Consider the following 49,005-nt stretch of genomic DNA (forward strand, 5'->3'; position numbering starts at 1 on the left):
AGCAAAGACAACAAGAAGGCGGCGCAGGAGGTTTTGCGGGTGGCCAAGCCTGGCGCTCACATCGCCATTGGCTGCCAGGTGCAGGAAATTGTGGATGAGGCGTACTGGGAGCAATGGTCGAAAGCTAACAACAAACCCCATGTCACTGCGGGCACCAAGTTCAAACATACCAATGAGTTGCTGGCGTTGTTCGGGACCTCCATTGACCGGGTTATTTTTCAGGAGGACGCCCACCCAGAGTTTGAGGGCAAAACCTACGACATCATGACGATATTCAGGCTGAAGTAGAGCGAATTCTGGGACTGACGCATATCAGGGGGAAGCTTTATGTCCGCATCTGAAATCATGAGGCAAGTGTCGGAACACTATGACCTGCGAACCGGTTGTCGCCAGTATCATCTGGAATGCCAGCAGGCTTTCACCCGGTTTCTGACCATGCCGGGATACTCGTCTTTTTACAACAATGGTTTTGATCGCCTGCAGGTATTGGATACGGCGCATGTAGAGCGCGTTATGCAACAGCTGCAGCGTCTGCAGAATGATGACCGCAGCGCCTGGCTGGACCCTCACGTGGAGACCGTTAGATTTGACTACCGGAATGACGCGGACTGGATAAGGGAGATGTATGGAGCGGTGCTCAACGTGGACATGGACCGCATCCTGGTGAATTTCTTCCAGTCCGAGTACATGGTTCACTCGCTGTGTTTTCATCGCACCTTCCCTACGCAAGTGGAGGACGATGTGTCCTATCGCTGGCATCGGGACGCAGGGCCTACCGGGCATATAAAGATCATTATTTATTTCACCGGCGGAGAAATCAGCGGCGCTGGAACGGAAGCGCTGGACGTCAACGTCACTTATGAGCTGGCTGAGCAGGGGTATTCATTTCCACCGCTGAACGAACGTCGCTCGGATCTGGGCGAGTATTTCGACCGCGCCAATATCGTTTACAAGCCCTACGATCATTGTACGCGAGCTGGTGAAGCGCTGGTCTTCAGACCCCGGGATGTACTGCACCGCGGCGTGTTCTCACGGGACCCGCACTCTCCCAGATATGTCGCGACGATGTTGTTGCTGCCCAGTCCGGTGCATTGGACTCAGGCGCATGAGTTGTGGCCACTATATGCGCAACAACGTTTCGCAGGAAAATCCATTGATATGCAGCACGGCCCAGTCCTGAAAGGGCAGGCCAAGGTAATGGTGCCTTGAGGCCAGTCAGAGTCAGTCGTATAGATAAGGCGTTATAGAAGTTGAACGAATGTATGAAGCAATTGGAAGGGAAAGTCGTCGTCATTACTGGCGGATGCGGTCTGCTTGGCGGGAAGTTTTGTCGCGCAGTGCTGCAGGCTGGCGGCAGGGTGGCGGTGGCGGATATAGATTTATCCCAGGCTGAGTCTTTTGCAGAGAGCCTGCAAAGCGAATTTGGCCGAGAGGCGGCGTGCGCGGTTAAATGCGACATCACTGATAAAGAAAGCATCCTGAAGGCCATCGCTGAAACCGAACGCGCAATGGGGGCGATCGACGCCCTGGTCAACAGCGCCTATCCCCGCAATAAGCAATACGGGCGCAGCTTTTTCGATGTGGAATATGAAGATTTTTGCGGCAATCTGTCATTGCATCTGGGGGGATACTTTTTGGCGTCACAACAGTTCGCCAGGCACTTTGTCGCACAGGGCGGCGGCGCGATTGTGAATATCGCCTCCATTTATGGCGTGACGGCTCCCCGCTTCGATATTTATCAGGGGACGACGATGACGATGCCGGTGGAGTATGCGGCGATTAAATCCGCACTCATCCACCTCACACGTTACATGGCGAAGTACTTGCGCGGCACAGGCGTAAAGGTCAATGCCATCAGTCCTGGCGGCATTGCAGACGGCCAACCGGAAGCTTTTTTGCAGGCCTATGCGGAATATTGCAGCGAAAAAGGCATGTTGGACCCTGACGATATCTGCGGCGCGCTGGTGTTTTTATTGTCTGACGCTTCACGTTACATCAATGGCGGCAACCTGATTGTGGATGATGGCTTCTGCCTCTAGATCCGCTACTCCTTAAAAGTATTAAACTGAATAATATTGCTATGAATACTGCTATGAAAAAGCTGAAGAGATGCACTCGGTGCCTGCTGCCCGAGACATATGAAACCATCGAATTTGATGCGAATGGCGTGTGCAATATCTGTCGGTCCTGGGAGATCAAGGCGGATCAGATTGATTGGGGCGCGCGCAAGACGTTGCTGGATCAGCTGATTGCAAAATACCGGGGTAAATACGATTACGACTGCATTGTGCCGTTCAGCGGAGGCAAGGACAGCACCTATCAACTTTACTACCTGGTCAAGGAGTATGGCGTCAAACCACTGGTCGTACGCTTCAATCATGGCTTTATGCGCCCTACTATTGAAGAAAACTGTACGCGCACATTCAAAAAGCTGGGGGTGGACGTTATTGAATTCACGCCCAACTGGAAGATCGTCAAACGTTTGATGCTGGAGTCTTTTCGTCGCAAGACCGACTTTTGCTGGCATTGTCACACAGGCATTTATTCATACCCCATGCAGATTGCGGTTAAGTTCAATGTGCCGTTGATCATCTGGGGCGAGCCCCAGGCGGAGATCACTGCGTATTACGATTATCTCAACGATGAGATCGAGTATGAGGATGAGAAGAAATTCAACATGATCCGCAATCTTGGCATATCCGCGGACGACATGTACGGCATGATCAATTCGCCGGAAGACCCGATCGACCGCCGTGATCTGGCCCCGTTCACTTATCCCAGCCTGAAAGACCTCAAGCGAATCGGCTACGCCTCCGTTTGCCTGGGAAGCTTTATCCCCTGGGATTATGAGAAGCACGTGAAAGTGATCAAGGAAGAGCTGGGCTGGCGGACAGACGAGGTGGAAAGCGCGCCGATAGCGGTGAACACCACTTGCGAGAAAATTGAATGTTTTATGCAGGGAACCCGTGACTACATCAAGTATTTAAAGCGTGGTTATAGTCGTATCACGCAAATAAACGCCATGAAGCTGCGTCGCGGCCGCATTTCTTTGGAGGAAGCTGAACGCTTGAATGAACTGGATGGGCGGCGACCGGAGTCTCTGGATATTTTCCTGGGATATGTGGGGCTGACCGAGCAGGAGTTTAATGAAATCGTGTCTGGAATGGTCATACCGCCTTTCGAACCTGACTTTGACCATCCTGTCCGCGGCGAACCGCTCTGGGACGCCATTAAATGGTACCGCGAGGATGAGCCTGGATGAATATCGGCGTATTGAACTACGGTATGGGCAATATCAAGTCGGTGCTCAACGCCATTGACGCCGTGGGGTACGACGCCCATGTCGTCGCCGCGCCGGATCAGCTAGCCGAATTGACGCACCTGATCATTCCCGGTGTCGGCGCTTTCGGAAACGCCATGGCCAATCTGGCGTCGGCGGCCTTACTGGCGGCGATCCATGACCACGTTCAACAGGGGCGTCCGTTGATGGGCGTCTGTCTTGGCATGCAATTGTTGGCGACGCAAGGCGAAGAGGGTGGCGTGAACGCCGGCCTTGATCTGATATCCGGTGTGGTGCGTCATCTGGAGGTCGATGGTCCGGTTCCGCATGTCGGATGGAATGCGCTGATTCATCATCAGGAACACCCGATTTTTCAGGGGGTGAAAAAGCATGTGGATTTCTACTTTGTGCATTCCTATTACTTTGCAGCGCAAGATCGCCGCCACGTGATTGCGGAAACGGAATACGGCGCGTCATTCCCCGTCGTGGTCGGCCGGGACAATATCGTCGGGGTGCAGTTTCATCCTGAAAAAAGCCAGGATAACGGTTTGAAAATTCTAGAAAACTTTTGTGAATGGGACGGGCGATGCTGAAAAAGCGCATTATTCCCATGCTGCTGTTGAGTCAGGGGCGCATGGTGAAGGGGAAACAATTTTCCGCTTTTCGGGACACTGGCGATCCGGTTTCCGCCGCTCGCATATACAACGCTCAGTTTGCGGATGAACTGGTGTTTCTGGATGTGGACGCCAATCGCCAGGGAAGCGACTTTGAGCAATTGTTGAATCTCATTGATAAGGTGTCCTCCGAGTGTTTTATGCCGCTGAGCGTCGGCGGCGGAGTGAACTCTGTGGAGCAAGTGCGTCGCCTGGTGCAGTCCGGCGCGGATAAAGTCGTTATCACCACTGCCGCTATAGAAAATCCGGGGTTGATTAACGACGCTTCGGCTATCTTTGGCCGCCAATGCATTGTCGTCGGACTGGATGTGAAACGGGAAGATGGCGCATACCGCTTGTACTCTCATTGTGGTCGTCACAAAACAGAGCGGGAGCTGGAAGAGTTTATTCGCGACATGACCCAGCGCGGCGCCGGCGAGTTTATCGTCAACGCTGTCGATCGCGACGGCATGATGCAGGGATATGACCTGGAGATGATCAAGTGCGCCAAGGCGGTTACTGATCGGCCCGTGCTTGCCGCCGGCGGCGCCGGCACATTCGCGCACCTAGCTGCGGCCTTTCAGGAAGCGAACGCGGATGCGGTGGTGTGTGCGAGTATCTTTCACTTTGGCGACAACAATCCCATTCGCGCCAGATCGCATTTATTGAACGCTGGCGTCCCCATGAAGCTCATCAAATAACCATGCAGCTATCTTTAGCCCCTGAGCATCTGGCTCATTATGTCAGTAAGCAGCTTGATCATTTTTTCCCGGACGGCCGCAGCGTGGAGACAGCGTTGTCTCAGTCTCTGCCTGAAACGCTGAAGCGGCTGGAGTTCTGCTTCTCCCATATTCGCCTGAAATACTATGTCGAAAACGATCAGGCCGTGTTTAACCATCTTCACGGCGATCATTACGCTACCTTTTTGTATTTTCTCGCTAACCAGGCCTACCGCGACAGTCAGGTGACGCTGGCGGAAAAGGCGTTTCTTCTTAATAAAGCCTTGCATGGTGTAGACGCCTTCTATGGCGTGGAGCTGCCGCGTATCTTCCTGTTGGTGCACCCGCTTGGAACGGTGCTGGGTTCAGCCTCTTACAGCGACTATCTGACGGTGTACCAGGGCGTGACCATTGGCTCCACCTATCGCGGCGACTACCCAACGATTGGCGAGGGCGCGGTGTTCTGTTCCGGCTCCAAGCTGATTGGTAACTGTCGCGTTGGCGCTAACGTCACTTTTGCCGCGGATGCGTTCGTGCAAGGTATCGATACGCCGGATGACAGTCTGGTCGTGGGAAAATTTCCTGACTGCCGGATATCGCCCAATAAACTGGATAATCGACGGGTCAAGTTTGGCTGATAACGGAGTGAGCGGTTAGCGTCTCAAGAGGGAAGAGGGAAGAGGGAAGAGGGAAGAGGGAAGAGGGAAGAAAAAAACGGCGGGCCTTGCAGCCCGCCGATAGTGGCTTTTACCTTTTCACAAAATACAGCTTGAGATCATGGCCGATCACTTTGCCGATATCGGCCCCGAAGACTTCGGTCTGCAGTTGTTTCAATATTGGACCTGAGGGTTGCACCTTGTCGTCCCGGTCTTTGACCTGCGCCAGTTTCCAGTCCACCTCATTGCTAAGGTACGTCAGTACGGACTGAATCTGCGCGCGATCTTCGCCAGCGAACCAGGTGCTGCGACACCCTGTCAGGTTGTAAAAGTGCGGGTGGCTGAGCAATGGCGCCCAGGAGGGATCGTCCGCATTTTCAATAATGGCCCGGCGTAGCAGGCGAATATCATTGGAGCGTCGGGTCAGTCGATAGTGCTCAATGATCGTCTGAGCTTTATCCGTCACCTGGGTCAGCTCGCTGTCGCCGGTTGAAACCTGTACGACGCCGCCTTTACACACCATCCTCTTGATGCTTTCGATCAGGTTAAACTCCGCCTCGCTGAGAGAAGGAAATTTCTCAATCTTCAGGAAGTGAATCGTCGCTCCGTCCTCGATAAAACGCTGGGCGATGGAGTAGGGCCAGAATACGATATTTTCCAGATCATACTGTTCCGCTTTGCGAGCGCCAAAAGCGAGGTTCGCCAGATTCTCGTCGACAGCGATAACGTCCACGTCGTCAAAGTAGCGGGCGAATTCCACTGCTCTTTGTGACGACTCGGCGCCGAGAATCATCGCGCATAGGCGTTCGGGCAACTGCTGCGCCCGCGCCCCTAATACGCTTTCCAATTGTTTGCGCAACGATTGCTCGCTAAAGAACTCTATGTTGCGCCACACTGGGCAGGCCATGGCGACTTCCGCTGCGTCTTCCAGTAACTCAAGCTGTTTTTCCTGAAACCCTTGCTTGTAGCCTTCATCCTCCATGGGTAAGTAGAAGCTGGCTTCCATCAGCAGTTGCATCGACTGCGGCCAGTCGTCCAGGGAGAAAGCCGACAAAAAGCGCGAGTAGGCCTGAGGGAAGAGAGTGACGTACATGGCGGCGACGATAAGGGCGCCTGCGATATCCGTCACGCTGTTTTCCGTTGTGCAGGACAGCAGAATCTTTCTGTTCAGGTCGCTGATTTGAGCGGTTTCATCTTCGGCGGCGTAGAGTGCTCCGCCGGTAGCGACATTGTAGACGCCGATGGCGATGGCCAGTTCCTGCAGCCCTTCGCGTAATTCGCCAGAGGCTGTCGTCTCGTCAAGGATGGCTTTGCGTATCAACGTGACGAACTGCTCCACGTCCGCATTTGGCATCACAGTTCTGGTCAGCGCCAAGAGCAGTAACGGGTCCTGCGCGGCGTCGTTGATGTCGATGCACACGTCAGGGTTGCGCAGGTCGTATTTCAACGCCAGCGCCTGTGCGGTAATGCGAGCCAGATTCTGATGAGGCAGGTCTTCTTGCTGCAGTAAATCCAACAGATCGCGCTCAATGGTTTCGGAGCGTCTTTCAACCTGCAGATGAGCGCAGCACTTGATCATGCCGGCGTACAGAGTAGGCCACTCCAGACCGTATTCCAGTAAGCGCCGATAGTGCATATAGGCAATATCGTAATTGCTCATCGCCGCCTGGCAGTGTGCGATGCCCAGAAAGGCGGCGGCGTAGCTTTTATCCTGTTGCAGCGCCTGCTGGAAATATTGCTCCGCCTGGGCGGGCTGATTCTCCATCAGATTCAGATAGCCAAGGTTGGCGATCAGTTGCGGCGCGTTGCGGTCTTGGGCCAGCGCCTGGTTGAAGAACCGGCGCGCTTCGTTAAGCCGTCCTTCATCCAGCTCTATTCGACCCAGCAGGCCCAGCGCCGAGGCCTGCGCTGGCTCCAGCGCCAGCGCTTGCTCTATCAGCGTTTTGGCGGCGCCTCTGTCCTCACTGCGTTGTTGATGCGACGCGCCTGGACGATTGGAGGCGCGGTATATCTCGTTCGCCTCTATCAGTAAATGGGCGGCTTCAACACGAGTGGATTGAAGTTTTTCGTTTGCTTGCGCTGTTGCCTGCATGGTTCTTACCTCTGCTAGCTCAATTCAATCTCTGTTTAGCCTTGCAGCAGCTGCAGCACCTGCTGCGGCTGTGCATTAGCCTGGGCCAGAATCGACAATCCGGCTGACTGCAATACCTGGGTTCGGGACAGCTCGGCGGTCTCCGCCGCGAAGTCCGCATCGCGGATTCGCGAGTTGGCGGCGGTCAGGTTTTCTGACGCAATCGCCTGGTTGGATATGGTCGACTCGAAGCGATTCTGAATCGCGCCGAGATTCGCACGCTGGAAGTTGATGGTGTTCAACGCGTTGTCTACTGCACTGAGGGCCAGGATGGCGCCGTCCACCGTGGATATATCGATGTTTTGCACCAATTGTCCGGTGGAGTTGGAGCCGTAAGTGCCGACTTCGAACCCGCTCTTTTCTATCTGACCGGTCAGCGTATCCAACTCGATGGCGCCGGCCGAGAGCAGGGTGATGGTGCTGGCGGTGACAGTGTCCACCGTGCCCAATCCAATTAACGACGTGGTCGTAGAGGCGTTGGATATCTGGATGTTCCTGCCATCGTCGGCGATCATTCTGTAACTGCTGCCGAAGGCTTCCGCTTGTACCCCAGTCTGACCAGACTTGTTGTTGATCGCGGTGATAACCGTTCTTTGCACATCCGCCACGGTGTCATTGGAGCCGTAGGAGATGTTGATCTGCACGCCATTGATCTGGAAGTTGAAGTTTTGCGCGCTGCCGGTGACCAACGCCGTGGCGTTTTGGATCGTATCGTTTACCTCCGCCACAACGCCGGTCTGATCGCTGACCTTGTTGATCGCCACAGCTTTGGCGATGGCGCTGGAGTCCGTTTGCGTGCTGGAAGAGGTGTCAAAGTTGGTTTGCGTCGGGCCGATGGGAACGCCGTTGATAACCAGGTCGCCGGCAGCGAACGGGTTGGCGTCCACCTGGTCGCTGATGGCGCCGCTGTTATTACCGCTGAAGGTGCCTACAGAAAGACCCGCGTTGCCAATGTTACCGGTTGTGGTGTCGAGTCCAATGGCGCTGCCGTCGCGTGATATGAGCGTAAAGGTGCCCGTGTAGGTAACGGCGGCGGAGGCGGCCGTGTCGGACGGCGGCAAACCGAAGGCGGTGGAGTTGAGGGCCGTGCTTTGGATGACAATGTTGCGGCCATCCTCCGCCGTCAGCCTGATGCCGACCGTCGGGTTGCCGTCAAACGAGGCGGTGACGCCGGTTTGTCCGGACTTTTCATTGATCGCCGCTGCGACGTTCTCAAGATTGACCTGCGATGACAGGTTAGAGGAGATGGTCACTGCGATCGCCACGCCGTTTATCGTCACGGACGCTGACTGGGTGGTGGCGATAAAAGTGGTGGAGCCGCTGACGTAGGTGCCGTTAATCACGGCTTCTACGCCGGTGGATTCCGTCAGTTTGTTGATCGCCGCCACTTTGGCGATGGCGCTCTGGTCCTGGTTGGCGCTGGAGAACGCATCGTCAACGCCAGTGGATGCGCCAATGGCGATGCCGTTGATCACCAGGTCGCCGGCAGCGAGAGCCGCGGCTTCCGGTTCCGAGGATATGCCGTCGGTTTCCGCCGCTCCCAGTTTGTCCACCGTAGCGCCTTCAATACCGAAAGTGACCGATTCCCCTTCGTTGGCGCCGATTTGGAAGGTCACGTCAGTGAAGGTGCCGTCCAACAATTTGGTGCCGTTGAAGTTGGTTTGCTCCGATACCCGCTTGATCTCTTGAAGCAGCTGGTTGACCTCTTCATTCAGCGCTTTGCGATCCAGCCCGCTGTTGGTGGCGTTGGCGGATTGCAGCGCCAGGTCGCGAATACGCAGGAGGTTTTCGCTCATCGCGCCAAGCGCGCCTTCCGCTGTTTGCGACAGCGACACGGCGTCGCCGGCGTTGCGGATAGCGACGCTTAATCCTCGTACCTGGGAGGTAAAGCGGGTGGATATCGCCAAGCCGGCGGCGTCGTCCCGCGCGCTGTTGATACGAAGACCCGATGACAGGCGCGCCAGAGCGGTCTGGTTGGCCGACTGCGAATTATTAAGATTTCGCTGCGCGTTGATCGAGGCGATGTTGGTATTAATTATCTGAGGCATAACTTCCCCCTATTGCGTCTATACCAGCCGGGCCGTTTCCTTCGTAAGAGCCGCTCGGATGCGTAGCAACCGGCTACCTGACTTTGCCTGCCCCTCTATGCGAATAAAAATTGCGCAGAAAGGAGCGTTTCCACTGCCTATGCAAAAGCATTGCCAGAACTTTTAGGAAATTTTATGTGTTTGATTTTTAATCACAAAAAAACGCAGATAGGTTTGCGGGAAAGGGAGGCCTATGGATTTTGGCAGGAGTTTGCCAAGGGGCGGTCAAAAAGTTGCCGCTTGCCGCCAAGAGGAAAATGGGGATAACAATCGCTCTCTCCTTCATATAGATAGCGCCGCCTTGCAAAGAAAGGCGCGTAAGCTGACGCCTCCCTTTTTGAAGCGGCTGCGGAAATGGCGGCATGATAATTGCCGAGCTTGAAAGATAGAGGCGTTAAAAGTGGCGAAAACAGGAGTAATGGGCAGATCACTGCTACGCTAACTTTGTCTGTTCACTAAAAATTTTTCGAGTGACGGAAAATTGCCGCCCCAATTTTCTCGTTCGGAAAAACTAAAAAAGAGATAGAAGCAATGACCGATCAAGCGGAAATACTTAAGCCTTTCATCGAGCGCAGGGAAAAGAATTTAGCCTACTTCAAAGACCACTTTCCCGGCATATATAAGCACTTCCTGAACTATCAGATGAAAAAATCCAAGCTGAATATCATCCCTGACGCTGGTGAAGTGGATATTCACGATGAAGGCCATTCCGTATACGGCGGTAAAGCCAAGGCCTATGCTCTGAACGAAATCAAGGAATTCACCAAGGTCTACAGTGAAGGCGGCAAGGTGGTTTCTATTGACCCGCCGTTTCCCGGCGATTACTGCTTTCCAAGGTTTTTCTTCAAAGCCGCTGACGCCATTATTCGAAAATCTCCTATTAACAAGTCGAACTTCAATCATTTTTGGCTGGGGGATTCTTATCCCTGCATTGTCTTCCTCGGGTGCGGCGTGGGTTATCACATTGAGGCCTTCCTGGAGCAGCACAAGGTCAACTACGCCGTGGTTTTTGAGCCTAATCTGGATCATTTCGCCGCGAGTCTGTACGCCGTCGACTGGGCGGAGATCTGCCGCAAGTATGACGGCGCGGAAGGGCGCACCATTCACTTTCTGCTGGGCGGGCAGGAAGACGAATACTCACAGTGGGCGCTGCTGTGGAATAACCTGGTTACGACACCGCCAGCTTTTCCTCTCGCGACGCTGTTTTATAATCATCGCGGCCTGAAGTCCCACGATAATTTATCTGAAAAGGTGTGCGACGACCTGTATGTGTTCCTGGTTTCCTGGGGCAATTATGACGATGAGGTCAACCAGCTTAATCAGGCGGCGCACAATATATATAGCGGCGTTGAGTTATTGCCGCCGCCTGTCAATGACATAACCGATGTGCCGGTGTGCATTGTAGGGGCGGGTCCCTCCCTGGACATGCGCATAGATCAGTTACGGGAGATGCAACAGCGCGGCGCGTTGATCATTTCATGCGGCTCCTCCATCACTGCGTTGCATCCGATGGGAATCAAACCGGATATTCATGTCGAACTGGAGTCTGACTATCAATATGTGGTCGGGCAGTTGGAGCGGCTTAAAGATCCCGATTACTTGAATTCGATAAAAGTTATTGCTCCTATTCACATCAGCCCGATCGTATACCAGTTGTTTGGCGAACGGCGCGCTTACATCAAAGAAGAGTGTGGGCTGGCGACCATGTTTCCCGAGCATGGGCAGATCATCCGCGGGGGAACTCCCACTTGCACGAACCTCGGGTTAGCCTGGGCGCTGCACTACGGATTCAAGAACATCTTGTTGTTTGGAATGGACTTTGGGTTCACGGACAGACGCCATCACCATGCGCAAAGCTCGATCTATTACGACGACGACGCCCATGAGGCGTTCAAGCGCAGCGTGGATTACGACGGCCAGCATGTGTTTAAGGTGGAGGGTGTTGACGGCGGCTCCGTTTTGACGTCACCGCAATATTTCGCCGCCAAACGCAAAGCGGAAAACAGTCTGCGTGACTTCCCTGAGCGCGGCAAAGTCTACAATTTTTCTCATGGGGCCAAGATTGAGGGCTCTGAGTGGGTGGCGCCGGGACCATTACCGATTTCCCTGACGGCGCTCAACGCGAGCAGCGACAAGAAGCAGAAGGTGGTGGATTACCTCTACGCGTCGCAGCACGAAAAAATACCGGTAGACGTGCTTGAGAAGAAGCGAGACCGCTTAAATGTCTTGTTCGGGCAGTTCAGCGACGATGTTTCGACATTTTTGCAGGCGCCCATTACCAGCAAAGATGAAATGAACAGAGTCTGTAACCGCATCAACACTTACATGGAAGATCAGGTGCAAGTTAAAGCTAAAGAATTTTATTTCCTGTTGCGGGGCTCTATCAGACATTTTCTTTATATCGGTTTCGCGCATACGCTGGCCATTCAGAATGATGCGGAGAGGCTGACCTTCATGGAAGAATGGAGACAGACCATGCTGCGCTTTCTCCTTGATGTACATAAACATTTTCTTCAGGTTATGTACAAAAAATTCGACCTTGAGACAGATCCCTGGGTGCGCCGTTCGATCAATGATCCCGATGACTTTGCGTGAGCGTGAAGTCATGGGGTTAAGGCTTACATTTCATTACAAAGAGCAGGCAAAAATTAACTAAAGAATCTTCTCCTGAAGCCGTTACTAAGGACAACGGGTTAGCGCAGTTCGACCGGCCCTGCTGTGTAGAAGCGAGAACCTCTTAACCGAGTGAGAAGGGTTACAGGAGAAGCAAACATGCCTCAAATAATTAATACCAACATTGCGTCGTTGAATGCGCAGCGTAACCTGAACGCTTCACAGCGGTCAGGAGATACGTCGTTGCAGCGGCTTTCTTCGGGTCTCCGCATCAACAGCGCAAAAGACGACGCGGCAGGTCTGGCGATTTCAACACGTTTCGACGCTCAGATTCGCGGCACTAACGTCGCGGTTCGTAACGCGGGAGACGCGATCTCATTGGCGCAGACCGCTGAAGGCGCTTTGAGTTCAATGAAAGACAGCTTACAGCGTATTCGTGAACTGTCACTGCAATCTGCGAACGACACTAACTCAACTATCGACCGTGAAGCCTTGCAGGAAGAGGTTGGCCAGCTGATCAGCGAGATTGAAAACATCGCTGCAACTACCAACTTCAACGGTAAGAAACTGCTGGACGGCTCTTTCCAGAATTCCGTTTTCCAAACTGGCGCTAACCTGGGGAACACCATCAGCGTGACCATCTCCAAGCTGGACACCAGCACTTTGGGAACAGCGGACACCAGCGGTATTTCCAGCAGAACGACTACGACCGCTCTGGTTGTAGGCAGCACCGGCAATGAAATGGTTGCAGGGGACATCGTTATCAATGGCATCTCCGTGGGCGCATCTGTGGGTACTGACGACACGGCTTCCACCAGCCATGCGGCGTCAAGCGCCATTGCTAAGGCGGCGGCGATTAATGATGTATCCGATCAGACAGGCGTCACCGCTACTGTCGACGCGAACTATGTCGCGGGCACCACTACCGCCGACGCGACTGCGGCGAACGTGAGCTTGAACCTGAACGGGGTCAGCATCAACCTGAGTAAAGGCACCACCTTGACTGTCGAGCAGAACCTGCAAGCGACAGCGGACGCCATTAACGAAAAATCCGGCGCCACAGGCGTGCGCGCGGTCTTCGACGGCGACACCGCCAAGGGTATCTCCCTGGTGGCTGACGACGGTCGTAACATCGTATTGACTGAAACTACGAGCAACACCTTGGCTACCTTTGGTTTGGCCGCGGCAAGCTCCCTGGGTAACGCCTATGTCGGCACCTACTCGCTTTCAAGCGATGACGGCAGCGACATTGCACTCACCACGACTACAGGCAACATCGATAACGCCGGCTTTGAAGTAGGGTCATTCAGCGGAAACAACGCAGGTATTGTGAGTGATAATGGCACCACCACCGCTTTGGTGACTGGCGACATCGTCATCAACAACGTGGGTATCGGGCCCAGCTTGAGCACTGACGACACGGCTTCCACTGCGAATGCGGACGGTAGCGCCATCGCGAAAGCGGCTGCGATCAACCGTTCGTCTGACCAGACTGGCGTTACCGCGCTGGCTAACGAAAACCGTGTTAACTCAGGCAACCTGACTACCACGACTGCCTCTGCGACGATTACGGTCAACGGCGTGTCCATCACTGCGAGCTTCAGCACCACTGACGACGTCGCTGTGAAACAGGCTGCGATCATCGATGCGATCAACCAGAAATCCGGTCAGACTGGCGTTACTGCGGAAGTACTGGACTCTGACTCCTTCACTCTGGTGGCTGCGGACGGTCGTAACATCGACATCAGCGGCGCCACAGCGATGGCCAGCATCACCACCACGACCTTTGTCAGCTCTGTGACACTGTTGTCTGGCGGTCAGATAGACGTTGAATCCAACACCAACTCTGCGGGTCTGGCGAAAGCGGGTCTGAGAATCGGTACATTCGGCGGCGCTGAAAGCGGCTCTCTGCTGCAGGATGTGGATATCTCTACTGTAGCTGGCGCTGAAGCGGCTCTGAAGGCGGTGGATAACGCACTGCAGACTGTAACGTCCAAACAGGCGGAACTGGGCGCCATCCAGAACCGCTTCCAGAACACGATTGCGAACTTGGAAGTGAACAACGAGAACCTGAACTCCGCCAACAGCCGGATCAGGGACGCAGACTTCGCATCCGAGACCGCAGCGTTGTCAAGGGCGCAGGTACTGCAACAGGCCGGTATCTCGATATTGGCGCAGGCTAATGCAAGACCCCAGCAAGTCTTGTCGCTCCTGCAGTAACGGAGTGAACTAACGTGAAATACCGGCCGGATGTTCTCTTCCGGCCGGTTTAAGCGTTAAGACATGCTAAGAGGTGAGATATGAATGACGTTAAGACTACTGAACTGAGTATGGCGGCGGCCACTAAACCCGTGAACCTGCCGTCTGCTCAGTCCGCGACGTCGTCACCTCCGATTGAACCTAAGGTTAAGTCCGGGGTAGCAACGTCTACGCCTGATACGCAGGCTGCGAAGCAGAGCTCTGCAGCCCAGCCCACCAACGACATTGCCAATAAGCAACAGCAACAGTTGGAGAGGGAGCAAAGCCACGAGCTTAGGGAAGCGGTGACCAAGTTGAATGAATACGTTCAATCTGTGCAGCGTGACCTGCAGTTCGAATTGGATGAGGTCTCGGGAAGAACGGTCATTACTGTTTTGGACAGAACCACAAAAGAAGTAGTGAGACAGATTCCCGATGACTTGGCCCTTAAGCTGGCTCGCAACTTGCAGCAGGATGAACCAGTTAATCTGTTTTCCGCCAAGGCGTGAGGCTTGGCGGAATCAGATAGGGTTCGGCAGGAATTTACGATCCGTAACAAAAAAAGGGGCAAAGTTTTGCCCCTTTTTGCCGATAAATAAAGATATGATCGTACACACAATCCGCGAGGTTGGCGTCACATGGCAAGCGTTTCTTCAATAGGCATCGGCTCGGGAGTATTGACCAGCGAATTAATCGAGAAGCTGGCCAGTGCTGAGCGTGAGCCGACGGAAAAAAGGCTGAATCTCAAAGAAGATGAAGTGACGGCCAAACTCAGCGACTTGAGTCGTCTGAAAAGCGCAATTACCGACCTGCGTTTATCCGCTCGTACATTGAGCACGCCGGAAGCGATGTCCAGCAACACGGCGACTTCCAGCGGCTCTGCTGTTGGCGTTACCGCCAACACCTCTGCGAAAACTGGTTCATATGCGCTCACCGTCAGCAATCTGGCCGTTGCGCAATCATTGAGTTCCGGCACTTTCGCTGATAAAGACACCACCACTGTAGGAACAGGCACGCTGTCTTTTACTGTCGGCGGCGTCACCAAAAACCTGACCGTTGATAGCAGTAACAATACGTTGCAGGGATTGTCCGACGCCATTAACGATATGGGATTGGACGTTAACTCCTCCGTTATTTACAACGGCTCCTCCTACCAGCTTGTGTTATCCGCTTCAAAAACCGGTGTGGCGAACGCCATTTCTATTTCAGCGACGGATAACGACGGCAACAGTACGGATGGTTCGGGGATTTCCCAGTTTATTTATAACGCCACCAACCAGAATTTAACTCAGGACGTCGCAGCGGAAGACGCCGCCTTTACTTTGAATGGCGTATCCATCACCCGTTCGTTGAACACCGTCGATGACGTGGTGGACGGCCTGACCCTGACTTTAAATGCTGAAACCGCAAGCGCAGTCAACGTTACCGTTAGCAAAGACCTGAATGCTGTGACCGAAAGGGTCCAGGATTTAGTGGATAAATATAATGCTTTGCAGGAAATCATTAGCGAAGTCACCGCTTTTGACAGTGATACCGGAGAAAAAGGCACTTTGCTGGGCAGCTCCACTGTGCGCACTATCTCCACCCAGTTGCGCTCTACGCTGAGTTCAATTGTTCCCGGGCTGGAAAGCGCTAACGTCCGTAGTTTGTCTGAATTGGGAATTACGACCAACTCAGAATCGGGACAACTGGAGTTCAACAGCCTCACGTTCCAAAACAAGCTGCAAAGTTATCCGAATGACGTAGCGGCTTTGTTCGCCGACCAGGGGCGTACGACGGATGCGCAGGTCAAGTACGTCAGCGCCGGGATAAATACCAAGATTGGCTCGTACGCCGTTGATATCACTCAGGTGGCGACGCAGGGCGCTTTCACCGGCAATGTGGCGCTGGGCGGCTCAACAGTCATTGATGCGGATAACGACACCTTCAAGATCAAAGTCAACGGGGTGGAGTCCAACACCATTACTCTGACCGCCGGAACTTATACTGACAGTGAGTTGCTTGCGGAAATTCAGACTCAGCTGGATGCGGACACCAATATCGCAGGCTCTGGCGTGACTGTTTCGTTGGACGGCAGTAACCAGCTGGTGTTCACCTCTGGAGAATATGGCAGTACGTCCAAGGTCGAGATTACCGCCATCGACACCAATACCGCGGCGCAGCTGGGTTTGACTGTCGCCACCGGCGTAGATGGCCTGGATGTCGCCGGCACGATCAATGGGAAAGCCGCTACCGGTAAGGGCCAGTATCTGACCTCTGCGGACGGAGACTCGAAAGGGCTCAAACTGCAAATTACCGGCGGCGCCACTGGCGCACGCGGCACAGCGACTTATATTGAAGGGGTGGGAGACCAGATGGTCGACCTGGTGAACAATTATCTGTCCGCCGACGGTTTGATTACGGTCGCCATCAATGGCTTTAATTCACAGCTGGAAAAAATCTCTGAAGACCGGACGGAGTTGAACGATCGCATTACGGCCCTGACGGATCGGCTGGCGCGTCAGTTCACCGCCGCGGATTTGATTATTTCCCAGCTCAAGAACACGGAAAACTTTTTGTCCACGCAGCTGGAAGCGCTGGTGGCCAGCACCACTGGAAGCAAGGGTTAAGCGAAGGGCCTGATCCAGGCGCTTAAGATCACAGACGAGTAATTATGAGGTTGCTATTACAATGAACGCGTTACATCAGTATCAGAGCGTGAATCGTCAGACCAGCATTGTCGATGCGGATGGGCACAAGTTGATCCAGCTATTGTTCGACGGTGCGCTGGAGCGTATTACCATGGCGAAAGGGCAGATTCTCGCCAATAACTTTGAAGGCAAAAATCGGCTGATCGGCAAGGCGGTTGAAATCGTCGGCGGTTTGCGCGAGTTCCTGGACAAAGAAAAAGGCGGCGACATCGCAGAGCGTCTGGATGCTTTGTACGAATACATGGAGCGTCGCTTGTTTGAAGCCAACCTGCAAAATGACGCGACCATTCTGGATGAAGTGGCGGGCTTGTTGAAGCAAGTCAAAAACGGCTGGGACGGCATTCGTCAGGAAGCGTTGGAAAAAGGTCTCGTCTAACCTGGCCTGAACAGGCCGCTTTCTCGCAACCTTATGGAAACTCCGTCCGCTGTTGGCGGGCGGAGCTTCTAAACAAAGTTAAGCCCTCGCTCATGCGACGTTTCAATTCCCCATCAAACCTTCCATGTGCGCTTCCACACTGGCGGACAGGGCGTTCAGGTTATAACCGCCTTCCAGAATAGAAACGATGCGCCCACTGCTGTAAACCCGCGCCACGTCCATCAATAAACGGGTGATCCAGCGGTAGTCCCTTTCTTCCAGCTCCAGGTGCGCCAGAGGGTCATGTTTATGGGCGTCGAACCCCGCTGAGATAAGTATCAGTTGCGGACGGTGATCCTGCAGGCGGGCGAGCCAGTCTCTTTCAACGCTACGCCGGAATTGCAGGCCCCGAGTGTGGGCGTCCAGCGGCGTATTGATGATGTTGGGGCGATCCACCGCATGGTGACTGAACGGATACAGCGGATACTCAAAGCTGGAGCAGAACAGGACCCGCGGATCATCCTGAAAGATGTCCACCGTGCCGTTGCCCTGATGCACGTCGAAATCCACGATGGCGATGCGCTCCAGACCATGAAAATCCATGGCGTGGCGGGCGGCGATGGCGATATTGTTGAAGAAGCAGAAGCCCATGGACTTGCTGCGTTCCGCATGATGGCCAGGGGGACGCACGGCGCAAAAGGCGGTGTTCGCCTGGCCGCTGAGCACCATATCCGCCGCCTCTACCGCAGAGCCCGCAGCCAGATAGGCGGCGCGCATGCTGTGACGCATCAATGCCGTATCTGGATCGACCATGATGCGGCCTTTGTCCGGATTCAGATTTTCCAGTTGTTCAACGTAGCGGGAGGGATGCACCCGAATGATTTTGTCGCGGTCGGTTTCCTGCGGCTCGACCAGATCCACTTCCTGCAGTATGCCGGCGTGCTCAAGCCGGTCCATAATCGCCTGTAATCGCATAGGGCTTTCGGGATGCCCCTCGCCCATGTCGTGCAATGTACAGTCTTTATGATAGAAAAGGGCGGTTTTCATCTTTGTTTTCCTTTTAGAGGCTTTTAGTCTACTGCAAAGCGATAACGGCTTGAAACCGGAGATGGGGCGAATGTTATAGTCCGCGCCCGCGATTGAGGTGGGCGTATCGAATTACGCCAAGTCAGTCAAAGCGGGGGATCTTGATATCTGTCAAAGTGGCCGGTATTGGTCTATGTATCTTAGATATCGGCGGTGTTTCCGCAGTCGCCGGGTCCGGAGCCTGTCAACGCAAATGGAGAAAACAGATTGGGAACCCGACATTTAGAAGCGTTGTTCAACCCTAAGTCCATCGCGGTGATTGGCGCCTCCGAACGCTCCAATAATCTGGGCGGCATGGTGTTGCGTAATCTGATGTCCACGGACTATTCAGGCCGTCTGGTGGTGGTGAATGACAAGGGCTATCACGACGTGCATGGCGTCCCCTGCGTGAAACGGCCCCAGCAAATGCCGTTTCGGCCGGACTTGGCCATTATCTGTACGCCGCCGGAGAGCGTGCCGCGCATTGTTCGGGTGCTGGGAAACGTCAAAGTTAAAACCGCGATGATCCTGACCGGCGGCTTGTCGCGCACCCACAGCCGCAGTGGTCGGCCGCTGATGTATTCCGTTCAGGAAATTGCGTCTGAGTTCGGCATTCGTATCCTGGGGCCGGAAACTATCGGTATGTTGTCCCCGGCCAGCAATCTGAACGCGACTTATATGCATATGGGCGTGTTGCCGGGCAAGATCGCTTATATCGGCCAGTCCGGCTCTCTCGCCAGTGCGGTGATTGACTGGGCCTTCACCCGGGGAATCGGCTTTTCGCACCTAACTACCCTGGGAGACGGCATTGACGTCGGGCTGGACGATCTGATCGATTACCTGGCCCAGGATCGCAGCACCAAAGCCATTTTGCTGCACATGGAGAACATTCATTCGCCCCGGCGTTTTATTTCCGCCGTGCGGGCGGTGTCGCGGGGGAAGCTGGTGATCGCAGTGAAAAGCGGACGCACTCCGGCATCGCAATGGCGTCCTGCGGAGCTGCCCTTGGGGGTCGTGGACGGCGACAAGATTTTCGATGCGGTATTCCGGCGCGCCGGGGTGTTGAGGGTTAACGGCGCCGATGAGATGTTCGATGCGCTGGAGACGTTAACCCGGATGAAACCGGTGCGCGGCGAGCCTTTGCACATTATCAGCAACGGTCTGGGTCCTGGGGTGCTGGCGGTGGATCGGTTGGCGTCTCTAAATGGCGAGCTGGGTTCGCTGTCGCCGGAAACGGTGAGTGAACTGGGTAAGCATCTGCCGCCTTATTGGACGCGCCGTAACCCGATTGATCTCAACTATGACGCCAACCCGGAGCTGTATCGCCGCACCCTGGAGATACTCGGACGCGATCCGCACGTGTCCAATGTGCTGGTGCTGTACGCGCCGTCTCTGACCGAAGACAGCCTGCAGGTGGCGGATGCGGTGATAGAAGCGGGTAAGCGCTCTCATCTGAATATTTTCACCTGCTGGCTGGGCCACAGTACGGTGTACGACGCCAGGGAAGCGTTTTTTCACAGTGGCGTGCCCACATTCTCCACGCCGGATAAGGCGGTGAAAGCCTTCATGCATATGGTCAATCACCAGCGCAGCCAGCGGGTGTTGCGGGAAACGCCGGAGTCCTACACCGACCCGATAGTGGACCGTTCCCGTGCGCGCAAGACCATTCAGAAGATATACGCGTCAGGACGGCGGGTGCTGACCAATGCGGAGTCGCGGCAGATTCTCACCGATTACGGCATCAACATGCAGGATACCCGCTACTGTGAAACCGAAGAGCAGGTCGTGGAAGTGGCGCGGGAGTTTGGCTTGCCAGTGGACATCCGCATTTTGCACGAGCACAGCTGTATCCCTTTTAAAGACGAGAAGACCGGCCGTGGCCGCTACAAGGGCAGGGTGAAGGGGCTGGTGGAGGACGCGTCCATTCGCGATTCCTGTCGCTACCTGTTGACGCATTACAGGGAACATTTCCCGGACAGCGGCTTTTTAGGTTTCGCCGTGCAGCCCAGTTTTCAGACGGTTGGCGGAGTAGGGTTCAGTTTGGGGGTCACCCGCGATCCGGTGTTTGGGCCTTTAATGGTGTGCGGCGCCAGCGGCGCGGCGGTGAATGTGTCGGCGGATCGCAAGCTCGCTCTGCCGCCGTTGAACATGGTGCTGGCTCGGGATCTTTTGCTGCAGACGCATATGTTTCGCCTGTTGAAAGACTATAGTTATAACCCGGAGCAGGACATCGCCAAAATCTGCGAAACCCTGGTGATTCTGTCGCAGATCATTATCGATATCCCTGAAATCAAAGGGCTTGAGGTCATGCCGCTGTATTTCGATAAGCACGGCGCGGTGGCGGTCAACGCCATGATTGATCTCGACAAACCGGCGAAGCTGGCGATCCAGCCTTATCCACAAGAGCTGCGGGAATGGATCATGCTGCCCAAGTCGAAGCGCAAGGCGGAAATTCGCCCAGTGCGTGGAGAGGATGAGCCGAGTCACATCGAGTTTTATTCCGGCCTGTCGCCGGAATCGATACGTTATCGCTTCTTCCACTATCGGAAGTCCTTTACTCACGATGAAATGGTGCAGATGCTGCAGATCGACTACGACCGGGAAATGGCCTTTATCGCCATGTCTCCGAAGGAAAGCGGTTATGGCGAGGATACTCTTGGCACCGTGCGTGCGTGGACTGATGCGGACAATCTGCAGTGTGAGTTCGCCATCATCGTGCGTGATGATCTGCGTGGTGAAAACCTGGGGTGGGTGCTGATGCGCAAGATCATTGAGTACTGCCGGGAAAAAGGCACGGTGGAAATGGTGGGCTCAGTGTTGCCGGACAATAAGCCGATGCTGCGTCTGGCGGAAAAGCTGGGATTCAGTATTCGTTACGATGATGAAGAAGGGGTTATGGCTCTGCGCTTGCCGTTAAACGCGCCAGATGAGTGGCAGGCGGAGCGCTTGAAGTACAAATAGGTTGAACTGTGAAACTGCGCGAGCCGGTCCATCAGGTTTGGATTCGGCCCGCGCGGTGAGTGTGATTTACTCTTGAATCACCGCAGACATGTCTTCCCCGCCCAGAACCTTGATCAGGTCTTCCGTCATGCGGGAGAACTCAAGGGTCATCAGGCTGAAGTCGGCGGCGAAACGCTCGGCGGCTTCGCCAGTATCGCCGTCCTTCAACTGCTCCTGCAGGGTGTCCATAAACTTGATGCGTTTGATCTTCAGGTCGTCGCTGACCGCAAAGCTCAGCTTCTCATCCCACTCCAGGGACAGTTGCGTCACCTGCATGCCGTTTTCAATATGCGTGGAGATAGCGTCCGTCAAAGACTCGGTGCCTTTGCAGCGAATGACGGTGTCGGAGCCGTCGCCGGAGCGCAGCTCACAGTTATCGCCGGAAACGAAAGGCGTCGGGGTGTTGTCTTTCTGCACCCAGTCGGAGAAGTGCACCGCAGGAGCCTCATTCAGCGCGACGAAACGAATTGGCAGCGTGCCCATGGACTGACGCAGGAAGGAGGTGAACTCGTCCGCACGAGTCCCAGAGGACGTATCCACGACCAGCAGACCTTTATCCAGATCAATGTAGGCGGACATCAGACGCGAACGCTTAAACGCCTGGGGCAGCAGAACCGTGATGACCTGTTCCTTTAATTCGTTCTTTTCCTTCTTGCGCAATTTGCGCTGCTCGCGCTCTTCGATTTCCTGAGCGCGTTCTTCCACTTCTTCCTTAATGACGCTGGCGGGCAGAATTTTCTCTTCCCGTTTCAGGGTCAGCAACAGATAGCGGCCTTGTTGATAGACCAACGCGTCGCTGACCAAAGGCGCAGCGGGAACCCAGCCCAGACGATAAGTGTCGTTGGCCTGGCAGGGGGTGAAAGCATGTTCGCTCAAACCGGTTTCCAGGTCTTCCAAAGGCCAGGGCACGGGTTTGGTGAAACGATAAATCAGTGCGTTTTTGAAAAGCATAGGTCTCTATTTTCTTAGTGAAGAAGGAAATCGGGCCGGGAATTATGGTGGACCAGGAGGAATTTGGCTAGTTGAGGTTTCGTAATTCCCGTTCCGCGCGGACGACGGCAGGGCGAGGGCGCGCATTGGCGCCGGCCCTGATCGCGTATCAATATTTTTTATTGCTGTTGCGGTAAAGCGTCGTGAAAAATTCAATCCGCTGGCGAAACAGGCCCGCCATGGGTTCGGCGGCGTCGCCCAATACCATCATGATCTGATTCTGGGCGTTGTAAGCTGGCCAGTTCGGCAACGTGGGATCACTGGGAGAAGCGCTGCGCATGAAGTTAACCAGGTAGCGTTGAAAGCGCTGCGCCATGGTGATGTCCTGAGGCCGGAAATTGGCGTACATCTCTGGAATCAGGCTGTAAGTGCCGAACGTGAAAGGCAGGTGCCAGCCGTGAGGCGTTCCGGAGAACTGCTCGCGCAGATATTGCGGCGCGTAGTTGAAGTAGTAGAACCAGGCGCTGGAGCGGTTGGATTGCTCCAACGCCAGCCAGCGATTGGGGGCGTTGTAGCGCATATCGGAAAATACTTTTTCCGCAAACTGGGTGTCGCTCCAGTCTTCCGGATACAGGGCGCGGGCGGCGTCCTTCTGATCGCCCAGCGGCGCCAGAATGGTTTCCTGGGTCAGGTTCAGCTGCGGCGCGATACTGACTTCATAGCTGTTGACGCCAGTCAGCAGGGGAACCGGCGCGATCAGCTTGCGATCCACCGCATCCAATAAGGTGTAAGGCGCGGCCTCGTCGCCGATGATCGGGCCGAACGCCGCATCTGGCGGCAACTCGCTGTTCAGCTTTATTAAGGTTCCGGCGGGAATAGCGCGTAGTTGGGCTGCGTCGGCATCGGCGGCGACGCCGGCTTGCGTCGCGGCTTTCATACCGGACTTTTTCGCCTGATTACGGTCTTCCAGCTTGAGCCAGGGATCGCCGCTTTGAGCGATGACTTTATGAAACAATCCCAGCGCTTTAGGGGAGGCCATGAGGTAGTAAGCGCTGACCGCGCCAGCGTCGTCTCCCGCCAAGGTGACATTGCCGGGATCGCCGCCAAAGGAGCTGATGTTTTCCTGCACCCATTTTAAGGCTTCGATCTGGTCCAGCAGCCCAAAGTTTGCTGGCGTGGTGACGTCATCGCGAACCAGGGCGGGATGATCAAAGAAGCCAAAATATCCCAGACGATAGTTGATGGTGACTACCACGATCCCCTGGTTCGCCAGCTGTGCGCCGTTACTCAGCGGATAGCTGACGACGCCGCTGCGGAAGTCTCCGCCGTGCAGCCAGACCATGACCGGCTTAGGCGCATCGGGCGCGCCTATTGGCGAGGATGGCGTCCAGACATTGAGCGTCAGGCAGTCTTCACTGACTGAGGGGGCTGGCAGCCTGGTGTTGGGATCTTCTTGCGCGGATTGGGCGCATGCCGGGCCAAACTGAGACGTAACGCGTACGCCGCTCCAGGGCTGAACCGGCTGCGGCCGTCGCCAGCGGTTTTCTTTGATGGGCGGCGCGGCGTAGGGAATACCTTTGAAAGCGCGTACGCCGAGTTCGCTGACGCCTCTGATCAGTCCTGACTTGGTCTGCGCCAGCGGGCCGTTAAGGTCTTCCGCCTGGGCGCCGGACAGTAATAACCCGGAAAGCAGCATCGCTTTGGCCAATGTTGTTAAGACTTTGTATCCGGTGTTTCCTGAGTGCATTCTAAAACCCTTGAACTATTACCAGGCAGACAAATAGCGTCCTTCTATTTGTCTGCAACGGCAGGGCCTGCACAGGTCAGGCTCTGCCTCCCGCGGCTGGACGCCGCGCAGGCGCATCCCTGCGCCTGCGTATTAATATGGCGTTGATTTATGGGCGGTTTGCGCCGTGCTTGCTATAGTCCATTTGTTATATTTTGGCAGGGTGAATTAAAAGTCTTTTATAGTCAGGGCGTTAGGAAACCCCTTGTGGATGGCGACGTGGTGCGGTTCCGCGGCTTGTATTTATATCCGGCGTCACCCATTAATAGTTTTCAATGGATATCCCGTTTGCAGCCGGATATAACAGTGGGCTATTTAATGCGCCCCATGTAGCCTCTGAGTCTTGTCCAATGAATATCGATGAAATCAAACACTACTGTCTTTCACTTCCTGGCGTGGAGCGGATTGAGTATGGCGAGCCTTCCAATATTCTGGTGTTTTACGTGCTGGGGCGGAAGTTCGCCTACTTTAAAACCAGCGCGCCGGAACGCTGGCGTTTCAGTATGAGAACCAGCCCTGAGCGCTTTCTCGAATTGACGGATCAGGAAGGGGTGAAACCGGCGCGCTACATGCACCGGTTTCACTGGGTGTCTATCGTGGACGCCGCCGCGTTTAACGAAGGCTATCTGCGTGAGCTGATCGACTGGTCCTACGACAAAGCCGCCGCGGGATTGCCGAAAAAGCGTCGCCTGGCGTTGGCGCAGCTGTCTTCAGACGCATAAAGCGGAGCGCGGCGGACTAAGGCGCTACTTGGTCCAACTGTCGATAATTTCCTGCAGTTTGCCGCTTTGCTTCAGTTGCTCGACCGCCGCTTTCATCTTCGAGATGAAGTCTTCGCGATAGGGGAAGCTCTGGTTTTTGGTATTTGAGAACGCCAGATAGGCGACTTCTTCACTGATGACCGCCGCCGGTTCGATTTTCAGGTCCTTCAGCGTTGGGTCGGAACGGTTGTTTTCCAGCGTCCACATGACGGATAGCTTGTCGTTGGGGTGAGCGTCTATACGTCCCGCCGCCATTTTTTTCAGGTTGGCGACAATATCCGAGGCCTGACTCATGGTGAACATGGCTTTCTCTTCGTCGGACAAAGTGGCGTAACCGCTCTGTAAACCAACGCGCAAGCCTTTGAAGTCATCCGGCCACTTGCTCAATTGCTTTTTGCTGGCCAGGTCCTGGGTGACGAACATCGCTACCGTCTCTGTCAGCAAGGGAATGGAGTAATCCATCCAGGGGCGGTCTTCAGGGCGATAATAAGGCGGAAACAGCGCAAACTCTTCGCCGCTCTCCATTTGCGCCAATGCACGCTTCCAGGGCAAAGGTTTTAGCGTGATCGCGTAGTCTGGCGTCAGCTTGGCCGCCTCCATGATGATGTCCACATATATTCCCTTGGGTTTGCCGTTTTCCGCATAGCTATAAGGAGGATAGGCTTCATCCATCAACAGGGTGACGGACTGCGCGGCGGCGAACCCCACGAATCCCAACATCAGGGCGGCGAATAGAATTATTCTTTTCATACGGACTCCTCTTCAGTGGTTGTCATGAGTAAAAAAGCGAGCATGTGGACACATCAATGGCCGGCGGCGGGGGCATTTACGTCTCGGGTCCATTTGTTGACGATCTGCTGCAACCGGTTCTTATCCCTCATACGCGCCAGGGACTGATTCATTTTGGCGATAAAATCCGCCCGATACGGCCATTGTTCGGGCTGGATATTGGAAAAGGCGAGGTAGGCGACCTCCTCATTAATAATCGCGGCGGGAGTGATTTCCAGAGTGGCCAAAGCCGGGTCCTGTCGGTTGTGCTCCAGCGTCCACACTACCGATAGATAATCATTGGGATGACCATCGATGCGGTTCAGCGCGATTTGTTTCAGATTGGTCAGAATATTGGGCGACTCAGAAATGACGAACAGCTCCTTTTGTTGCGGCGACAGCGTGGCGAATCCCAACTGCAGGCCGATGCGCAGGCCTTTATAATCCTCCGGCCAGCGAGTGGGCTTGAGGCGTTCCAGCAACTCGGGGGGCGTAAATAGCACGACCGTCTCTTTAAAAAGAGGAACCGAATAATCCATCCAACTGCGACTGACTGGGCGATAGTAGGGCGGGAACACGGCGAAGGCGCGTCCGGTTTCAACCAGATTAAGCGCTCTTTTCCAGGGAAGCGGCTTAAACTTGACCTTATAGTCAGGAATGGATTGCATCGCCTCTTTGATGAAGTCGACATAGATGCCTTTGGCTTCATTGTTTTCGACATAGCTGTATGGCGGATACGACTCGTCCATAAGCAGGACTATGCTTTGTGCGTCAGCCCTCGTATACCCGGCCAGCAGGAGAAAAAAGGCGATGATGCTGAATGCTTTCATATGGCCCATAGGCTGGATACGGTTTATTAGAAGATATAGATCAGCGTTGGTTGTTTTTCAAACGATGTTAATGGAGATGAATGGAAGGTAATGGCTAAGAAGATCGTACTGCGGCTGGCAATATTTATAGCGATGGCTGGGTTATTCCTAAGCGGAGTTGTGGTAGGCGTCCGATACAACTCGACGGATCTGCTGTGTCCGACGGAGGTCTCTCCTTATCGGTTGGAGACGGACTTGGTCAGCGAGGAAGGAATCATATTTCCTCAAGGAACTATCGTGCCGTTGCGTCGCTGCGCCTACATGCAACGATTTGAGTGGAATTTCGCCATTGATAATTCTGTGAGACTCTCACCGGCGCAAGAGGAAGACCCCGAGCACTACGGCTTTTCCGTCATCGCTCCCGCCGAGCAAGCCCGAAAATAAGCGGGCGCGGATACTGTTTATCCGCCACGTTTTTTTGCCCAGCGGGCGTTTTTCGACTTCACTTGTATAGTACTAATGCTTCATTGAAGACGGAAATGGGTGACTACTGTGTCAAACCTGAGTATTCGCTGGAAAATACAAATCGCATTCTTTGCCGTGGCGGTGGTGACTATTATTTACAACCGCACTCTCGCCGCGGTGGAGTTGCAGGCGCTCATTGATCTGGCGGAAAGCCGTCAGGTGGCGGCGGCGACTATCGCCGCCATGCAGGAAGAATATCGCTCATTCATGTTTAATGCGATTTGGGAGTCCAGCCTACAGTTTCTGGTTCAGTTCGGCGTCATTTTTGTCCTGGGCAATTATTTTGTCCGTCCAATCCTGGCGTTGACCAAGTCGCTGCAGTCCGTGGAAAAAGGCGACTTTACCATCGAAGTGGAAATTACCAGTGAAGACGAAATCGGTCAGTTAGGCCGTCAGTGCAATCAGATGCTGGCGACGTTGAACCGGGTTATCGCCAGCGTGAATGACTGCTCCGTACACATGGGGCAGTCCGCCTATCAGATCGCCGCTGTCGCCCGAGAGATTGAGCGCATCAGTCAGGCGGAGGCGACTCGTTCGGAAGAGGTGAATGACGCCACGGAAAGTCTGCATCGAATATCCGAGAAGGTGATGGAAATCGCCCAGACCAATCGGGATGAGGCGATCAAATCTGAGCAAAGCAGCACGGAAGGCATCGCCCTGGTGCAGGAAGTGCTGGACCTGCTGGTGCGCTTGGCGGGAGAGATTCGCAGCGCCGCCAGTCAGGTGTCCAGTCTGCAATCCTCGGTGGGCACCATCGTAACTGCTCTAAAAGATATTCTGGAGATCGCCGATCAGACCAACTTGCTGGCGCTCAATGCGGCCATTGAGGCGGCGCGGGCGGGAGAGCAGGGGCGCGGCTTTGCCGTGGTGGCGGATGAAGTGAGGGCGTTGTCCCATCGAACCGCCGAGTCAGCGGAAGAGGTCTCACGCATTATTAACGATCTGGATCAGAACGTGACCACCAGCTGCAACACCATGTCGCGACTGGTGGATGAAGTGCAGTCCAATCGCGGCAAAGCGGAGCGCACCCGAGGCATCATCAGCGACCTGGAGGGGCATGTGAAAGGCTTTGTCGGCAGTTCGGAAGAAATATTCAGCAATGTGGAGACCCAGCTAAATCAGTTTTCCGCACTGGAGACGACATTGTCCTGTCTGTTCGAAACCTTGCGGGAAAACAGCGCCAAGATCGGCAATACCGCTAACATCAGCGACTCGTTGTTTGGTTTGACGCAACGGCTTGATCACGAGTTATCCGGGCTGGATTTCCGGCGGCAGAAAGCGGCTGAGGTCAAAACCAAGGACTCGGAAAGACGGGCGGCCCCAAGGGTGGAAGGGACGCTGCTGGTGCGTATCGAGTCGGATGGCGGCGGCAGTGAAGGGTTGAGTCAGGACGTCAGCGAAACGGGCATGAATCTGGTGGTGAAAGAATACTATGACGTGGGAGACCGGTTGGTGTTGTCGATTCGTCTGCCGAGCAGGGATCAGAACCGCTACGACCAGCAGCAACCGGTGGCGGTCAACGCCAAAGTGGTCTGGAGAAAAACGGAAAGCCAGGGACGCTATCGTTACGGCGTGCACTTCGTCGAACTGAGCCAAACCTCCGCGAACTACGTGAAGGAGTGTTGTGAATTCTATAAAAACGTCGCCTGAGCGATGAACGCGAGGCGGCGCGTGCGTAAAGCGTACGTAAATGGTAATAAAAATATAAAACGTCGTTCATGTGCCTGTGACAAGCTGGGGAGCGTTGCAGTTAACCGCTTGCGGCAGGCCGGTCATCCGAAAGTTAAGTTTTATTCCCCGCTGGTCCGTGCCAATATGAGACGTCAACTAGGGGAGACGAACATGTCAACGAAAAATAGGCGGCAGCAAACCCTGGGTGAAGAGATCGTAAACGCTTTGACTCACGGCATTGGAGCTGTGGTGAGCGTTTCAGCAGTTACGTTGTTGATCGTCTTCGCCAGTCTGCAGGAAGATCCCTGGAAGATCGTGGGCGTGTCGATATATGGCGGCGCGCTGTTTCTGTTGCTGCTGGCGTCCACGTTGTACCACGGCGTACAACATCCTCGGGCGAAATTCTTTTTAAATCTGTTTGATCACTGCGCGATCTATCTGCTCATCGCGGGCACCTATACGCCATTTTTGCTGGTGAACCTGCGCGGCGTTCTGGGTTGGAGCATGTTTGGCGTGGTGTGGGGGCTGGCTCTGGTGGGCATTGTCTGCAAGCTTTGCTTCCATGGGCGCTTCAAAACCATCCATCTGTTTAATTATCTGGTCATGGGCTGGGTCGGTATAGTGGCGACGCCAGAGTTGATGGAGAGTCTGTCCAGCAACGCATTCTCCATGATCATTGCTGGCGGGCTGGCTTACACCATTGGCGTTTTCTTCTACGTTTGGGATCGCTTTCCCTACGCCCATTCCATCTGGCATCTATTCGTGCTGGGCGGCAGCACCTGTCACTACATCGCTGTCTATAACGGCGTTCTGTAAAAACAAGGCGTAGCTGAGCTGCGCCTCGATTCTACTCGTCTATTGCACTAAACGAATTCGTAGCTTCCCATGTACAGAGACTGATACGTGTAGGACGCGTGCAGTCTCTGCGCATATTGTCCGTGACTGGCTCCGGCGGCGATAAACAGCGGCGTCAGATGCTCGTCGGTAGGGTGCGCCTGCGCCGCGTTGGGAGCGAGGTGGCGATATTCGAACAGCGCCTCCCAGTCATTCTGCGCCAGCTTTTCCTCCAGCCAGGCAACGAACTCCTGCGCCCATTTCGGAGCTGCCGCTTCATTGGGGCCAATTTCCCGCAGATTATGGGTCACTGAGCCGGACCCCATAATGGCGACGCCCTGTTCCCGCAAGGGCGCCAGCGTTGCGCCGAGTTCAAATAACTGCCGCGGCGAGAATCGGCGCGGCAGACTGATCGCGACCACAGGGACGCCGCCTTCCGGGTCCATCAGGCTGAGTGGAGCCCAGACCCCATGGTCCAATGCTTGTGATGTGGCGATCTGCGGCGATAGCGGCGCCAGTGTCGCCAGGACCTGATCATTCAGTTTGTCGCTGCTGACGGGCGACCAGCGATACCTGTACAACGCTTCTGGAAATCCGTAAAAGTCATACTGGATATGCGCTGGCGTGGTAACGTTCACTGTCAGCGCCTCTGTGCGCCAATGGGGTGAAATCGCCACGACGCCTTGTAATTCTGTCAGGCGCGCATGCAACCCTCGCAAGAAGCGGTGGGCGGGTGCTTCGGCATGAACAATCAAGTCCGGCGACCCGTGAGAAATAAACCAGGATGGCGCTTTCATGGCGATCTCCTCATATCTAGCAGTACGCGATTTATTCGGCGGACAAATAACGTTCTTCTACTTGTCCGCCAACCACTGGCTCAGCGCATTCAGGCGCTTGTTTATCAACAGCTCGGCGCTTATCAAACTCGCAATCAAGACTGGCGCAATGCGGCGCGCTGAGCGGACTTCCCGCTGACAAGGTCGCGGAAGGAGAAAGCGCCGTCACCCAACAGGGCCTGCACCAGCGATGCGGCTAACAAAAACGCAGGATACTCCCAACCGCCGCCCTCAGCGCTGAACGCCCACCCATTGGCGCCGTGCACAAAAACGATGGCGCCCAGCAGAATTGGCGTCAACGCCAGAGCCACCCACTGTGTGCGATAGCCGATAATCAGCAAAGCGCCGCCGCCCAGCTCCGCCAGAATCGCCAGATAGGCGAACCAGCCAGGCAGGCCGAGAGAGCCGAAAAATCCTGCGGTTCCGGCAGGGGTGAACACCAATAGTTTCAACAGGCCGTGAGCGATGAACATCGCGCCAAGAGACAAGCGTAACAGCAGGGCGGCGTAGGGGGCGGTAGCGTTATTAATCATGACTGAAGCTCCGAAAGAATACATTGAGTTAAGTTGCTGACAGTATGATTTCTCTTTTAATGGCTAACAATTGATCGTATTGTGATAACACTGTTAACGATATATTAACAATGGCGTTATTCCTGTTATGGATACTGTGACCTCAATGAAGGCGTTTTGCGCGGTGGTGCAGGAGGGCGGATTTTCCGCCGCCGGCAGGAAACTGAATTTATCCAAAGTGCTGGTGAGCAAATATGTTGGGCAACTGGAAGACCGACTCGGCGCCCGCCTGTTCCACCGTACCACTAGAAAGGTCAGATTGACGCCGACCGGTGAGGCCTATTATTTGCGCGTCACGCCCTTGCTGCATGAACTCGATGACATTGAGGCGCGAGTGCGGGATGAACACGGAGAGCCGGAAGGCCTCTTGCGCGTCGCGGCGCCTACCTCGTTTGCGGAAATTCACTTGATGCCGCTTGTCGCTATCATGCTGGACAAGCACCCGGGGCTGACGCTGGATATACGTCTGGCGGATCGTTATGTCGATCTGCTGGAGGAACAGGTGGATCTGGCTGTGCGCATTGGCTACCTGCCGGACAGCAGTCTGGTGGCGCAAAAACTCGCGGATATTCCTATCGTCTGGTGCGCCAGCGCAACCTATCTGGAGCGTCATGGGACGCCGCAGATACCTGCGGACCTGATGCGGCACAGAGTGGTCTTCGACAGCAACTACAGCGGAGGCGACTACTGGCCCGTGGCGCAGGAAGGCGGCGTTGCGCGGTTGCCTTTACATAAGCGCGTCAGCGTCAACAGCGCGCGAGCGGCGAAAGAACTGGCGCTCTCCGGAATGGGGCTGGCGCGTCTGCCGGCCTTTGTTATCGGCGACGAGCTGGCGTCCGGGAAATTACGTCCGGTGCTGCAGAAATACTGGCCGGATGCGTCCGCCGTTTATGCGGTTTATCCCCATCGCAGACACCTGTCCGCGCGGGTGCGGTTGTTCGTGGAGGAGGCTAAAGTTTATTTCAGTACCAATCCGCCGACTCCTCCCTTAGTATGATTGCCCGTTCAAGGGCGAACTTTGCTTATACAATGGTCGTACGTAGTTTTATCTATGATACGACTTGAATAAAAAATGCCGAAAAAAATAACTGTTAACCAGGATCGCACAATTAGATAACAAAGATCGCAAACCAAGATAGAGGGAGTTTATGAGTACACACGAAACCCATCCTGCGCCGGCCGACATTGCAAAAAACGCATGGGCCGACAAAGAGACCTACTTGCGCATGTATCAGGAATCCATCGAGGATCCGGAAGGTTTCTGGAGGCAGCATGGAACGCGAATCGATTGGATCAAGCCTTACACCCAAGTTAAAGATGTCGACTACTCGCAGCAGAACCTGCATATCCGCTGGTTCCAAGACGGTACGTTGAACGCCTGTTATAACTGCCTTGATCGTCACCTGCCGCAACGCGCGCAGCAGACCGCCATCATCTGGGAAGGCGATGATCCCGCCGACGACGCCAAAATCACTTATCAAGAGCTCTACGACAAGGTTTGCAAACTGTCCAATGCACTGAAGGACATGGGGGTCAAGAAAGGCGATGTAGTGACTATCTACATGCCGATGATTCCAGAAGCCGCCATGGCGATGCTGGCCTGCGCACGGATTGGCGCGCCGCACTCGGTGGTATTCGGCGGTTTTTCGCCGGAAGCGTTGGCCGGACGCATCGAGGACTGTAAGTCCCGCTTCGTCATCACGGCGGATGAGGGCGTACGCGGCGGACGCATCGTGCCTCTGAAAAAGAACGTCGACGCCGCTGCGGAGATTACCGCCGGCAAAGGCGCGGAAGTGGATAAAGTGCTGGTGGTCAAACGCACTGGCAATGCGGTGAACTGGAGCGAAGGTCGCGACGTCTGGTATCACGACGCTGTCGCCAATGCGTCAACGGACTGCCCGCCGGAAGAAATGTCGGCGGAAGATCCGCTGTTCATCCTTTATACCTCCGGTTCCACCGGCAAACCCAAGGGCGTGCTGCACACCACTGGCGGCTACATGGTGTACGCCTCCATGACTCACCAGTACGTCTTTGACTACAAAGACGGCGATATCTACTGGTGTACGGCGGATGTGGGCTGGATCACCGGCCATAGCTACATCGTATACGGACCGCTGGCGAACGGCGCGGTCACGCTGATGTTCGAAGGCGTGCCTAACTATCCTGACGCCTCCCGTTGCTGGCAAGTGGTGGACAAACACAACGTCAATATTTTCTATACCGCGCCTACCGCCATCCGCGCGCTGATGCGTCTGGGCGACGAACCGGTAGTGAAGAGCTCCCGCAAAACACTGAAACTGCTTGGCACGGTCGGCGAGCCGATCAACCCGGAGGCATGGGACTGGTATTACGATGTGGTTGGCGAAAAACGCTGCCCCATCGTCGATACCTGGTGGCAGACCGAAACCGGCGGCATTCTGATCACGCCGCTGCCCGGCGCCACCGCGCTGAAACCGGGCTCCGCCACGCTGCCGTTCTTCGGCGTAAAACCTGCGCTGGTGGACAACGAAGGCGCATTGCTGGATGGGGCTGTATCAGGCAACCTGGTGCTGCTTGACAGCTGGCCTGGCCAGATGAGAACGGTTTACGGCGATCATCAGCGTTTTGTGCAGACCTATTTCTCCAGCTATCCCGGTATGTATTTCACGGGCGACGGCGCCCGTCGCGACGAAGACGGTTACTACTGGATCACCGGTCGTGTGGACGACGTGTTGAACGTCTCCGGCCACCGTCTGGGCACCGCTGAAGTGGAAAGCGCACTGGTGGAGCACGACGCGGTAGCGGAAGCGGCCGTCGTGGGCTTCCCTCACGATGTCAAAGGGCAGGGCATCTACGCCTATGTCACTCTGGGCGTGGGCTTTGAGCCTTCCGACGCATTGCTGAATGAGCTGAAGCAGATGGTGCGCAAGGAAATCGGCCCCATTGCGACGCCGGATGTAATTCAATTCTCTCCCGGCCTGCCGAAGACCCGTTCTGGCAAAATCATGCGCCGCATTCTGCGGAAGATTGCGGCGGACGAGACGGACTCCCTGGGCGATACCTCCACTCTGGCGGACCCTTCGGTTGTGGATGATTTGATCAGTAATCGCGTCAGAGCCTGACCCAGGTTTCTGAAATGACAATGCAGCCCCTCCGCCGTCAGGCGTGAGGGGCTTTTTTTGTTCCCGCCGGATAATCCGGGCTAGAATAGCCGCCTGTTTTTATCGAGCTGTCCACTGGAACAATCGCCTATGCGTACTTTCAAGTTGTACGGAACCCTTGGCTGCCATTTATGCGATGTGGCGGAAGAGGTGATCAACGATGTACTGGAAGCCAATCCTGATGCATTGAACTTTATCGCCCTTGCGAAGGTCGATATCAGCGACAGCGATGAGTTGATGACGGCCTACGCTGAACGCATTCCGGTGCTCGCCTGCGCGGAGACACAGGCGGAACTGGCCTGGCCCTTCGATCATCAGGCGTTTGTGAATTTTCTGAATCAGAACCTGAGGTAAAGATGCTGATTGTTGTATCTCCAGCCAAAACGCTGGATTACGAAACCCCCGTACCCACCACTGAGAATACACAACCACGATTTCTTCCCCAGAGCGCTGAGCTGGTGGATATCCTCAAGCAGCAGGAGCCCTGGCGCTTGAGTGAACTGATGAGCATCAGCGATGAATTGGCGACGCTGAACGCCAACCGCTATCAGTCCTGGTCGTTGCCGTTCGACAGCGACAACGCCAGACAAGCGCTGTTCGCCTTCAAGGGCGACGTGTATACCGGCCTTGACGCCTATAGCTTGAGCGAGGACGCGATCAGCAATGCTCAGCGTCAGTTACGCATTCTGTCTGGCCTGTATGGGGTTTTGCGTCCGTTGGACCTGATGCAGCCTTATCGTTTGGAGATGGGGACGCGTCTGCAAAACCCGAAGGGAGCCAACCTGTATCGTTTCTGGGGCGACGCCTTGACCCAGTCGCTCAACGAAGAAGCGCGGGAGACGGGAGCGGATGTGCTGATCAACCTCGCCTCCAATGAATACTACAAGGCGGTGAATGAGAAGAAGCTTGCCGTGCCGGTGATTACGCCTATGTTCCTGGATATGAAAGCAGGCAAATATAAGGTTGTCAGTTTCTGGGCGAAAAAGGCGCGGGGCATGATGACCCGCTACATATTGGAAAATCGTTTGCAGCGCCCTGAAGATATCAAAGGTTTTGATACGGACGGCTATCGCTACAATCCTGCGCTGTCCGACGGCGCGCAGTGGGCGTTTACCCGGGATCACTGAACGAAGCGTTCGGGGCGTCGCCAGGGAAACAACGAATCTTAATGACATGAGCTGATCCACGTGAGTGAAAATACCACCAAACCTAAACGAGAAATTCTGTTTACCCTGATCTCCGTGATGATCGCCGTTGCGGTGGGACTGACAGGCGTTGAATTCGCTCTGGGCTACCTGTCGAAACAGGCCGCCGCCAGTGAAAAAATGGACCCGGGACTTCTGCAATACGACGCCGAGCTAGGGTGGCGATTGGGACGAAGCTGGAGCGGAACTCACGAGCACCAGGACTTCAAGGTGCACTATCAGACCAATCCTTTGGGGCTGCGCACGCCGGTTTCCACTTTGTCGGCGGATAAAAAAGTGGCGGTGGTAGGCGATAGCTTCGTATTTGGGTTGGGAGTCAATGATGGCGAGACCTTTACGGATCTGTTGAACGAGCGCAGTTCCGAGTGGCGTTTCGCCAATTTTGGAACGCCGGGTTATAGCACCGACCAGGAGTTGTTGCTGTACCGGGATTTGGTGAGCAAATTCAAACCGACCAAGACATTATTGGTGGTCTATCTGGGCAATGATCTGCTGGACAATCGCCTTGCGTACCCCTTGCAGGCGATCTACGGCAAGCCCTTCTTTGCGTTGAACGGCGGCGAACTGGAGCTGCAAAATACGCCTGTACCGCAAGCGCCGAAGCCGGCTGGGTATCCCTATACATTCACCAGTGAAATGACCCGCGGACTGCCGGAAGCCCCCTGGAAAAGTAGTCTGCGCGCCCTGCATATCGGTCAGCGGTTGTTGGCTTTGATGGATGATCCTGAGCAATACCGTTCACATTTCGCCAAGAAATTCGAACCGGACTTGCAACTGATGCAGGCTCTGGTGAGCGCAATGCGTAAAGAGGCGGAAACTGTCGGCGAAGGGGATGACGCATTCATGGTCGCGTTGTTGCCGGGACGTTCTTATATTGCTCAAACCCGGTCTTTGCCTGCTTATTATCAGGAGTTTGTTCGCGGGGCTCTGAAGCAACGATTTGAAGCGATGGGCATACCGGTTCTGGACGTGGCGGAAGAACTGAGCGCGCAGGCGCAACAGGACGGTGGGGACTGGTATCATCCAAATGAAGGGCACTTCACTCCCGCCGGCCATAAGGTGGTCGCGGACATACTCTGGAAAAGCCTGCAGGGGCGGTTGCAATAACCAACAAGGTAATGGGCTGTGTAACATTAAGCTTTAGGCGGCCGGTCCTTTGTCTGTTTACTTATTAACCTTGCTGCGTATAATGGGCCCCGAATTTGGGAGGAGAAATTTATGTCCGTTGAGCAGTTTGAAAATCTGAGCCTGGTGGTTTTAATTTCGGTGTTGGTCGGTTTCATGGCCTTCATCATTTACGATTTGGCGAAGCGTTCCAAAGCAGGCAAGTTCGGTACTTTTATCCTGTTCACTGCATTGGGACTGGGTGTCCTGGGCTTTGTGATCAAAACCGTTCTGGTTGAAGTGTTGAACGTCTAGTCGTCACAGATTTGCAAAAAAGCCGCCCCGGAGTGATCCGCGGCGGCTTTTTTAATGCTCTTGCAATCTGCTTTTCTGGACAAGAAGCGTGCAGAGTGGAGGTGGGTTAACAGGATTCCCGCACTACCAGCTGCGCTGTCAGCAAACGATTATTGCTGGTGTCTCCTTTCAGAACCGCCTGTGCGGCCAGACGCCCTTTGGCGACGCTGGGCTGATGGACCGTCGTCAGGCTGGGGCGCCAGTGCGCGGCGTCGGGAATATCGTCGAATCCGACGACTTTGACGTCGTCGGGAACTTTGAAGCCCAGGTCCAGACTGGCCTGGATCGCGGCTAAAGCGAGACGGTCGCTCATGCACAGTAGAATGCGCGGGCGGGGGCTTGCAGACAAGGCTTCGCGGGCAGCCTGATAACCGTTCTGGAAATTGCTGTCGGGGGTGTGCCAGATCATATCCGGCCGGATGTGCCGGTCCATGGCCTCTGCGGCGGCAAGATAGCCGTTGAGGCGGCGTCTTGAAATCGATATCTCATCCCCAAACATCTCTGCGTCCTTAATGCGCCGCACCTCATTTAGGTTAAGCAGGCGCAGGCCAATAATGGCTGCTTCGCCGTCTGAGCGCTTAAAAGCATGCTCCGCGCTTTCACGTGCGCCGCTGAAATTATCCACATTGATGGAGGTATGGCTCTCGCCCAGATCGAAGTCTACGGTGATCAGCGTTTTCTGTTGCTGGAGAATGCGCTCCACGATGCTTTCGTCATTGGGGCGGCCGTACATTATAAATGCGTCGGGCACCGATTCAATGGAGCGGTGCTTGTAATAACCCGCGCGGGTAGGCAGCAGGAACATGTTGACGCCATTGCTGTCGAATACTTCTGCGACGCCCTGTAGAAACTGGCTGGCGACCGGATCGGTAAAGTTAAAATGCAGTCGGTCCGCCACCATAACGCCAATAATGCCGCTGGTGCCGCGACGCAGGCTGGCGGCTGTGGCGTTAGGGCCGTTGTAGCCCAGTCGCAAACATTCTTTGAGGATATGGCTCCTCAACTTGGCCGATAGTTGGTCCGGCCGGTTATAAGCGTTGGATATGGTCGCGGTTGATACACCCAGCTCCGACGCCACATCTTTCAAGGTCAATTTCTTCACTGTTGCTCCTTGTTATTCGTCGCCGTCGTTCGGCAGGTTTTATTAAACATTCCACTTCCTTGTATGTTGATGAGTCCGGTTCGGCCCCTCGTGAGGGCATTCGGATAAATAGAGGGTCCTGTCGCACAAGGGGTACAGCGCGACATGGCGGCATAGGGAGTCTAATTGGCTGGAAATTTATGTCCACTAATTTTGCGGCAAAAATTAGGTATTTTTACGTAAAAAGTGAAAGTGTAGCGTAGTTTGTGCAGATAAACTTGTATTGTGGGAAAATTGTTAACGAGTGTTCACTTTTTTATAAGGCTGAATATAATGCGCGTCCCTTTTGTTGTTCTCCTCATTTTCGAGGAGGTTCCTTTGTAGTTTTGGGAAGTTCCCATCAAGGTATTTTAATGAAGTCTTTTGTTGTAAATACGCTGGCAGTCGCAGCCCTGTCTGTTTCCTGTATGTCTGTTCAAGCGGAAGAAGTTCAAGATTCCCGTAGCCTGTATTTTGCTCTTACTGGCGGTTTTACTTTTGGCGGTGACGAGTTCGTACAGTCTGGCACTCTTGACGGTGTTGATGAGCTGGAAGCTGGCGGGTTGGTAAATCTGGGGGTAGGCGCGTACTGGAAATCAAAGTCTCAGCCTCTGGCGGCTCAGGTAACCCTGAATTACCATTTTGACTATGCAGATGAAAATGATGTCGAAGCGACTTTTGACCGGATGCCTGTTGAAGCTGTTCTCTACTACACCGGTGTAGATAAGTGGCGTTTTGGCGCAGGCGTGCGCTATGTGGCCAGCCCTGAGTTAACTGCCGAGTATAAGAGCAACAAGTTTACTGCTGACTTGGACTCCAATATTGGATTTGTTGCTGAGGCAGGCTACTTCCTTTCTTCTACCGTCATACTGAATTTCCGGGCGGTAGCGGAAAAATATGACGTAGAATCATTGAATGTAAATGGTTCTCATCTTGACATTCCTTCCAGTGCGTATAAGAAGGATATCAGCGGCAACCACGTTGGTGTGAACCTGGTCGCGCTGTTCTAATTAGCCGCAAGCGAACTCTCGTGTGTAAGAGCCTCCCACCGCAAGGTGGGAGGCTTTTCTTTTATATAGGGGCTGGGCTGTCCGCCTGCGCTTATTATCCTTCTCTTTACTTTTCCCGTCTCAACTCGACTATAAGTCCAATTCAGGGCAGGTTGTAGTCCATCAATACCATTTTTATTGACCAATAAGACCACTTTTTCTTCCAGATAAACCTAGTGATCTTCTGCCTGCAACTTTCGGCGTGATATGGACACTAACGCCGAACGATTGAAAAATAAGGGTTTGTCACGGTGTGTAATCGTTCACACAAATTGACTAGGCTCTTGGGCGGATTGTCTTGGCAGGGGGAATCCCTACACTGGTATGCGCCTTGGTACGTCGCATGCATACCTGTTAGAAAAAACAGAAGACGCCAGTTAAGCAAATTAAATACCAAAAAACTACCATATTGGAATATAGGAACTAGTTATCACTTTTGTGGTATCTAAATGGTATTTTTAAATTGACTGAAAGTCTCAAATAGGTATTATCTGGTATATGAAAGCATTTCCTTGCGCTTTTTTGTGATTTGCCGCTTACGGATATTGTGAGGAATACATAGGGCAATGCGACCTGATTTTCGGAGAGAAAAAGGAAAATTTAAAAGAGGTTCCGAAAAAGGGGCGACTGTGAAGTCCGGGTTGGATTGCGTTATGAAAGCGCTTTCGTTCAGTGATGGGTTGTGTAGCGTCGGCTGATGGGCGAACGGGAGAAAAGCTCTGGTTGATGAGGCTTCATAGATGAAGTCTGCGCCGGAGTTGCGCCGATTGTGATCGTTAAGATGGCGAACGGACTTTTCCTACTTCTAATAACGAATCGATAACCTTAGGACGATCCTATGTATATGGACAAAAAACACAGCAAATCCGGCTTTATGAAGACCGCGCTCTGTGCGGGCCTCATCGCCGCATCCCAGGCCTCCTGGGGCGTTGAATGCAGCCAGGTGTCCGGCGCCTGGCAGGATGGCGGAAATTACTCCGCCGGTCAGTATGTCACTTTTAACTCCGGCATTTACTCCGCTTTAGTAAACCACACCGCTCATCTGGGCGCTGGCTGGACGCCGGCGGTCGGTTCGTTGTGGCGTTATGAAGAGCCTGATCATTGTGATGGCGGTGGCGACACCGGTGGAGATAACGGCGGAGACACTGGCGGCGATAATGGAGGCGACACCGGCGGTGACAATGGAGGAGATACTGGCGGCGACACTGGAGGAGACACCGGCGGCGACACTGGAGGAGATAACGGCGGCGATACCGGTGGAGACACTGGAGGCGATACCGGCGGCAATAACAACGGCGGCGATGATTGCGACGCCAGCGCGCCAGCCTGGAGTTCCTCTACGGTTTATACCCAAGGTAAGGAAGTCTTCCATAAAGGCGCTGTTTACAAGGCCAAATGGTGGACGCAAGGCGATGAGCCCGGCGCCAGTGAATGGGGTCCATGGGAATTGGTGGACGCGTCCGGTTGCCCTGGCGATGGCGGGGATAACGGAGGCGACGACGGCGGTGACAATGGCGACGGTGGAGATAACGGAGACGGCGGCGATAATGGCTCCGATGATCCGATCGACACTACTGGCTGGCCTAAGCCACTGATGGAGAACAACAAGCCCTATCAGAACACTACAAACAGTGTTGTCGGCACTTACTTTGTGGAGTGGGGCGTCTATGGCCGCAACTTCCCGGTAGAGAAAATTCCGGCGCAAAACCTGACTCACCTGTTGTATGCCTTCATCGCCGTGTGCGGACCTAACGAATCACTGCGGGAGGCGAATCCGCAAGGCCACTCTGTGTTGATGAATGAGTGTAGCGACCAGCCTGATTACACAGTCACTATCCACGACCGCTTCGCCGCGCTTGAGAAGAGCTATCCCGGTGACAAGTGGGATGACCCCATGCGCGGTAACTTCGGCCAGTTGAGACGTCTGAAGAAAACCAATCCCGACATCAAGATCCTGCCTTCCATTGGCGGCTGGACGCTGTCTGATCCGTTCTTCTACTTCGCCAACGACGCGCAGAAGCGTGCGGTGTTCGTTAGCTCCGTGGTCGACTTCCTGAAGACATATAAGTTCTTCGACGGCGTCGATATTGACTGGGAATACCCTGGCGGCGGCGGAGCCAACACCGGTCTGGGCTCTCCGCAGGACCGCGATGGCTACGCTGAGTTGATGCATGACCTGCGCACCGCGCTGGATAAGCTGGAAGCGGAAACCGGCAAAGACTACCAGTTAACTTCGGCGGTAGGTTCCGCGCCAAGCAAGATTGACGCTGTGAACTACTCCAACGCAGTACAGTACATGGATTACGTCTTCGCTATGACGTACGACTACTACGGCGGCTGGAACAATCAATTAGGTCATCAGACTGGCCTGTACGCAGGCGATCATGAGATCCATGAAGGCTTCAGCTCCGACGCCACCATCAATAACCTGATGAGCGCAGGCGTGCCCGCCAACAAACTGGTGCTGGGCGCGGCCATGTACGGACGCGGCTGGAAAGGCGTGACCGGCGGTTCAGAGACTGATCCATTCGCAGGAACCGGCGGCGGCAAGCACGCAGGCACCTGGGAAGACGGCGTGTTGGATTACCGCGCTATCGAGCAGAAGTTCCTGGGCGGCGCCAACGGCCAGGGCATCGATGGCTACAAGTATTTCTACGATGAAAAGGCGGAAGCGCCCTTCTTGTGGAACTTCTCCAACGGCTCGTTGATCACCTTCGATAACGCCCGTTCGGCCAAAGCCAAAGGCGAATATGCGCGCGACAAAGGTCTCGCTGGCGTATTCACCTGGGAAGTCGATGCGGATAACGGAAATATCCTCAACGCCGTTCATGAAGGCTTGGGGCATCCGCAACAGTAGCCCTTGTTGGGGGTAGAATCGGCACTACCCCCTTTTTTTACTACAGACGGTTTTCACTACTGACGATTTTGACTAGTGACGATTTTGACCAGTGATGGTTATAGCAAGTAGGGAAGGCTGCAGGTAATTCGTCACTGACTTGGATCAAGTAGTCGCCGTAACGCTAAACCGGATGGGCTAAGCCCCCATCCGGTTTCCAAAGCACAGCGATGAGATCGCGTGCGGTAATCAACATTTTTTCGGATAAACACTAAACCGGCATTGACTGCCTTTGTCCAACGAGTGAAAAATGAAAACGCTTTCATGCAAAAGAGTGGTAAGTCAGCGCATTTTTCCTTTTGGAAGAGCTGAAGTGTCTATCCGAAAAAGTGCTCTGGTTTCTCCATTCAAAAAACCAATAAATAAGGAGAACTCGATGAACAAGAAACACTGGCCGGCTTCCGCGCTAATGACGGCGTCCATCGTCGTCGCGGGTTGCGGCAGTTTCGCCGCCAATGCGGAGATTCCGGAAGGGGTCTATCAGATCAAATCCAAAAAAAGCGGCTTATGTCTGGACGTGTGGAGCGGTTCCACGCAGCAGGCTGCGCGCATCGTTCAATGGCAGTGCCATGACGGCAATAATCAGCGCTGGAAAATTACGCCTGCAGGCGGCGGCAGCTACCGGTTGCTGGCTATGCACAGCGGGCTGGCGATGGATGTGGAGTCCGCCTCCACCGCCAATGGCGCCGGGCTGCAGCAATGGCCAGATAACGGCTCCGGGGCGCAGCGCTTCAAATTTGAAGATCTCGGTAATAATGAATTCCGCATCATCAATAGCGGCAGCGGCAAATCCCTGGATATCGAGGAAGCCAGCGTTGAGCCGGGCGTCAGGTTGCAACAGTGGGACTGGAACAGCGGCGATCATCAGCGTTTCTATCTGATGACGGATGGCGGACCCACGCCTCCTGGCGCGTCCATTCCCGGCAAGATTGAAGCCGAGGATTACAGCGCATTCTCCGACACTACGTCAGGCAATACTGGCGGTGGTTATCGTCAGGACGATGTGGATATCGAAGCGACGGCGGATCAGGACGGCGGCTTTAATGTCGGCTGGACGGCTCCAGGCGAGTACCTGCGTTATAACCTGAACGCCGGCGAATCCGGCGACTATAAAGTCACTTTACGTGTCGCTTCCATTTACGCCGGTAAACAGGTGGTTGTGAAGCTTGACGGCGCGGACGTCAGCGGCGCGCTGGCGGTCCCCAACACCGGCGGTTGGCAGAACTGGGCGGATATCAGCTTCAACGCGAACCTGTCATCTGGAGCGCATCAGTTGGAAGTCGCCTTCCTGACTGACGGCATTAACCTGAATTACATCAATTTCGCCAAAGGCGGCGATCCTACTGATCCCACCGATCCGCCCGGGTGGACGCTGGTATGGCGGGATGAATTCAACGGCGACAGCATTGACCTGGGCAAGTGGGAGCACGAAGTCAACGGCAATGGCGGCGGCAACAATGAGCTGCAGTACTACACCGCGCGTTCGCAAAACTCCTGGGTGTCCGGCGGCAAGCTGCACATTCAGGCGCTGAAAGAGCGCTACACCGGACCCGAAGGAACTCGTGACTACACCTCCGCCCGTTTACGCACGCTCAACAAGGGCGACTGGAAATACGGCCGCTTTGAAATCCGCGCCAAGCTGCCATGGGGGCAGGGCATGTGGCCAGCTATCTGGATGTTGCCGACAGACTGGGTTTATGGCGGCTGGGCGGCCAGCGGCGAGATCGACATCATGGAGGCGGTCAACCTGAAAGGGGCGGGCGGCAATGAAATCTACGGCACGCTCCACTATGGCGGCGAATGGCCCAACAATACCCACACTGGCGATCACATGGCGCCTTCCTCCAGCGTGGTGGATCAATTCCATACCTACGCACTGGAATGGGAAGAAAACGAAATTCGCTGGTATATCGACGGCGTGCATTATCAGACGCAAACCGACTGGTACTCCACCGCTGCGCCTTATCCTGCGCCGTATAACCAACGCTTCCATATGATTCTGAACCTTGCCGTGGGCGGTAACTGGCCAGGCAATCCGAATGGATCAACTGTATTCCCGCAGTCGATGGAAGTGGATTACGTGAGGGTGTACCGCAAAAACTGAGGAAAGCGATTTTCCTCAGTATGGACCGATTAAGACAGTATCTCGTTAACAACAAGAAAGCCCCCGCCGCGACTTCGGTCGTTGGCGGGGGTAAAACCGCGGCCCGCCTGTTTGCAGTTAGGGTTGGTCGGCACAGCGTTCGGCACTGAATAGATAACAACAATGTGTAACAACGCAACGCCTCCAAGGGCATATAAAGGAGAACGTTCTTATGACATACCGAGGAAATCAAACCCGCTTGAAGCGTTTATCTCTGTGTGTGGCCATGCTGGCCGCAATGCAGGCGCAAAACGCGGCGGCGGAAACTCTGCATACCGCTGCGGCGCCCACCGGTTTTGATGCGCAGCAGTCGGCGCAGACGGTGTCGGAATTGGGGGTGACCTGGCAGGTGACGGACAATTTGCAGGACAGCTATAACAGCTTCCTGGCGGATTTGACCATTCATAACCGCGGCGCCACGGACCTGGAAGCGTCCGGGTGGACCATCTATTTCAACTTTGTGCGCGATGTGCTGGCGGTGACGCCGTCGGATCAGTTCAATGTCGAGCACATCAACGGCGACTTTTTCAAACTCACTCCCGCGGCGGGCTTCACTGGCCTGAAAGCGGGGGAGTCTCTCAAGATTCAACTTAAAGCCAGCTTCTGGGCGATCAGTAAGTCCGATGCCCCCGCCGGCTTTTATATCGTTAAAAATGACGGCTCTGGCGGCCAGAGCGTTGAGGCGATCACTGACGTGACGCTGGGGGCGCAAACCACGCCGGAGCAAACGCAACGCTTTGATGGCGACAATATGCCGTTGGACACGGCGGAAGTGCGCTTTGAGCGCAACCGCCAGTATCTGGCGGCGGCGCAAACTGGCCCAACGTTGTTGCCGACGCCGGCGTCCATGACTGTGAATGAGGCGGAGAGCCTCACTGTTTCGGCGCCTTTCAAACTCTACTTCGACCGCCGTTTCATGCGTGAAGGACGTTATCTGCAAAGCCAGCTTCAAGCACTGGGCGTGCCGGTGGAAGTGGTGCGTCGCTGCACAGACGCGGCCAACGCCATCTGTTTGCAAGGCGCGCAAAGTCATGGGCGTCCTGGCTCCGATGAAAGCTATCAGTTGAGCACCAGCGCGGCTTCCGGCGTACGCATCGCGGCGGACTCTCCTACTGGCATGTTCTATGGCGTGCAATCGCTGCTGGGCCTGCTTCCTCTGGAAACCTACCAGGGCGGCGGATTGCCTGTGCGCCTGCCAGTCGTGGAAATTTCCGACGCGCCGCGTTTTTCGTACCGGGGCATGCATCTGGATGTGGCGAGACATTTTAGCCAGCCCGAAAGCGTCAAAAAGCTTATCGACGTCATGGCGCTGTACAAACTGAACAAACTGCATCTGCACCTTTCCGATGATGAAGGCTGGCGACTGGAGATTCCCGGCCTGCCTGAGTTGACCTCCGTCGGCGGTAAACGGGGACATTCCGAGAACGAGCTGGATAATCTGGTTCCCTCATTCGGCTCAGGGCCCTTTGCGGACAGCAATAACGGCTCCGGGTATTTCTCCCGTCAGCAATATGTTGAGTTGCTGCGTTACGCGGCTGAGCGTCATATCGAAGTGGTGCCGGAGTTCGATCTGCCTGGGCACGCCAGAGCGGCGATCAAATCCATGGAATCCCGCGCCAAGCAGTTCGCCGACGCGGGTAAGCCCTATCAGGGCAGGAACTTCCTGCTGAGCGATCCTGAGGACAAGTCGGAATACAAGTCTGTGCAGGGTTGGAAGGACAACGTGGTGAACCCTTGTATGCCAACCACTTACTTCTTCATCGACAAAGTGGTCGGCGAGGTGTCGCGCATGTATCGGCAGGCCGGCTTGCGCATGCCTGCTTTCCATGTGGGAGCGGATGAAGTGCCTGCGGGCGTCTGGAAAAAATCTCCCGCCTGTACCCGTATGTTCGGTTCAGAGGAATTGAGCGCGGACGACGTGGAGATGCTGAACCGCTTCTTCAACGCCACCGTGACCGGCATCGTCGCCGCCCACGGAACCAAGATCGCCGGCTGGGAAGAACTGGCGTTCATGCATGAAGACGGCGGCAAAGTGGTCAACCCGCATTTTGTCGGCGGCATCATGATTCCCTATGTGTGGAACAACGTGTGGGGCTGGGGTACGGAGGACAACGCCTACAAACTGGCTAACGCCGGTTACCCGGTGGTGTTGGCCAACGCCACCAACCTGTACTTCGACCTGGCTTACCAGAAAGACCCGGAAGAACCCGGTTATTACTGGGCCGGTTTTGTGGACACCCGTCGCGTGTATGAATTCACGCCGATGGATGTATTCAAAGCCGCGTGGGTGGATCGCATGGGCAACCCGTTGACGGACGATATGTGGAACGACCGCACCCGTCTGGCGGCGGATAAACGGGACATGATTCTCGGCGTGCAGGGCGAACTGTGGAGCGAGAACGTGAAAACGGAATCTGACCTGTTCTATCTGGCGCTGCCCAAGTTGCTGGGACTGGCGGAGAGAGGCTGGTCGCCGCAACCGGATTGGGCGAACGAAGCGGATCAGGCGCAACGTCTGAGCGGGCTGAATCAAGCCTGGAGCGGATTCGCCGCGCGGGTCGGCGCCTATGACCTCAAGCGTCTGGACAGCTGGAACGGCGGTTATGACTTCCGCGTGCCGCCTCCCGGCGCCAAGGTGGCTGACGGCATGCTGGAAGCGAACTTGTCCTTCCCTGGCCTGGAGATCCGTTACACCCTGGACGGCTCCGAACCAACAACCGAATCGCCACTGTATGACGGGCCTGTCGCCGTCAGCGGCGGCGTTAAACTGAAAACATTTACCCCTTCGGGTCGCGCCAGCCGCACAGTGGAGCTGAATTAGCCGCGGATTGGTAATTCTTGACCTACACTCCGGAGTTTTTGCTGGGAACTCCGGGGTGTCTTTTTGTCACTTGCGCAGACTTCTATTCAGGCGGACAATGCCTTTTCCGGATCAATGACATGCTGCAGTAGGAGTACGAATAGGGCGCTGTATTCGGATACACGCAACCCTGCCACGGAGGTCCTATGAGCAAGCAAGTGAAACCCATCCCGGATGGCTATCATTCCGTCACTTCCTATCTGATTGTCAAAGGCGCCGCTGACGCGCTGGCGTTTTATAAACGCGCTTTTGATGCTGAAGAAATCATGCGTATGAATGGCCCACATGGCTCCATTGGGCATGCGGAAATAAAGATTGGCGATTCCCGCGTCATGCTTTCCGATGAGTGCCCCGAAATGAAATTCGTTGGCCCGCAAACGCTGGGCGGAAGCCCCGTCGCACTGATGTTGTACGTACCAGATGTGGACGCTACCTTCGCCAGGGCGATAGCCGCCGGCGCCAAAGAGCGGTTAAAGGTAGAAGACAAATTCTACGGCGATCGTAGCGGCAGTCTTGAGGACCCTTTTGGCCATGTCTGGCATATCGCCACTCATATTGAAGATGTCAGTGAACAAGAACTGGCGGAGCGGGCGAAGAAATTCATGGAAAGCCAAAGCTGACGCACATAAGGACGCATGCCGGAGTCCTCGTGTCATGGATTCCGGCTGCTTTTCACTTCTTTTCCTGTCTCTCCCTGTCTCCCCTTGTTACCCCCCCCCCCAATCACTTCGGATGTTAGTTCTGGTAAGCGGGGCTTGACTCGTCGTACTGACCTAAAGTCGTGTTTTTATTCCCTGGTGGACGTGGTTTTATCGAAGTCTCAGCGTGGTGGACGGTCATGCGCATGACCTGCGTCTGCGACGGGACTTATCGAAACAAAAGGAAAACGCGAGATGAAAATAGCCATACTGGGCGGTGGAGTCGCGGGCGTCAGCACGGCGATTGCGCTGACGCAAAAGGGTTTTGATGTGGCGATATACGAGCGTCGTTCAGCGCCAACGGATGTCGGCGCGGGCATTGTGATATGGCCAAATGCGGCCTATGTGCTCGATCAGCTTGACGTTCTGAATGACATGGCTGCGTTATCCGGGCGTCCCACGCATATGCGTAGACTTTCTCTCCACGGGGAGGAGCTTGGCTCCATGGATATTCTCGATATTAATCGGCGTATGGGCTATCCCAGCCTGTCTGTATTGCGGCGGGATTTACAAAGGGTTTTGCTGGCGAAGCTCGATGCGTTGGGAGTCGAAATTCGCTATGGCCATGCGGTAGCGGATATTGAACAAGAGGGCCGGGACCGGAGCTGTATCCGCTTCGGAAATGGCGCGCAGGCGATGGCTGATGTGGTTATCGGCGCCGACGGGCGCATGGACTCCCCATCAAGGCGCTACGTGCATGGCGACAGTCGGCCGGTATATCAGGGCTTTATCAACTGGGTGGGGGTTTATGAAGCGCAAGAGGATGTCTTCACTGATATGGCGGTGCGTGATTACTGGGGCGTGGGGGAACGTTTCGGCATCGTGCCGGTCAGCAAACGGACGGCGTATTGGGCGGGAGCGATAGTCAGCAAGTCCATAGAGAAGAGCAATCCGGAGCTGTACAAAAAGGAGCTGCTATCGGTCTTCTCCGCGTGGCCGTCGCTTGTCGCTAAGATTATTGAAGAGACCCCCATTGAGAGCATTCATAAGGTCTATGTGCATGACCATGATCCTATCGAGTTATGGCATAAGCGCAATGTGATCATTATCGGTGATGCCGCCCATGCGCCGCTGCCCACGTCTGGGCAAGGCGCCTGTCAGGCATTGGAGGACGCCTGGCATTTGGCGAACTGTCTGCAAGAAAATCCCCGCGACCTGGATGCGGCGTTTACGGCTTTCACCGCTCTGCGCTCGGAAAAGACGGCGGATATCATTCGGGCGGGGCGCTCCCTGGCCTCAGCGCTGTTTAATACAGATGCATCCTTTTGCGAGGCGAGAAACGCCAGCAGCAAAAGTTCAAACTTTGCAGAGATCGCCAAAGGGATGGCGCAGTTTTGGGGGCGTGGTCTGCCTTTGAATGCGTAGCTTGCGCCGCCGCATGCCGGGCCCCTGAGGGCCCTGAAGAATGGATCGCAGCTCGGTATTTCAGGTAAAACTTAGCTGTTGACGATATGTAC

Annotated in this window: 39 protein-coding genes (1 of these 39 cut by a window edge); 29 read left to right on the top strand and 10 right to left on the bottom strand. The window is 54.9% G+C overall.

The window, feature by feature from the left end:
- The 7 genes in view from ONV78_RS12980 to ONV78_RS13010 are tightly spaced (at most 53 nt apart) and all read left to right on the top strand, a layout consistent with a single transcriptional unit that may run on beyond the window.
- Positions 1-288: the end of a class I SAM-dependent methyltransferase gene (locus ONV78_RS12980; protein WP_011398589.1), read on the top strand. Its footprint begins 573 nt before the window's first position; the window shows 288 of its 861 coding nt (coding positions 574-861); its start codon lies off the left edge, out of view; it ends in the stop codon at positions 286-288.
- Between the two features lie 39 nt (positions 289-327).
- Positions 328-1,209 (top strand): hypothetical protein, encoded by an 882-nt coding sequence (locus ONV78_RS12985; RefSeq protein WP_279503606.1) that lies wholly within the window; start codon positions 328-330, stop codon positions 1,207-1,209.
- A gap of 53 nt (positions 1,210-1,262) precedes the next feature.
- On the top strand, positions 1,263-2,039 hold the full coding sequence (locus tag ONV78_RS12990; RefSeq protein WP_279503608.1) for an oxidoreductase: 777 nt from the start codon (positions 1,263-1,265) through the stop codon (positions 2,037-2,039).
- Positions 2,040-2,092: 53 nt separating this feature from the next.
- A complete protein-coding gene (locus ONV78_RS12995) occupies positions 2,093-3,262 on the top strand; it encodes an N-acetyl sugar amidotransferase (protein ID WP_253938434.1) in 1,170 nt (389 codons plus the stop codon).
- Entirely contained in the window at positions 3,259-3,873 is a 615-nt protein-coding gene (gene hisH, locus ONV78_RS13000; RefSeq protein ID WP_279503610.1) for an imidazole glycerol phosphate synthase subunit HisH, read from the top strand. Before ONV78_RS12995 ends, hisH begins: the two co-directional genes overlap by 4 nt.
- Entirely contained in the window at positions 3,867-4,634 is a 768-nt protein-coding gene (gene wbuZ / locus ONV78_RS13005; RefSeq protein ID WP_279503612.1) for a glycosyl amidation-associated protein WbuZ, read from the top strand. Before hisH ends, wbuZ begins: the two co-directional genes overlap by 7 nt.
- A 2-nt stretch (positions 4,635-4,636) precedes the next feature.
- Positions 4,637-5,290 (top strand): serine acetyltransferase, encoded by a 654-nt coding sequence (locus ONV78_RS13010; protein ID WP_279503614.1) that lies wholly within the window; start codon positions 4,637-4,639, stop codon positions 5,288-5,290.
- Positions 5,291-5,399: 109 nt separating this feature from the next.
- Here ONV78_RS13010 and ONV78_RS13015 read toward each other — a convergent pair whose 3' ends face one another.
- Positions 5,400-7,400, bottom strand: coding sequence for a tetratricopeptide repeat protein (locus tag ONV78_RS13015; protein WP_279503615.1), 2,001 nt, complete (start codon positions 7,398-7,400; stop codon positions 5,400-5,402).
- 35 nt (positions 7,401-7,435) lie between these two features.
- Entirely contained in the window at positions 7,436-9,487 is a 2,052-nt protein-coding gene (locus tag ONV78_RS13020; RefSeq protein ID WP_216737820.1) for a flagellin, read from the bottom strand.
- A gap of 570 nt (positions 9,488-10,057) precedes the next feature.
- Here ONV78_RS13020 and ONV78_RS13025 point away from each other — a divergent pair.
- The 5 genes from ONV78_RS13025 (at position 10,058) to fliS (ending at position 17,443) form a co-directional block, all read left to right on the top strand.
- Positions 10,058-12,121 carry a 6-hydroxymethylpterin diphosphokinase MptE-like protein gene (locus tag ONV78_RS13025; protein ID WP_279503618.1) on the top strand — a complete coding sequence of 688 codons (2,064 nt, stop codon included), beginning with the start codon at positions 10,058-10,060 and terminating at the stop codon, positions 12,119-12,121.
- Positions 12,122-12,298: 177 nt separating this feature from the next.
- Positions 12,299-14,359 carry a flagellin gene (locus ONV78_RS13030; RefSeq protein WP_216737818.1) on the top strand — a complete coding sequence of 687 codons (2,061 nt, stop codon included), beginning with the start codon at positions 12,299-12,301 and terminating at the stop codon, positions 14,357-14,359.
- A gap of 80 nt (positions 14,360-14,439) precedes the next feature.
- On the top strand, positions 14,440-14,886 hold the full coding sequence (locus tag ONV78_RS13035; RefSeq protein ID WP_279503620.1) for a flagellar protein FlaG: 447 nt from the start codon (positions 14,440-14,442) through the stop codon (positions 14,884-14,886).
- Between the two features lie 129 nt (positions 14,887-15,015).
- The gene (gene fliD / locus ONV78_RS13040) at positions 15,016-16,986 is read left to right on the top strand and encodes a flagellar filament capping protein FliD (protein WP_279503621.1); all 1,971 of its coding nucleotides are present in this window, start codon (positions 15,016-15,018) and stop codon (positions 16,984-16,986) included.
- A gap of 61 nt (positions 16,987-17,047) precedes the next feature.
- Entirely contained in the window at positions 17,048-17,443 is a 396-nt protein-coding gene (gene fliS, locus ONV78_RS13045) for a flagellar export chaperone FliS (protein ID WP_127969402.1), read from the top strand.
- A gap of 102 nt (positions 17,444-17,545) precedes the next feature.
- On the opposite strand, the gene ONV78_RS13050 is transcribed toward fliS, so the two are convergent.
- Positions 17,546-18,469, bottom strand: a complete 924-nt coding sequence (locus ONV78_RS13050) for a histone deacetylase family protein (protein ID WP_127969403.1) — start codon at positions 18,467-18,469, stop codon at positions 17,546-17,548.
- 246 nt (positions 18,470-18,715) lie between these two features.
- Here ONV78_RS13050 and ONV78_RS13055 point away from each other — a divergent pair, with 246 nt between their 5' ends.
- Positions 18,716-21,448: a bifunctional acetate--CoA ligase family protein/GNAT family N-acetyltransferase gene (locus ONV78_RS13055; RefSeq protein WP_279503622.1), complete on the top strand. Its 2,733-nt coding sequence runs from the start codon at positions 18,716-18,718 to the stop codon at positions 21,446-21,448.
- Between the two features lie 66 nt (positions 21,449-21,514).
- Here ONV78_RS13055 and ONV78_RS13060 read toward each other — a convergent pair whose 3' ends face one another.
- Together ONV78_RS13060 and ONV78_RS13065 are read right to left on the bottom strand one after the other, a co-directional pair.
- Positions 21,515-22,438 carry a recombination-associated protein RdgC gene (locus ONV78_RS13060; RefSeq protein WP_216737814.1) on the bottom strand — a complete coding sequence of 308 codons (924 nt, stop codon included), beginning with the start codon at positions 22,436-22,438 and terminating at the stop codon, positions 21,515-21,517.
- A gap of 148 nt (positions 22,439-22,586) precedes the next feature.
- Positions 22,587-24,164, bottom strand: a complete 1,578-nt coding sequence (locus ONV78_RS13065; protein WP_279503624.1) for a carboxylesterase family protein — start codon at positions 24,162-24,164, stop codon at positions 22,587-22,589.
- A gap of 389 nt (positions 24,165-24,553) precedes the next feature.
- On the opposite strand from ONV78_RS13065, the gene ONV78_RS13070 reads away from it, so the two are divergent.
- The gene (locus ONV78_RS13070; protein WP_279503626.1) at positions 24,554-24,925 is read left to right on the top strand and encodes an MmcQ/YjbR family DNA-binding protein; all 372 of its coding nucleotides are present in this window, start codon (positions 24,554-24,556) and stop codon (positions 24,923-24,925) included.
- 24 nt (positions 24,926-24,949) lie between these two features.
- Here the strand turns inward: ONV78_RS13070 and ONV78_RS13075 are convergent, their stop codons facing one another.
- Entirely contained in the window at positions 24,950-25,714 is a 765-nt protein-coding gene (locus ONV78_RS13075) for a transporter substrate-binding domain-containing protein (protein WP_279503627.1), read from the bottom strand.
- 53 nt (positions 25,715-25,767) lie between these two features.
- A complete protein-coding gene (locus ONV78_RS13080) occupies positions 25,768-26,481 on the bottom strand; it encodes a transporter substrate-binding domain-containing protein (protein ID WP_279503628.1) in 714 nt (237 codons plus the stop codon).
- 171 nt (positions 26,482-26,652) lie between these two features.
- Between ONV78_RS13080 and ONV78_RS13085 the strand changes: the two genes are divergently transcribed.
- The 3 genes from ONV78_RS13085 to ONV78_RS13095 all read left to right on the top strand — a co-directional run bounded on the left by ONV78_RS13085 (position 26,653) and on the right by ONV78_RS13095 (position 29,553).
- Complete coding sequence (locus ONV78_RS13085; protein WP_279503630.1) at positions 26,653-26,985, top strand: hypothetical protein; 333 nt, start codon at positions 26,653-26,655, stop codon at positions 26,983-26,985.
- A 99-nt stretch (positions 26,986-27,084) separates the two neighbouring features.
- A complete protein-coding gene (locus ONV78_RS13090) occupies positions 27,085-28,716 on the top strand; it encodes a methyl-accepting chemotaxis protein (protein WP_279503632.1) in 1,632 nt (543 codons plus the stop codon).
- A 192-nt stretch (positions 28,717-28,908) separates the two neighbouring features.
- Complete coding sequence (locus ONV78_RS13095; protein WP_279503638.1) at positions 28,909-29,553, top strand: hemolysin III family protein; 645 nt, start codon at positions 28,909-28,911, stop codon at positions 29,551-29,553.
- Positions 29,554-29,600: 47 nt separating this feature from the next.
- On the opposite strand, the gene ONV78_RS13100 is transcribed toward ONV78_RS13095, so the two are convergent.
- Positions 29,601-30,368 (bottom strand): class III extradiol ring-cleavage dioxygenase, encoded by a 768-nt coding sequence (locus ONV78_RS13100; protein ID WP_279503640.1) that lies wholly within the window; start codon positions 30,366-30,368, stop codon positions 29,601-29,603.
- Between the two features lie 134 nt (positions 30,369-30,502).
- Positions 30,503-30,940, bottom strand: coding sequence for a DoxX family protein (locus ONV78_RS13105; RefSeq protein WP_279503642.1), 438 nt, complete (start codon positions 30,938-30,940; stop codon positions 30,503-30,505).
- 127 nt (positions 30,941-31,067) lie between these two features.
- Here ONV78_RS13105 and ONV78_RS13110 point away from each other — a divergent pair, with 127 nt between their 5' ends.
- The 6 genes from ONV78_RS13110 (at position 31,068) to ONV78_RS13135 (ending at position 36,743) form a co-directional block, all read left to right on the top strand.
- On the top strand, positions 31,068-31,976 hold the full coding sequence (locus ONV78_RS13110) for a LysR family transcriptional regulator (protein WP_279503643.1): 909 nt from the start codon (positions 31,068-31,070) through the stop codon (positions 31,974-31,976).
- Positions 31,977-32,127: 151 nt separating this feature from the next.
- The gene (gene acs, locus ONV78_RS13115) at positions 32,128-34,080 is read left to right on the top strand and encodes an acetate--CoA ligase (RefSeq protein WP_216737803.1); all 1,953 of its coding nucleotides are present in this window, start codon (positions 32,128-32,130) and stop codon (positions 34,078-34,080) included.
- 129 nt (positions 34,081-34,209) lie between these two features.
- Positions 34,210-34,473, top strand: coding sequence for a glutaredoxin family protein (locus ONV78_RS13120; protein WP_216737802.1), 264 nt, complete (start codon positions 34,210-34,212; stop codon positions 34,471-34,473).
- A gap of 2 nt (positions 34,474-34,475) precedes the next feature.
- Entirely contained in the window at positions 34,476-35,246 is a 771-nt protein-coding gene (gene yaaA / locus ONV78_RS13125; protein WP_279503648.1) for a peroxide stress protein YaaA, read from the top strand.
- A 60-nt stretch (positions 35,247-35,306) separates the two neighbouring features.
- Positions 35,307-36,431 (top strand): SGNH/GDSL hydrolase family protein, encoded by a 1,125-nt coding sequence (locus ONV78_RS13130; protein ID WP_279503650.1) that lies wholly within the window; start codon positions 35,307-35,309, stop codon positions 36,429-36,431.
- A 111-nt stretch (positions 36,432-36,542) separates the two neighbouring features.
- A complete protein-coding gene (locus tag ONV78_RS13135) occupies positions 36,543-36,743 on the top strand; it encodes a DUF2788 domain-containing protein (protein ID WP_127969420.1) in 201 nt (66 codons plus the stop codon).
- A gap of 106 nt (positions 36,744-36,849) precedes the next feature.
- Here the strand turns inward: ONV78_RS13135 and ONV78_RS13140 are convergent, their stop codons facing one another.
- Positions 36,850-37,884, bottom strand: a complete 1,035-nt coding sequence (locus ONV78_RS13140; protein WP_279503652.1) for a LacI family DNA-binding transcriptional regulator — start codon at positions 37,882-37,884, stop codon at positions 36,850-36,852.
- 392 nt (positions 37,885-38,276) lie between these two features.
- Here ONV78_RS13140 and ONV78_RS13145 point away from each other — a divergent pair, with 392 nt between their 5' ends.
- From ONV78_RS13145 to ONV78_RS13170, 6 genes are all read left to right on the top strand, one after another.
- Entirely contained in the window at positions 38,277-38,912 is a 636-nt protein-coding gene (locus ONV78_RS13145; RefSeq protein ID WP_279503655.1) for a hypothetical protein, read from the top strand.
- 877 nt (positions 38,913-39,789) lie between these two features.
- Complete coding sequence (locus ONV78_RS13150; protein ID WP_279503657.1) at positions 39,790-41,808, top strand: glycosyl hydrolase family 18 protein; 2,019 nt, start codon at positions 39,790-39,792, stop codon at positions 41,806-41,808.
- A 415-nt stretch (positions 41,809-42,223) separates the two neighbouring features.
- Complete coding sequence (locus ONV78_RS13155) at positions 42,224-43,951, top strand: RICIN domain-containing protein (RefSeq protein ID WP_279503659.1); 1,728 nt, start codon at positions 42,224-42,226, stop codon at positions 43,949-43,951.
- A 211-nt stretch (positions 43,952-44,162) separates the two neighbouring features.
- Positions 44,163-46,811: a family 20 glycosylhydrolase gene (locus ONV78_RS13160; RefSeq protein ID WP_279503661.1), complete on the top strand. Its 2,649-nt coding sequence runs from the start codon at positions 44,163-44,165 to the stop codon at positions 46,809-46,811.
- 185 nt (positions 46,812-46,996) lie between these two features.
- Positions 46,997-47,470: a VOC family protein gene (locus tag ONV78_RS13165; protein WP_216737794.1), complete on the top strand. Its 474-nt coding sequence runs from the start codon at positions 46,997-46,999 to the stop codon at positions 47,468-47,470.
- A 273-nt stretch (positions 47,471-47,743) separates the two neighbouring features.
- Positions 47,744-48,913 carry an FAD-dependent oxidoreductase gene (locus tag ONV78_RS13170; protein ID WP_279503663.1) on the top strand — a complete coding sequence of 390 codons (1,170 nt, stop codon included), beginning with the start codon at positions 47,744-47,746 and terminating at the stop codon, positions 48,911-48,913.
- The last annotated feature ends 92 nt before the right edge of the window (positions 48,914-49,005 follow it).

Origin of the sequence: Hahella sp. CR1, from assembly GCF_029813005.1 — a bacterium.
GTDB lineage: Bacteria > Pseudomonadota > Gammaproteobacteria > Pseudomonadales > Oleiphilaceae > Hahella.

Coding starts and splice junctions, on each gene's coding strand:
- yaaA (WP_279503648.1), top strand. CDS start 34,476: ATGCTGATTGTTGTATCTCCAGCCAAAACGCTGGATTACGAAACCCCC.
- fliS (WP_127969402.1), top strand. CDS start 17,048: ATGAACGCGTTACATCAGTATCAGAGCGTGAATCGTCAGACCAGCATT.
- ONV78_RS13135 (WP_127969420.1), top strand. CDS start 36,543: ATGTCCGTTGAGCAGTTTGAAAATCTGAGCCTGGTGGTTTTAATTTCG.
- ONV78_RS13050 (WP_127969403.1), bottom strand. CDS start 18,469: ATGAAAACCGCCCTTTTCTATCATAAAGACTGTACATTGCACGACATG.
- ONV78_RS13025 (WP_279503618.1), top strand. CDS start 10,058: ATGACCGATCAAGCGGAAATACTTAAGCCTTTCATCGAGCGCAGGGAA.
- ONV78_RS13105 (WP_279503642.1), bottom strand. CDS start 30,940: ATGATTAATAACGCTACCGCCCCCTACGCCGCCCTGCTGTTACGCTTG.
- ONV78_RS13145 (WP_279503655.1), top strand. CDS start 38,277: ATGAAGTCTTTTGTTGTAAATACGCTGGCAGTCGCAGCCCTGTCTGTT.
- ONV78_RS13150 (WP_279503657.1), top strand. CDS start 39,790: ATGTATATGGACAAAAAACACAGCAAATCCGGCTTTATGAAGACCGCG.
- ONV78_RS13100 (WP_279503640.1), bottom strand. CDS start 30,368: ATGAAAGCGCCATCCTGGTTTATTTCTCACGGGTCGCCGGACTTGATT.
- ONV78_RS13085 (WP_279503630.1), top strand. CDS start 26,653: ATGGCTAAGAAGATCGTACTGCGGCTGGCAATATTTATAGCGATGGCT.
- ONV78_RS12985 (WP_279503606.1), top strand. CDS start 328: ATGTCCGCATCTGAAATCATGAGGCAAGTGTCGGAACACTATGACCTG.
- hisH (WP_279503610.1), top strand. CDS start 3,259: ATGAATATCGGCGTATTGAACTACGGTATGGGCAATATCAAGTCGGTG.
- ONV78_RS13080 (WP_279503628.1), bottom strand. CDS start 26,481: ATGGACGAGTCGTATCCGCCATACAGCTATGTCGAAAACAATGAAGCC.
- acs (WP_216737803.1), top strand. CDS start 32,128: ATGAGTACACACGAAACCCATCCTGCGCCGGCCGACATTGCAAAAAAC.
- ONV78_RS13155 (WP_279503659.1), top strand. CDS start 42,224: ATGAACAAGAAACACTGGCCGGCTTCCGCGCTAATGACGGCGTCCATC.
- ONV78_RS13165 (WP_216737794.1), top strand. CDS start 46,997: ATGAGCAAGCAAGTGAAACCCATCCCGGATGGCTATCATTCCGTCACT.
- ONV78_RS13060 (WP_216737814.1), bottom strand. CDS start 22,438: ATGCTTTTCAAAAACGCACTGATTTATCGTTTCACCAAACCCGTGCCC.
- ONV78_RS13065 (WP_279503624.1), bottom strand. CDS start 24,164: ATGCACTCAGGAAACACCGGATACAAAGTCTTAACAACATTGGCCAAA.
- ONV78_RS13120 (WP_216737802.1), top strand. CDS start 34,210: ATGCGTACTTTCAAGTTGTACGGAACCCTTGGCTGCCATTTATGCGAT.
- wbuZ (WP_279503612.1), top strand. CDS start 3,867: ATGCTGAAAAAGCGCATTATTCCCATGCTGCTGTTGAGTCAGGGGCGC.
- ONV78_RS13010 (WP_279503614.1), top strand. CDS start 4,637: ATGCAGCTATCTTTAGCCCCTGAGCATCTGGCTCATTATGTCAGTAAG.
- ONV78_RS12990 (WP_279503608.1), top strand. CDS start 1,263: ATGAAGCAATTGGAAGGGAAAGTCGTCGTCATTACTGGCGGATGCGGT.
- ONV78_RS13020 (WP_216737820.1), bottom strand. CDS start 9,487: ATGCCTCAGATAATTAATACCAACATCGCCTCGATCAACGCGCAGCGA.
- ONV78_RS13095 (WP_279503638.1), top strand. CDS start 28,909: ATGTCAACGAAAAATAGGCGGCAGCAAACCCTGGGTGAAGAGATCGTA.
- ONV78_RS13160 (WP_279503661.1), top strand. CDS start 44,163: ATGACATACCGAGGAAATCAAACCCGCTTGAAGCGTTTATCTCTGTGT.
- ONV78_RS12995 (WP_253938434.1), top strand. CDS start 2,093: ATGAAAAAGCTGAAGAGATGCACTCGGTGCCTGCTGCCCGAGACATAT.
- ONV78_RS13035 (WP_279503620.1), top strand. CDS start 14,440: ATGAATGACGTTAAGACTACTGAACTGAGTATGGCGGCGGCCACTAAA.
- ONV78_RS13015 (WP_279503615.1), bottom strand. CDS start 7,400: ATGCAGGCAACAGCGCAAGCAAACGAAAAACTTCAATCCACTCGTGTT.
- fliD (WP_279503621.1), top strand. CDS start 15,016: ATGGCAAGCGTTTCTTCAATAGGCATCGGCTCGGGAGTATTGACCAGC.
- ONV78_RS13170 (WP_279503663.1), top strand. CDS start 47,744: ATGAAAATAGCCATACTGGGCGGTGGAGTCGCGGGCGTCAGCACGGCG.
- ONV78_RS13070 (WP_279503626.1), top strand. CDS start 24,554: ATGAATATCGATGAAATCAAACACTACTGTCTTTCACTTCCTGGCGTG.
- ONV78_RS13110 (WP_279503643.1), top strand. CDS start 31,068: ATGGATACTGTGACCTCAATGAAGGCGTTTTGCGCGGTGGTGCAGGAG.
- ONV78_RS13030 (WP_216737818.1), top strand. CDS start 12,299: ATGCCTCAAATAATTAATACCAACATTGCGTCGTTGAATGCGCAGCGT.
- ONV78_RS13075 (WP_279503627.1), bottom strand. CDS start 25,714: ATGAAAAGAATAATTCTATTCGCCGCCCTGATGTTGGGATTCGTGGGG.